This is a genomic window from Bacillus sp. AFS029637 (genome assembly GCF_002584985.1).
In the GTDB taxonomy this organism is placed as follows: Bacteria; Bacillota; Bacilli; order Bacillales; family Bacillaceae_G; genus Bacillus_A.
The window spans coordinates 172,188-229,858 of record NZ_NUPZ01000023.1; the positions used below are offsets into that span (position 1 = coordinate 172,188).

At 36.1% G+C, this 57,671-nt stretch carries 64 protein-coding genes and 3 pseudogenes (1 of these 67 only partly in view); 59 read left to right on the top strand and 8 right to left on the bottom strand.

The window, feature by feature from the left end; translation table 11 throughout:
* Positions 1-152: 152 nt before the first annotated feature.
* Both splB and mntR read left to right on the top strand, forming a co-directional pair.
* Entirely contained in the window at positions 153-1,178 is a 1,026-nt protein-coding gene (splB, locus tag COE49_RS12045; protein ID WP_088230953.1) for a spore photoproduct lyase, read from the top strand.
* 144 nt (positions 1,179-1,322) lie between these two features.
* Positions 1,323-1,751 (top strand): transcriptional regulator MntR, encoded by a 429-nt coding sequence (gene mntR / locus COE49_RS12050; RefSeq protein ID WP_088230954.1) that lies wholly within the window; start codon positions 1,323-1,325, stop codon positions 1,749-1,751.
* 53 nt (positions 1,752-1,804) lie between these two features.
* On the opposite strand, the gene COE49_RS12055 is transcribed toward mntR, so the two are convergent.
* Together COE49_RS12055 and COE49_RS12060 are read right to left on the bottom strand one after the other, a co-directional pair.
* On the bottom strand, positions 1,805-2,206 hold the full coding sequence (locus COE49_RS12055) for an SA1362 family protein (protein WP_088230955.1): 402 nt from the start codon (positions 2,204-2,206) through the stop codon (positions 1,805-1,807).
* A gap of 79 nt (positions 2,207-2,285) precedes the next feature.
* Positions 2,286-3,206 carry a DUF1385 domain-containing protein gene (locus tag COE49_RS12060; protein WP_088230956.1) on the bottom strand — a complete coding sequence of 307 codons (921 nt, stop codon included), beginning with the start codon at positions 3,204-3,206 and terminating at the stop codon, positions 2,286-2,288.
* A 244-nt stretch (positions 3,207-3,450) separates the two neighbouring features.
* Between COE49_RS12060 and COE49_RS12065 the strand changes: the two genes are divergently transcribed.
* The 4 genes from COE49_RS12065 to efp are packed head-to-tail and all read left to right on the top strand — an operon-like array spanning position 3,451 to position 6,077.
* Positions 3,451-3,939 carry a YqhR family membrane protein gene (locus COE49_RS12065; RefSeq protein WP_140417374.1) on the top strand — a complete coding sequence of 163 codons (489 nt, stop codon included), beginning with the start codon at positions 3,451-3,453 and terminating at the stop codon, positions 3,937-3,939.
* A 52-nt stretch (positions 3,940-3,991) separates the two neighbouring features.
* A complete protein-coding gene (gene aroQ, locus COE49_RS12070) occupies positions 3,992-4,432 on the top strand; it encodes a type II 3-dehydroquinate dehydratase (RefSeq protein WP_016086312.1) in 441 nt (146 codons plus the stop codon).
* A gap of 4 nt (positions 4,433-4,436) precedes the next feature.
* On the top strand, positions 4,437-5,498 hold the full coding sequence (pepQ, locus tag COE49_RS12075; RefSeq protein WP_088230958.1) for a Xaa-Pro dipeptidase: 1,062 nt from the start codon (positions 4,437-4,439) through the stop codon (positions 5,496-5,498).
* A gap of 21 nt (positions 5,499-5,519) precedes the next feature.
* Complete coding sequence (gene efp / locus COE49_RS12080) at positions 5,520-6,077, top strand: elongation factor P (protein ID WP_000626515.1); 558 nt, start codon at positions 5,520-5,522, stop codon at positions 6,075-6,077.
* Positions 6,078-6,113: 36 nt separating this feature from the next.
* Here efp and COE49_RS12085 read toward each other — a convergent pair whose 3' ends face one another.
* The gene (locus COE49_RS12085; RefSeq protein WP_088230959.1) at positions 6,114-6,434 is read right to left on the bottom strand and encodes a hypothetical protein; all 321 of its coding nucleotides are present in this window, start codon (positions 6,432-6,434) and stop codon (positions 6,114-6,116) included.
* Positions 6,415-6,993, bottom strand: coding sequence for a GNAT family N-acetyltransferase (locus COE49_RS12090; protein WP_088230960.1), 579 nt, complete (start codon positions 6,991-6,993; stop codon positions 6,415-6,417). Before COE49_RS12090 ends, COE49_RS12085 begins: the two co-directional genes overlap by 20 nt.
* Positions 6,994-7,182: 189 nt before the next feature.
* On the opposite strand from COE49_RS12090, the gene COE49_RS12095 reads away from it, so the two are divergent.
* Genes COE49_RS12095 through COE49_RS12135 form a run of 9 tightly spaced genes read left to right on the top strand, consistent with a single transcriptional unit; the run spans position 7,183 to position 12,720 of the window.
* Positions 7,183-7,464 carry a YqhV family protein gene (locus COE49_RS12095; protein ID WP_000816054.1) on the top strand — a complete coding sequence of 94 codons (282 nt, stop codon included), beginning with the start codon at positions 7,183-7,185 and terminating at the stop codon, positions 7,462-7,464.
* Positions 7,465-7,492: 28 nt separating this feature from the next.
* Positions 7,493-8,419 carry a stage III sporulation protein AA gene (gene spoIIIAA / locus COE49_RS12100; protein ID WP_088230961.1) on the top strand — a complete coding sequence of 309 codons (927 nt, stop codon included), beginning with the start codon at positions 7,493-7,495 and terminating at the stop codon, positions 8,417-8,419.
* A complete protein-coding gene (gene spoIIIAB / locus COE49_RS12105; protein ID WP_088230962.1) occupies positions 8,413-8,928 on the top strand; it encodes a stage III sporulation protein SpoIIIAB in 516 nt (171 codons plus the stop codon). Before spoIIIAA ends, spoIIIAB begins: the two co-directional genes overlap by 7 nt.
* A 14-nt stretch (positions 8,929-8,942) precedes the next feature.
* The gene (gene spoIIIAC / locus COE49_RS12110) at positions 8,943-9,146 is read left to right on the top strand and encodes a stage III sporulation protein AC (protein ID WP_000020914.1); all 204 of its coding nucleotides are present in this window, start codon (positions 8,943-8,945) and stop codon (positions 9,144-9,146) included.
* A gap of 23 nt (positions 9,147-9,169) precedes the next feature.
* Positions 9,170-9,553, top strand: a complete 384-nt coding sequence (spoIIIAD, locus tag COE49_RS12115; protein ID WP_088230963.1) for a stage III sporulation protein AD — start codon at positions 9,170-9,172, stop codon at positions 9,551-9,553.
* A gap of 10 nt (positions 9,554-9,563) precedes the next feature.
* Positions 9,564-10,736: a stage III sporulation protein AE gene (spoIIIAE, locus tag COE49_RS12120; RefSeq protein ID WP_088230964.1), complete on the top strand. Its 1,173-nt coding sequence runs from the start codon at positions 9,564-9,566 to the stop codon at positions 10,734-10,736.
* 12 nt (positions 10,737-10,748) lie between these two features.
* Positions 10,749-11,381 carry a stage III sporulation protein AF gene (spoIIIAF, locus tag COE49_RS12125; RefSeq protein ID WP_088230965.1) on the top strand — a complete coding sequence of 211 codons (633 nt, stop codon included), beginning with the start codon at positions 10,749-10,751 and terminating at the stop codon, positions 11,379-11,381.
* Positions 11,371-12,033 (top strand): stage III sporulation protein AG, encoded by a 663-nt coding sequence (spoIIIAG, locus tag COE49_RS12130; protein ID WP_088230966.1) that lies wholly within the window; start codon positions 11,371-11,373, stop codon positions 12,031-12,033. Before spoIIIAF ends, spoIIIAG begins: the two co-directional genes overlap by 11 nt.
* A 15-nt stretch (positions 12,034-12,048) precedes the next feature.
* Positions 12,049-12,720, top strand: coding sequence for a SpoIIIAH-like family protein (locus COE49_RS12135; RefSeq protein WP_088230967.1), 672 nt, complete (start codon positions 12,049-12,051; stop codon positions 12,718-12,720).
* A 123-nt stretch (positions 12,721-12,843) separates the two neighbouring features.
* Here COE49_RS12135 and COE49_RS12140 read toward each other — a convergent pair whose 3' ends face one another.
* On the bottom strand, positions 12,844-13,038 hold the full coding sequence (locus COE49_RS12140) for a DNA recombination protein RecO (protein WP_088230968.1): 195 nt from the start codon (positions 13,036-13,038) through the stop codon (positions 12,844-12,846).
* Between the two features lie 468 nt (positions 13,039-13,506).
* Here COE49_RS12140 and accB point away from each other — a divergent pair, with 468 nt between their 5' ends.
* The 20 genes from accB (at position 13,507) to COE49_RS12240 (ending at position 33,427) form a co-directional block, all read left to right on the top strand.
* On the top strand, positions 13,507-13,995 hold the full coding sequence (gene accB / locus COE49_RS12145) for an acetyl-CoA carboxylase biotin carboxyl carrier protein (RefSeq protein WP_088230969.1): 489 nt from the start codon (positions 13,507-13,509) through the stop codon (positions 13,993-13,995).
* Between the two features lie 16 nt (positions 13,996-14,011).
* On the top strand, positions 14,012-15,364 hold the full coding sequence (accC, locus tag COE49_RS12150; protein WP_000592883.1) for an acetyl-CoA carboxylase biotin carboxylase subunit: 1,353 nt from the start codon (positions 14,012-14,014) through the stop codon (positions 15,362-15,364).
* A 22-nt stretch (positions 15,365-15,386) separates the two neighbouring features.
* Entirely contained in the window at positions 15,387-15,779 is a 393-nt protein-coding gene (locus COE49_RS12155; RefSeq protein ID WP_000807630.1) for an Asp23/Gls24 family envelope stress response protein, read from the top strand.
* Between the two features lie 347 nt (positions 15,780-16,126).
* A complete protein-coding gene (gene nusB / locus COE49_RS12160; protein ID WP_000830247.1) occupies positions 16,127-16,519 on the top strand; it encodes a N utilization substance protein NusB in 393 nt (130 codons plus the stop codon).
* A gap of 23 nt (positions 16,520-16,542) precedes the next feature.
* Positions 16,543-17,403, top strand: a complete 861-nt coding sequence (gene folD / locus COE49_RS12165) for a bifunctional methylenetetrahydrofolate dehydrogenase/methenyltetrahydrofolate cyclohydrolase FolD (protein WP_000226732.1) — start codon at positions 16,543-16,545, stop codon at positions 17,401-17,403.
* Positions 17,404-17,429: 26 nt separating this feature from the next.
* Positions 17,430-18,788: an exodeoxyribonuclease VII large subunit gene (gene xseA / locus COE49_RS12170; RefSeq protein WP_098252993.1), complete on the top strand. Its 1,359-nt coding sequence runs from the start codon at positions 17,430-17,432 to the stop codon at positions 18,786-18,788.
* Complete coding sequence (gene xseB, locus COE49_RS12175) at positions 18,778-19,008, top strand: exodeoxyribonuclease VII small subunit (RefSeq protein WP_088230971.1); 231 nt, start codon at positions 18,778-18,780, stop codon at positions 19,006-19,008. Before xseA ends, xseB begins: the two co-directional genes overlap by 11 nt.
* On the top strand, positions 19,008-19,898 hold the full coding sequence (gene ispA / locus COE49_RS12180) for a (2E,6E)-farnesyl diphosphate synthase (RefSeq protein ID WP_088230972.1): 891 nt from the start codon (positions 19,008-19,010) through the stop codon (positions 19,896-19,898). The genes xseB and ispA overlap by 1 nt, the downstream gene beginning before the upstream one ends.
* Positions 19,899-20,198: 300 nt before the next feature.
* On the top strand, positions 20,199-22,091 hold the full coding sequence (gene dxs / locus COE49_RS12185) for a 1-deoxy-D-xylulose-5-phosphate synthase (RefSeq protein WP_098252994.1): 1,893 nt from the start codon (positions 20,199-20,201) through the stop codon (positions 22,089-22,091).
* Between the two features lie 3 nt (positions 22,092-22,094).
* On the top strand, positions 22,095-22,934 hold the full coding sequence (locus COE49_RS12190) for a TlyA family RNA methyltransferase (RefSeq protein WP_088230974.1): 840 nt from the start codon (positions 22,095-22,097) through the stop codon (positions 22,932-22,934).
* 142 nt (positions 22,935-23,076) lie between these two features.
* Positions 23,077-23,526, top strand: coding sequence for an arginine repressor ArgR (argR, locus tag COE49_RS12195; RefSeq protein WP_001032581.1), 450 nt, complete (start codon positions 23,077-23,079; stop codon positions 23,524-23,526).
* Between the two features lie 267 nt (positions 23,527-23,793).
* A complete protein-coding gene (gene recN / locus COE49_RS12200; protein WP_088230975.1) occupies positions 23,794-25,533 on the top strand; it encodes a DNA repair protein RecN in 1,740 nt (579 codons plus the stop codon).
* 118 nt (positions 25,534-25,651) lie between these two features.
* Positions 25,652-26,950, top strand: a complete 1,299-nt coding sequence (gene spoIVB / locus COE49_RS12205) for a SpoIVB peptidase (RefSeq protein ID WP_088230976.1) — start codon at positions 25,652-25,654, stop codon at positions 26,948-26,950.
* Positions 26,951-27,238: 288 nt separating this feature from the next.
* Positions 27,239-28,033: a sporulation transcription factor Spo0A gene (gene spo0A / locus COE49_RS12215; RefSeq protein ID WP_033665531.1), complete on the top strand. Its 795-nt coding sequence runs from the start codon at positions 27,239-27,241 to the stop codon at positions 28,031-28,033.
* A 165-nt stretch (positions 28,034-28,198) separates the two neighbouring features.
* A complete protein-coding gene (locus COE49_RS12220; protein WP_088230978.1) occupies positions 28,199-29,170 on the top strand; it encodes a tyrosine-type recombinase/integrase in 972 nt (323 codons plus the stop codon).
* 390 nt (positions 29,171-29,560) lie between these two features.
* On the top strand, positions 29,561-29,779 hold the full coding sequence (locus COE49_RS27300) for a hypothetical protein (RefSeq protein ID WP_140417375.1): 219 nt from the start codon (positions 29,561-29,563) through the stop codon (positions 29,777-29,779).
* A 488-nt stretch (positions 29,780-30,267) separates the two neighbouring features.
* Positions 30,268-31,086 (top strand): MerR family transcriptional regulator, encoded by an 819-nt coding sequence (locus COE49_RS12225; RefSeq protein WP_088230979.1) that lies wholly within the window; start codon positions 30,268-30,270, stop codon positions 31,084-31,086.
* Between the two features lie 1,006 nt (positions 31,087-32,092).
* The gene (locus tag COE49_RS12230) at positions 32,093-32,428 is read left to right on the top strand and encodes a helix-turn-helix domain-containing protein (protein ID WP_240522861.1); all 336 of its coding nucleotides are present in this window, start codon (positions 32,093-32,095) and stop codon (positions 32,426-32,428) included.
* Positions 32,415-32,810 (top strand): phBC6A51 family helix-turn-helix protein, encoded by a 396-nt coding sequence (locus COE49_RS12235; RefSeq protein ID WP_088230981.1) that lies wholly within the window; start codon positions 32,415-32,417, stop codon positions 32,808-32,810. The genes COE49_RS12230 and COE49_RS12235 overlap by 14 nt, the downstream gene beginning before the upstream one ends.
* Positions 32,811-32,812: 2 nt before the next feature.
* Entirely contained in the window at positions 32,813-33,427 is a 615-nt protein-coding gene (locus COE49_RS12240; RefSeq protein ID WP_088230982.1) for a hypothetical protein, read from the top strand.
* Positions 33,428-33,487: 60 nt separating this feature from the next.
* On the opposite strand, the gene COE49_RS12245 is transcribed toward COE49_RS12240, so the two are convergent.
* Positions 33,488-33,712 (bottom strand): hypothetical protein, encoded by a 225-nt coding sequence (locus COE49_RS12245; RefSeq protein WP_088230983.1) that lies wholly within the window; start codon positions 33,710-33,712, stop codon positions 33,488-33,490.
* 268 nt (positions 33,713-33,980) lie between these two features.
* Between COE49_RS12245 and COE49_RS12250 the strand changes: the two genes are divergently transcribed.
* From COE49_RS12250 to COE49_RS12290, 9 genes and pseudogenes are all read left to right on the top strand, one after another.
* Entirely contained in the window at positions 33,981-35,639 is a 1,659-nt protein-coding gene (locus COE49_RS12250) for an AHH domain-containing protein (RefSeq protein WP_088230984.1), read from the top strand.
* A 35-nt stretch (positions 35,640-35,674) separates the two neighbouring features.
* Positions 35,675-36,244: an imm11 family protein gene (locus COE49_RS12255; protein WP_088230985.1), complete on the top strand. Its 570-nt coding sequence runs from the start codon at positions 35,675-35,677 to the stop codon at positions 36,242-36,244.
* A 216-nt stretch (positions 36,245-36,460) separates the two neighbouring features.
* Positions 36,461-37,033 carry an imm11 family protein gene (locus COE49_RS12260; RefSeq protein WP_088230986.1) on the top strand — a complete coding sequence of 191 codons (573 nt, stop codon included), beginning with the start codon at positions 36,461-36,463 and terminating at the stop codon, positions 37,031-37,033.
* A 141-nt stretch (positions 37,034-37,174) separates the two neighbouring features.
* Complete coding sequence (locus COE49_RS12270) at positions 37,175-37,627, top strand: YrhA family protein (protein ID WP_088230987.1); 453 nt, start codon at positions 37,175-37,177, stop codon at positions 37,625-37,627.
* A gap of 18 nt (positions 37,628-37,645) precedes the next feature.
* Positions 37,646-38,101, top strand: coding sequence for an SMI1/KNR4 family protein (locus COE49_RS12275; protein ID WP_088230988.1), 456 nt, complete (start codon positions 37,646-37,648; stop codon positions 38,099-38,101).
* A 275-nt stretch (positions 38,102-38,376) separates the two neighbouring features.
* Positions 38,377-38,631: pseudogene (locus COE49_RS28035) on the top strand (GntR family transcriptional regulator).
* Between the two features lie 309 nt (positions 38,632-38,940).
* Positions 38,941-39,036 (top strand): annotated as a pseudogene (locus tag COE49_RS12285) (sporulation transcription factor Spo0A); the annotation flags it as partial.
* 228 nt (positions 39,037-39,264) lie between these two features.
* Positions 39,265-39,342 (top strand): annotated as a pseudogene (locus tag COE49_RS28485) (PRK06770 family protein); the annotation flags it as partial.
* Positions 39,343-39,583: 241 nt separating this feature from the next.
* On the top strand, positions 39,584-41,116 hold the full coding sequence (locus COE49_RS12290; RefSeq protein ID WP_088230989.1) for a glycosyltransferase family protein: 1,533 nt from the start codon (positions 39,584-39,586) through the stop codon (positions 41,114-41,116).
* A gap of 144 nt (positions 41,117-41,260) precedes the next feature.
* On the opposite strand, the gene COE49_RS12295 is transcribed toward COE49_RS12290, so the two are convergent.
* Complete coding sequence (locus tag COE49_RS12295; protein ID WP_001247671.1) at positions 41,261-41,407, bottom strand: YycC family protein; 147 nt, start codon at positions 41,405-41,407, stop codon at positions 41,261-41,263.
* Positions 41,408-41,457: 50 nt separating this feature from the next.
* Between COE49_RS12295 and COE49_RS12300 the strand changes: the two genes are divergently transcribed.
* A complete protein-coding gene (locus tag COE49_RS12300; protein WP_088230990.1) occupies positions 41,458-42,186 on the top strand; it encodes a glycerophosphodiester phosphodiesterase in 729 nt (242 codons plus the stop codon).
* 52 nt (positions 42,187-42,238) lie between these two features.
* On the opposite strand, the gene COE49_RS12305 is transcribed toward COE49_RS12300, so the two are convergent.
* On the bottom strand, positions 42,239-42,472 hold the full coding sequence (locus COE49_RS12305) for a DUF2627 domain-containing protein (protein ID WP_088230991.1): 234 nt from the start codon (positions 42,470-42,472) through the stop codon (positions 42,239-42,241).
* 137 nt (positions 42,473-42,609) lie between these two features.
* On the opposite strand from COE49_RS12305, the gene COE49_RS12310 reads away from it, so the two are divergent.
* The 14 genes from COE49_RS12310 to COE49_RS12385 form a co-directional block, all read left to right on the top strand.
* The gene (locus COE49_RS12310) at positions 42,610-44,682 is read left to right on the top strand and encodes a sigma-54 interaction domain-containing protein (protein ID WP_088230992.1); all 2,073 of its coding nucleotides are present in this window, start codon (positions 42,610-42,612) and stop codon (positions 44,680-44,682) included.
* Between the two features lie 195 nt (positions 44,683-44,877).
* The gene (gene yqiS / locus COE49_RS12320; RefSeq protein WP_088230994.1) at positions 44,878-45,777 is read left to right on the top strand and encodes a phosphate butyryltransferase; all 900 of its coding nucleotides are present in this window, start codon (positions 44,878-44,880) and stop codon (positions 45,775-45,777) included.
* 34 nt (positions 45,778-45,811) lie between these two features.
* The gene (locus tag COE49_RS12325) at positions 45,812-46,912 is read left to right on the top strand and encodes a leucine dehydrogenase (RefSeq protein WP_088230995.1); all 1,101 of its coding nucleotides are present in this window, start codon (positions 45,812-45,814) and stop codon (positions 46,910-46,912) included.
* A gap of 87 nt (positions 46,913-46,999) precedes the next feature.
* Entirely contained in the window at positions 47,000-48,103 is a 1,104-nt protein-coding gene (buk, locus tag COE49_RS12330) for a butyrate kinase (protein WP_000115778.1), read from the top strand.
* 4 nt (positions 48,104-48,107) lie between these two features.
* Positions 48,108-49,529, top strand: coding sequence for a dihydrolipoyl dehydrogenase (gene lpdA, locus COE49_RS12335; protein ID WP_088230996.1), 1,422 nt, complete (start codon positions 48,108-48,110; stop codon positions 49,527-49,529).
* 27 nt (positions 49,530-49,556) lie between these two features.
* On the top strand, positions 49,557-50,558 hold the full coding sequence (bfmBAA, locus tag COE49_RS12340; protein ID WP_088230997.1) for a 3-methyl-2-oxobutanoate dehydrogenase subunit alpha: 1,002 nt from the start codon (positions 49,557-49,559) through the stop codon (positions 50,556-50,558).
* A gap of 13 nt (positions 50,559-50,571) precedes the next feature.
* Positions 50,572-51,555: a 3-methyl-2-oxobutanoate dehydrogenase subunit beta gene (gene bfmBAB / locus COE49_RS12345; RefSeq protein WP_088230998.1), complete on the top strand. Its 984-nt coding sequence runs from the start codon at positions 50,572-50,574 to the stop codon at positions 51,553-51,555.
* 15 nt (positions 51,556-51,570) lie between these two features.
* Positions 51,571-52,887: a dihydrolipoamide acetyltransferase family protein gene (locus tag COE49_RS12350; RefSeq protein ID WP_088230999.1), complete on the top strand. Its 1,317-nt coding sequence runs from the start codon at positions 51,571-51,573 to the stop codon at positions 52,885-52,887.
* 342 nt (positions 52,888-53,229) lie between these two features.
* The gene (locus COE49_RS12360; protein ID WP_088231000.1) at positions 53,230-54,408 is read left to right on the top strand and encodes an FtsW/RodA/SpoVE family cell cycle protein; all 1,179 of its coding nucleotides are present in this window, start codon (positions 53,230-53,232) and stop codon (positions 54,406-54,408) included.
* Positions 54,409-54,514: 106 nt separating this feature from the next.
* A complete protein-coding gene (locus COE49_RS12365) occupies positions 54,515-55,219 on the top strand; it encodes a DUF421 domain-containing protein (protein ID WP_088231001.1) in 705 nt (234 codons plus the stop codon).
* A gap of 73 nt (positions 55,220-55,292) precedes the next feature.
* Positions 55,293-55,751 (top strand): NUDIX hydrolase, encoded by a 459-nt coding sequence (locus COE49_RS12370; protein ID WP_088231002.1) that lies wholly within the window; start codon positions 55,293-55,295, stop codon positions 55,749-55,751.
* 143 nt (positions 55,752-55,894) lie between these two features.
* Positions 55,895-56,308, top strand: a complete 414-nt coding sequence (locus COE49_RS12375) for a BrxA/BrxB family bacilliredoxin (RefSeq protein ID WP_001979317.1) — start codon at positions 55,895-55,897, stop codon at positions 56,306-56,308.
* 401 nt (positions 56,309-56,709) lie between these two features.
* Positions 56,710-57,489, top strand: a complete 780-nt coding sequence (locus COE49_RS12380) for a transporter substrate-binding domain-containing protein (RefSeq protein ID WP_088231003.1) — start codon at positions 56,710-56,712, stop codon at positions 57,487-57,489.
* Positions 57,490-57,525: 36 nt separating this feature from the next.
* Positions 57,526-57,671: the 5' portion of an amino acid ABC transporter permease gene (locus tag COE49_RS12385; protein ID WP_088231004.1), read on the top strand. It continues 514 nt past the right edge of the window; 146 of the gene's 660 nt are visible here — the first part of the coding sequence; it begins with the start codon at positions 57,526-57,528; its stop codon lies beyond the right edge, outside the window.

The window sequence follows — 57,671 nt, forward strand, 5'->3', positions numbered from 1 at the left end:
TTTTGCATTTTTCTTATTTTCTTTATGAAATTTTTCAATTTGTAAAATTAGACAGAAGAAAAACAGCCTTTTGAAAGGCTGTTAAAACGTGGAAAACTTTAGTGAGTGTTAATTTTTTAACGCTCCTCATACTAAAGAGAGGAGGGAAGCGTATGAAACCATTTATGCCAAAACTCGTTTACTTTGAACCGAAGGCACTTGAATACCCACTTGGAAAAGAGCTATATGAGAAGTTTACGAAGATGGGATTAGAAATTCGTGAAACAACATCCCATAATCAAATTAGAAATTTACCAGGTGAAAATGATCTGCAAAAGTATCGAAATGCAAAAGCAACGCTTGTCGTTGGGGTGAGGAAGACATTAAAGTTTGATACGTCAAAACCGTCAGCTGAATATGCAATTCCGCTTGCAACAGGATGCATGGGACATTGTCATTATTGTTATTTGCAAACGACACTTGGGAGTAAACCTTATGTTCGCGTGTATGTTAATCTTGATGAAATATTTGAGAAGGCAAAGCAATATATGGATGAAAGGGCACCTGAAATAACAAGGTTTGAAGCTGCTTGTACATCAGATATCGTTGGGATTGATCATTTAACACATGCATTAAAGCGGGCGATCGAATTCATTGGAGAAAGTGAGTATGGGCGTTTACGTTTCGTTACGAAATATTCGCACGTTGATCATTTGTTAGATGCAAAACATAATGGGAAAACTCGTTTCAGGTTTAGTATTAATTCACGGTATGTGATTAAAAATTTTGAGCCAGGGACATCACCGTTTGAAGAAAGAATTGAAGCTGCTCGTAAAGTAGCAGGCGCGGGTTATCCACTTGGCTTTATAGTTGCGCCACTTTATATGCATGAAGGATGGGAAGAAGGATATCGTGAACTATTTGAGCGGCTGTACAATGCACTAAAAGATTTGTCGATACCGGATTTAACATTTGAATTAATTCAACATCGCTTTACAAAACCAGCAAAAAAGGTCATCCAAGAGCGTTATCCAAATACGAAGCTTGAAATGGATGAAGAGAAGCGCAAATATAAATGGGGACGATATGGCATTGGGAAATACGTATATAAAAAAAATGATGCAGAAGTATTGGAAGAAACAATTAGAGGATATATTCATCAATTTTTTCCTAACGCAGAAATTCAATATTTTACATGAAAGGAACTTGTATTTGAAAGCAGGTTCTTTTCTCTTTTGCAGATTTAGGCTCGTTTTCACCTTGTCACGTTATTCTTTCTGGTGTATCATTTTATTGATTGCTTCGTACGGAATAAGCAAAATGAAATTGGATGGAGGAAACCGATGCCTACCCCTAGTATGGAAGATTATATTGAACAAATTTATTTGTTGATTGATGAAAAGGGTTATGCCCGCGTATCTGATATTGCTGAAGCGCTTAGTGTACATCCATCCTCTGTAACAAAAATGGTGCAAAAATTAGACAAAGATGAATATCTAATTTATGAAAAATATAGAGGGCTTGTATTAACATCAAAAGGTAAAAAAATCGGAGAACGTCTCGTATATCGTCATGACTTGCTCGAGCAATTTATGCGTATTATCGGTGTGGATGAAAGCAAGATTTACAATGATGTAGAAGGAATTGAACATCATTTAAGTTGGGAAGCCATTGACCGCATTGGTGATTTAGTACAATACTTTGAACAAGATGAAGTCCGCGTAGACACACTTCGTGGTGTTCAAAAAGCAAATGAAGAGAAAAGTAATTAAGGGGAACATATGGCGTTTCCTTTTTTTATTTCAATTGAAAAAGACCGTGTTTCCTAAAAGGAAGCACGGTCTTTCTTTTTGTTTTTCTTACCTTCAATGACAGTTAAATGAGATTGTTTTCTTTTTCGTTTCAAAGTGGAAGAATTTCCTTTTTTGCCCTTGTCATTAGAAGCATTGGACTTAAAGAAAGAATTGCTTAGGGGTGCTACATTTTGTTTCCCGTGTTTGCGGTTCGATTGTTTGGCAGCGCGCTTATATGAGCTTTGCGAATTTGCAGAACCACTAGAATTTGTAAACATCTTGTATAGCAAATAAAAGATACCGACAACAAGTAACATGTACCCGATATTTCTCAATACACCCATTGGGTTTGTAATTACAGATGAAACAAGGCCGAATATTGCTAATCCGATAATAAGCACAAATATAGCGAATGTAAACGAACGACCGTTCATAAGGAACACCTCCTAAAAACATATATTAAAATTAGTATATTAACGATGAGGAAAGGAGTTGAACACCATTTTTAAATAATTATTGTTTGTTTTCTAAACGTAATAATTCTTCAAACGATGCAATGGCTACTTCCACTTGATCATCTGTTGGTTCTTTCGTTGTTAATAGTTGCAGCCATAATCCTGGATAGCCAAGTACGCGTAATATGGGAACATCTCGTAATCGATTCGTAAATTGTAATACTTCGAACGAAATACCAAGTACGACTGGAATTAATAAAATTCGGTTTATAACTCGTGCCCAAAGTGGATCAGTAGGGACGAGGAAATAAACAAACATTCCAACGATGACTGTAAATATAATAAAGCTACTACCACAGCGATAATGAAGGCGAGTTTGTTTTTGAACATTTTCTACAGTCAGTGAAAGATTATTCTCATAAGCATTGATTACTTTATGCTCCGCACCATGGTACTGAAATACCCGCTTAATAAGTGGAGTTAAAGAAATAAAGTATATATAGCTCAATAATAACATGAGCTTAATGACACTTTCGACAATGATTTGCCCTGTATGAGATGGGAAAATCGGTCTTGTTAATTCAGCTAGTAGTGCAGGCACTGCTGTGAAAATTACTTTTCCGAAAATGAAAGATAAAACACCAACTGCTGCAACTCCTAATACCATCGTTAATTTTGATTGTTCTTCTTTTTTATTTGCAATTTGTTCGTCTTCTTCTGGGTGGACATCAAATCGTTCTGAAGCGAAATTTAAATGCTTCGCTCCATTCGCACTTGCATCCACAATAGCGGCAATCCCTCGTAAAAATGGAATTTTTTTAAGGATAGATAATACTTTATTACGAACGCGTGGTAATCGATAAAATTCAATCGATTTATCTTTACGACGAACCGCTGTAACAGTATATTCTCTACCGCCAAACATAACTCCTTCTATGACTGCTTGCCCGCCATATATTTGTTTTGACTCTTCTGCCATTTTAACACCAACCTGTATTTGTTTCTCTCTTATGTAGAAAAAGAGGCAATTGTCATACTGGGTTCTGTCATTTTGAAATAAGACAATCACCGAGTTTCCTTTATTTTATCGACAAATACAAGTAGATGACAAGGAAAAATGTTACGAGAGTCGGACATTTCTTATTCTTTTTATAGACAAATTTCGCAGTATTTAAACATGCTTCAAAATAGTTTCGGGCATACTATTGAGCGGAGGTGTCGATGTGAATCAAGAACAATTAGGAACAAGGAATTTTGTGCAAATTGGTTTATTTGGTGGAATCTTTTGGGGAGGGATATGGTATTTCCTTCATATTTTTTCGTTTACGGAAGCAGGACCGAATTATTTCCTTTTACCATTTGCGCTTGGTGGTTGGAAGGAAGGGGCATGGGGGAATGTGTCAGGAATTGTTTGTATGGGACTTCTTTCAATTTTAATTGCCTTTTTGTATAAGATATGTTTTGCAAAGTTTGAAGGAATTCTTCCAGGGATGATTTATGGTCTATTTTGGTGGGCATTACTATTTTTCGGAATGGGATTACTAGCACCTGCTATTAAAAGTGCGCTCAATTTACCGAAAGAAACGATTGTGACGACGATGTGCATTTTTATATTGTATGGTGTGTTTATTGCATACTCTGTTTCGTACGCAGTAAATAGCAATAAAGCCGAACAAGAAGGGGAAGAGAAGACGAACTATTCAAATAAGTAACTCCTATGTTAAAATGTTGTATAGATATTTAATATTAAGGAGTTTTAAGGATATGAAAAAGGTACTCCTCGTAAACGGTCCTAACCTAAATCGCCTCGGTGTTCGTGAGGTAAATGTATATGGTAAGGGCACGCTAGCGACACTTGAAGCAGATATGAAGCAAGAAGCAGAAACAATGGGAGTGGAGTTAGAATGTTTCCAATCAAATCATGAAGGTGCGATTATCGATCGTATTCATGAGGCTGAAGATATATATGAAGGGATCATTTTAAATCCTGGAGCATTTACGCATTATAGCTATGCGATTCGGGATGCAATTGCGAGCGTTTCGATTCCTGTTATTGAAGTACATATTTCTAACATTCACCAGCGTGAGTCGTTCCGTCATGAATCTGTGACGGCAGCTGTTTGTGCGGGACAAATTGTTGGATTTGGGTTTTATGGCTATAAGTTAGCGTTATTTGCATTAATGGAGAAATTGAGGGAGGCATAAAGTAATGGAGAAAATTGAAAGATTACGAAGTGCATTTGATGAGGTCGGTATTGACGGTATATTGTTAACAAATGAACATAGTCGTAGATATATGGCTAACTTCACAGGAACAGCTGGTGTTGTTCTTATTTCGAAAGAGCGTGCTCAATTTATTACAGATTTCCGTTACGTAGAGCAAGCTAGTAAGCAAGCGGTTGGATATGAAATCGTGCAGCATGCAGGTTTAATTCTTGATGAAGTTGCGAAACAAGTAAAAGACCTTGGAATTCAAAAGTTAGGATTTGAGCAAGATACTCTTACATATAGCTCTTACGTAACACATAATGAAGCGATTGAAGCTGAATTCATCCCAACTTCTGGCCTTGTAGAAAAGTTACGCTTGATAAAGACTGATTCAGAGATTAAGATATTAAAGGAAGCTGCACAGATTGCAGATGCTGCCTTTGAACATATTCTATCATTCATTCGCCCGGGAGTATCTGAAATTGAAGTGTCAAATGAACTTGAATTTTTCATGAGAAAACAAGGAGCAACATCTTCTTCGTTTGATATTATCGTTGCTTCAGGTCTTCGTTCGGCATTACCGCACGGCGTGGCATCTGAAAAAGTGATAGAAACAGGAGATTTCGTTACATTAGACTTCGGCGCTTATTACAAAGGATATTGTTCTGATATTACTCGTACGATTGCAGTCGGTGAACCATCTGATAAATTGAAAGAAATTTATAATATCGTTTTAGAAGCACAACTACGTGGTGTGAACGGTATTAAAGCTGGTTTAACAGGCCGCGTGGCAGATGCGCTAACGCGTGATTACATAACGGAAAAAGGATACGGTGAATACTTCGGACACTCTACTGGTCATGGAATCGGTCTTGAAATCCATGAAGCACCAGGTTTAGCGTTCCGTTCTGATACAGTACTTGAACCAGGTATGGCTGTAACAGTAGAACCAGGTATTTATATTCCAGGTATTGGCGGCGTACGTATTGAAGATGATATTATTGTAACGAGTGAAGGTAATGAAGTGATTACGAAATCACCAAAAGAACTTATTATTTTGTAATACACAGGAGGATTTTTTTACATGATTTCAGTAAACGATTTTCGTACAGGTTTAACAATTTCAGTGGATAATGCCCTTTGGCAAGTACTTGATTTCCAACACGTAAAGCCAGGTAAAGGTGCTGCTTTCGTTCGTTCGAAACTACGTAACATTCGCACAGGATCTGTTCAAGAGAAAACATTCCGTGCTGGTGAGAAAGTAGAAAAAGCACATATCGAAAACCGTCGTATGCAATACTTATACGCAAGCGGTGAGGCTCACGTATTTATGGATAACGGAACTTATGAGCAAATCGAACTTGGTGAAAACCAAATCGAGCGCGAGCTTAAATTCCTAAAAGAAAACATGGAAGTAGCAATTATGACTTACCAAGGCGAGGTACTTGGTGTTGAACTTCCAAATACTGTTGAATTACAAGTGGCAGAAACAGAGCCAGGTATTAAAGGTGATACAGCTTCTAACGTAACAAAACCAGCTAAATTAGAAACTGGTCTTGTTGTACAAGTACCAATCTTTATTAACGAAGGCGAAATGCTTATCATCAACACTGGTGAAGGTAAATACGTTTCTCGTGCATAGTAAAAAAGCACTCGTGATTATCACGAGTGCTTTTTTTTATAAGAAATAGGGCAGATAATAAATCGCGGTGACAACAAAACTAATTAAAACAAGTGAAAGAGTACCCGATATATATGGTGTGAAAACGAATTGAAATGGTTTTATTTCACCAGTCTCAACGCCAGTTAATGTTTTATTTATTGCGTGATCCATGTTGTTATTTCTATAGTTACTCATAATAATTAACCATGTAATTGCAAATATTGCTAAGCTACCAAGGAAAAAGGTATCCATAAATGACCAACCGACTAGTATTGAAAAAAGATAAATAAGAGCTAATTCTACTACAATCGTTAAACTAATTTTTAATATCTTCATATTTTTCCTCCTCACTTTGTAATTGCAACCAATTTAAAAAATTCTCGCGTGATACGACATGTAGTGCGCAAGGTGATTTTACTTCTTTCTCTAGTGCAGTGTGTTCTTCTGGAAACTTGTTCTCCACATACAATGACATATAAGGTAATTTCTCTTGTGCTTTTAAAGAACGAATGTTAGTCGTTTTAGCACCAGCGAATACGTATGTAAGTTGTAAGTCTAAAAAAGCGATTGTAAGGATTTCTTTTTTAGCAGCCTCGTTATAGCCTTTTCCCCAGTAAGGATGGCCAAGCCAACTGCCAATGTGAGATTTCTTTTTCTCATAATTAATATGCTTAAGCGTGGTGAGACCAATTATTTCATTTTTTTCATTTAGGATCACTCTAGATAGGGAGTGGTTTTTTCGTTCCTCTTCTAGTGTAAATAAAATAAATGCTTTTGTATCTTCGAGTTTTTCTACTTTTATTCCTAGCGCGTTTTTTACATGTGGATTACTTGATAGTTTGAAAAGCACATCTGCATATTGTAAATCGAGTGGTAATAAAGTAACTTGCTGCATCGTCTATCCTCCTTTTCATTAAATGTACCATAAAATCCCACATAATTAATAAGAATATTCAGAAATATGCAGGGTGGTATAGAAAATTATGTTTTTACTTCTGAAATAGACAACCCCTGCATATGGTTGTACAAATATATTCTTTTTTGGAATGTAGAATTCGTAACCGTTACGGGAGAAGGTGGGAGGATGAAACAGTGGCTAGCGGCAATGGAAACATCCGTGCTTGTAATGGGGTTACTTCGGTTGTTTTCAGGTAGCGCGGAAATATTCGCCGCTTTGCTTATGCTTTATGTGAATGATGCGAAGAAAGCATTGTTTATAAATGGTATGTTAGCGTTTGTTGGACCGACCGTATTAATTTTAACGATGACAATTGGGATAGCGAGTGTAGCAAGTGAGATTTCTTTCTTAAAACTCTTTTTTCTAGCACTTGGAATCGGCTGTATTTTTATCGCGTTGTTGAAATAAGTAAGCCAGGTATAGTGGGGAGAAGCATATGAAAGAAGTATTAGAGGTTTTACCGAGAACGATGAAACAGTTAGTGGAAGGGTGTAAGCAATATGATACTTTAGAGGAAATTCGAGTTCGAATTGGAAAACCGCTAGAGTGTATTGCACATGGAGATGTATTTTTTTATGACTACATCACTACAGCAGAAGATGCTATTTACTTATTGAATAAGTTAAGTCAATTCTCAATTTATACGATGGAAGAGGAATTGAAACGGGGATATGTGACGCTTCGAGGGGGACATAGAATTGGTCTAGCTGGAAAAGTCATTACAGAAAAAAGCGCAGTGAAAATGATTCGTGATGTCTCTTCATTTAATATTCGTATTGCTCGTCAAAAAATAGGAATAGCTGAGCCACTTTTACCGTATTTGTATGATACAAGATGGTTAAACACAATGGTAATTGGCCCGCCGCAAACGGGGAAAACGACACTGTTAAGAGATGTAGCACGCTGCATGAGTCAAGGGATAAGTGCTTTGGGAATTTCTTCTTGTAAAGTGGGGATTGTTGATGAGCGGTCAGAAATCGCTGGTTGTGTGAAAGGAATCCCTCAGTATGAATTTGGCACACGAGTAGATGTGCTAGATGCATGTCCAAAGGCTGAAGGCATGATGATGATGATTCGTTCTATGAGCCCTGATATTTTAATTGTTGATGAAATTGGCCGTAAAGAAGATAGTGAAGCAATTATGGAGGCGGTGCATGCAGGGGTTCAGCTTTTCATAAGTGCGCATGGATTTTCCTATGAAGATGTTGTGAAGAGGCCATCGTTACAGGCGGTGCTGGAACTTGGTGTATTTGATAGGTTTGTGGAATTGTCAAAAGCGAGAGGGCCAGGGACAGTTATGCAAGTGAAAGATAGAGATGGAAAACCAGTACTATCAAATAGAAAGGCTGGGGGCGTATGGTGAAAATAATTGGTGCAGTGTTAATAGTTGCAGTTAGCACCTTTTTCGGGTTTTCATACGCTAAGAGGTACAGTGAGAGACCGAGGCAACTTAGATTGTTAAAAGCGGCACTTCAATCACTAGAAGCAGAAATTATGTACGGGCACACACCTTTATCCGAAGCTGCTGAGCGATTAGTGAAACAAATGCCAAAGCCACTAAATTGGATATTTCAAAGTTTCGCAAAAAAATTAGAAAGCGGAGAACAAACAGTAAGAGAAGCTTGGATAGATAGTTTGAAAGAGAACTGGAAGTTAACAGCATTTCAACAAACTGAGTATGAAATACTGCAACAATTTGGTGAAACGCTCGGGCAACATGATCGTGACTCTCAACAAAAACATATTCGCTTATGTATTACACATTTGGAGAGAGAAGAAGGAGAAGCGAAAGCATTACAACTGCAATACGAAAAAATGATTAAGAGTTTAGGGGTACTAGCGGGGCTACTTATCGTAATTTTACTGCTATAGGAGGGAGAAAGGCGATGTCCATTGATGTTGGATTAATATTTCAAATCGCCGGAATCGGCATTGTTTTAGCGTTCATTCATACCGTACTAAAAGAATTAAAGCGTGAGGATATTGCAAATTGGGTTATCCTTGTCGGTTTTGTCGTTATTTTATTTCATGTTGCATTTTTAATTAATACGCTATTCGACAAGATTAAAAGTGTCTTTCTCTTCCAGTAAAGGAGGCGGTTCGAATCGAAATTATACAAATTGTCGGATTAGGCCTCGTTGCTACGTTTTTAGCAGCTATTTTAAATCAACATAAATCTAGCATTACATCGTTATTTATTGTGTTCGTAGGTAGTGTGATGTTTCTTATTTTAATCGATCAAATTCACTCTATTTTACAAATGATTGAGAGAGTGGCGAGTGAAGCGAAAGTTAGCAACGTATATGTAGAAACGTTATTAAAAATTATTGGGATTGCTTATATAGCTGAGTTTGGAGCGCAAATTACAAAAGATGCTGGTCAAGGTGCAATCGCTTCGAAAATTGAATTAGCTGGAAAAATCTTAATTCTCGTTATGGCAATTCCTATTTTGACGGTTGTAATTGAAACTATTCTCGGATTTTTACCGACGGGATAAGGGGGAGTGAATGTTGAGGAGGTTTGGAGCTAAGCTGCTATTTGCTTGCTTCCTTTTCTTTTCTTTACCGGTTGTTGTACAAGCTTCTCCTGTAGAAACAAACGTCGTCGATCAACAATTGGATAAGCTCGGAATTGAAGATGTGAAGCAATTTTGGGACGGGCTTGTTACAAAATATGGAGGGTATTTGCCAGAGAGTCAAAAAGGAAGCTTTATGGAGTTTGTAAAGGGAGAAAAAGAATTCTCTATAAAAGAGTGGATGATAGGTTTATTAAAATATTTATTTCACGAGCTTGTTGCAAATGGAAAACTACTTGGAACACTCATTATGCTCACAATTTTTAGTGCACTGTTGCAATCATTGCAATCTGCTTTTTCAAAGAGTAGCGTAAGTAAAATTGCTGATGCAGTTGTATATATGGTACTTATTATTTTCGCTTTAAATAGTTTTTATGTCGTCATGACATATGCAAGAGAAACGATACAAACAATGGTAGATTTCATACTAGCTCTATTACCAATTTTGCTTGCACTCATAGCAACCGGGGGCGGTGTTGTATCTGTATCGTTTTTTCATCCGATTATCATTTTCTTAATGAATACGAGTGGGCTTCTTATGAATTATATTGTTCTACCACTTTTATTACTTGCAACGATATTAAGTATTGTAAGTACGATGAGTGATCAATATAAAGTTACGAAATTGTCCAAGCTTCTGCAAAACGTTAGCGTGGGGATTATCGGTATCTTTTTAACGATTTTTTTAGGGGTATTATCTGTACAGGGAACAGCGACAGCTGTTGCTGATGGGATAGCAGTGAAAACTGCTAAATTTGTAACAGGTAACTTCATTCCGGTAGTCGGAAGGATGTTTACAGAGGCGGCGGATACTGTTATTAGTGCGTCGGGATTATTAAAAAACACAGTCGGAATTATGGGGCTTGTCATTCTATGCTTAATTGTCGCTTTTCCAGCGATTCAAATATTTTGTATCGCATTTATTTATAAATTCGCAGCAGCAGTACTGCAACCAGTAGGCGGAGGAGCAATTATTCAATGTTTAGATATCATTGGACGGAGCATCATTTACGTATTTGCTTGCTTAGCTATCGTATCATTTATGTTCTTTTTAAGTATCACAATTATTATTGCTGCGGGGAACATTACACTTATGATGCGGTAGGGGGTGGAGAGTATGCAATTTGTTACAGAGTGGATTAGAAATATTATCGTTTTTTTACTCTTAGCGACAATGCTTCATCTTATTCTTCCAAATTCGAACTTGCAAAAATACGTTAAATTCGTCGTAAGTCTATTATTGGTTGTATTAATTTTAACGCCTCTTTTTAAACTGTTGCAAACAGATGTAAATGAAGTAATCGCAAATTTTAATGAAGAGAAGTACGTAGCAGAAGGATCTGTAAAAAATTCAATAGATTCGAAGAAAAAAGAAATACAAGCTCTAACACGTGCATATAGTTTAGAAGAGATGGCTACCAAAATGAAAAAAGAAGTAGGAAAAGAATTTGAGAAAAAGTATGGTATGGCAGTCTCTGAAATACAAATAGTCGCAGCGGAAAGTACAGCGGAAGTAAAGTCAGCAAAAGATATTCAATCTGTTGTTGTGACATTGAAAGAAAAAGAACGTAGTAAAAACGATGCAATCGAAACAGTAAAGCCAATTGAAATTAATACGAAAGAACCTCCAAAAAAGGTAGAAGAAACAAATGTAGAAATGAAAGATTTCTTTTCAAGCAGGTGGCAACTAGAGAATAAACAAATCCAAGTTCAAATGGAAGGGAGGACAGGTAGAGTAAATGGACAATAAAGATAAAAATTCGAAGTTCTCATTTTTTCGAAACTTATTAAATGGGGACGAAAAAGAAAGCAGTGAGAAGGGAAAGAAGGTAACACCTAAGTTTTTACTTGTCCTACTTATACTTGGGATTTTGCTTATGTTTTCTAGTAGTTTCTTTTCAGGAAAAAAAGAAGAAGTACCTGTATTTAAAGAACAAAAAAATCAAAACCAAGAAAAGGACGTACCAACTTTCGGGCAAAAAAGTAATGATAGTATGTCAAATGTAGAAAAGTATGAAAAAGCGTACGAACAAGAATTAAAAGCAGCTTTAGAAGAAATTGCGGGGGTAAAAGATGTAACGATTAAAGTGAATTTAGACTCATCTGAAGAAAAAATACTAGAAAAAAATACAGTGAAACGCTCACAAACAACAGGTGAAACAGATAAAACAGGTGGGAAGAGGGAAGTAGAGGACGAGTCTCTTGATGAAAAGACCGTCATTATACGTGAAGGGGATAAAGAAACTCCCGTTGTTTTACGAACAGAGAAACCGAAAGTACGAGGTGTTCTTGTCGTAGCAAAAGGAGTGGATAATATACAAGTTAAAGCGATGGTAAAAGAAGCTGTCATACGGCTGCTAGATGTACCAGCTCATCGCGTTTCAGTATCACCGAAAAATTGATAGGGAGGAAATAAAGTGTTAAAAAAACAAACGGTTTGGCTATTAACGATGTTAAGTTTAGTGGTTGTACTATCTGTTTATTACGTAACAACTCCTGACAAAATGAATACAGCAGCACCAACAACTGGTGAAAAAATTGGACAAGAAAAGCAAGGTACTGACAAAGCGGTAACAAACGAAACACCAAGCAAGGAAACAACAAAAGAATCTTCAAATAAAGAAAATACAAGCAAGGAAACACCAAATAAAGAAACAAATAAAGAAACAAACAAAAAAGAGAGTGCTACAAAAGAAACAAGTAAAAAAGAAGCTAACGTAACAGTCCAATCAAGTGATGAAAATTTCACAGCGTTACGTATGCAAATGGAAGATCAGCGAAGTGAACAAAAAGCAAGATTACAAGAAGTGATGAATTCATCAAAATCTTCAGCAACAGAAAAGAGTAAAGCGAAAGATAATTTTGATGCAATCACTACAATGGAAACGAAACAAGAATTACTTGAGACAGTGATTAAGTCTCAAGGAGGATATAAAGATGCCCTTGTAAGAGCTGATGGAACAGACATTAGAGTAACTGTGAAAGCGGCAAAGCATTCACAAAAAGAAGCGAATAAAATTATACAGCTTGTAAGAAGTGAAGGCGGATCAAAAGATGTAGGTGTGAAATTTGATCCACCAGCCAAATAAATGAAATTTTAATCCGTGGGGGATTCCCCGCGGATTATTAGCGATTGTATGTAAATAGTAGGATGAAATACAGTTTTATGTACTTCAAAATAGTTAGATGAAAATAATAATAGAAAAAAGCTATCATTTTCGATAGCTTTTTTCTATATCATCTTTGTAGTTATTTTCACTATGTTCAACTCGAAACGGGGAAATACGCTGTGAGTAAAAGATTAACGGTTCATGGTAATGGTGATTACTTTTTCCAGATTTGACGTGGATGAAGAGAACAAATGCCCAGACTATTACGGCAGGCAAGAAGAAAATGAGCCATATCATATGTCCACCCCTCGATACAATATATTTTCTACACTTTGAACATACTATTTTTATATGAAGGAACGATGAACGGTGTGTAAACAAAAAAATAATATTTGGTAAAAATATGTTATTGACCATAGATGAGGTGAAGAGTAGAGAGGGAATTGTAGGTTTACTGTGTAGTATTTTGAAAAGTAAGGAATGTTTTTTAGGAAGTGGTCTTGCCAATTTTGTGTGAAACTTGGTATTATTACTAGGTAATAATTTTTTGGTGGAATAATATTTTTACAGGAATTTCGATTTATTACAAAGAAAAATAAATTGGAATGTTTAAAAAATTTATCGTAAGATAGGAATAGTAAATATTTCTATTAGTAAATGAAATAAATTTTCTAATAGAGTACATCGTATTTTTACAGTCAATCTAGTTTTAGTGATGGAAATCTGTAAAAACGGGACAAACAAGAGTATGGGAGTGGATTTTACATGTTTAAAATTCAAGAAGTTCGTGAATTAATTAAATTAATTGATAGCTCTAATATTGATGAATTCGAATACAAAAAAGATGGTACAACAATTAAAATGAAAAAGCGTGGTAATGAAGTTGTTGCGATGCAAGCACCTGTAGTAAAACAAGCTATGCAACCAGTAGCGCCTGTTGAAGTAGAAACAACAGTGGCAGCAGCGCAAGTAGAAGCACCAAAACAAGAAGAGAAGAAAGCCGTTCAAAATGAAAATCTACATAAAATTACATCACCAATGGTAGGTACATTTTATGCTTCATCTTCACCTGATACACCTGCATATGTAAGTGTTGGGGATAGAGTATCGAAAGATTCTATCGTATGTATCGTCGAGGCTATGAAATTATTTAACGAAATTGACGCAGATGTAGAAGGCGAAATTGTTGAAATTCTTGTTAATAACGGACAGCTTGTTGAGTATGGACAACCGCTATTTCTTGTAAAAGCGTAATAAGGGAGTCTTTGTGATGATAAAAAAAGTATTAATAGCCAATCGTGGGGAAATTGCTGTACGAATTATTCGTGCTTGTAAAGAAATGGATATTGAAACAGTCGCAATTTATTCAGAAGCAGATAAAGAGTCACTTCACGTACAAATTGCAGATGAGGCGTATTGTGTAGGACCAACAGTTTCAAAAGAAAGCTATTTAAATTTGACGAACATTATTAGCGTTGCGAAGTTAACGGGCTGCGATGCTATTCATCCGGGATACGGATTTTTAGCAGAGAATGCAGACTTTGCAGAGTTATGTCGTGAATGTAACTTGATTTTTATCGGCCCAAGTCCAGAAGCTATTTCAAAGATGGGCACAAAAGACGTTGCTCGTGATACAATGAAAGAAGCAGGGGTTCCGATTGTACCAGGTTCACAAGGGATTATTAAAAATACCGAAGAAGCGATTGAGCTTGCTAATCAAATTGGATATCCAGTTATTATTAAAGCGACTGCAGGTGGCGGCGGAAAAGGTATTCGTGTTGCGCGCCATGAAGAAGAGCTTGTAAAAGGAATTCAAATTACACAGCAAGAAGCTAGTACCGCTTTTGGGAACCCTGGTGTATACTTAGAAAAGTACGTTGAAGATTTCCGCCATGTTGAGATTCAAATAATGGCAGATACACACGGAAATGCCATTCATTTAGGAGAGCGTGATTGTACAATTCAGCGCCGTTTGCAAAAACTATTAGAAGAAAGTCCATCACCTGCACTTGATGAAAATATTCGCAAGCAGATGGGTGAAGCGGCAGTTAAAGCGGCGGTAGCGGTTGATTATACAGGTGCTGGTACGGTTGAGTTTATTTATGAATATAAAACGAAAAGCTTTTATTTCATGGAGATGAATACGAGAATTCAAGTTGAGCATCCGGTTACTGAAATGGTAACAGGGATGGACTTAATTAAAGAACAAATTCTTGTTGCTTCTGGAGAAAAGCTATCGTTACAGCAAGAAGAAGTACAATTTAATGGTTGGGCAATTGAATGTCGAATTAATGCGGAAAACCCTGCCAAAAAATTTATGCCATCTCCAGGTAAAGTAGAAATGTACTTACCACCAGGCGGATTTGGTATTCGCGTCGATTCAGCTGTATATCCGGGATATTCAATCCCACCTTTCTATGATTCGATGGTTGCTAAATTAATTGTTCACGGAAAAACACGTGAAGAGGCAATTGCAAAAATGAAGCGAGCGCTTAGTGAATTTGTCATTGAAGGCGTACATACAACAATCCCGTTCCATTTGCAATTGTTAGATCATCCTGATTTTGTAAAAGGTGAGTTTAATACGAAATTTTTGGAAGAGCATGAACTTGTGACGCAGTGATACATTAAAGGAGGTTTTTTTCATGGCTGAACATATGTTAGATATGGGTCAAGATACAACTCTTGGTAAAGTAGAAATTGCACCAGAAGTAATTGAAGTAATTGCTGGTATTGCAGCTGCTGAAGTAGAAGGTGTAGCGGCAATGCGCGGTAATTTTGCTACAGATGTTGTTGAGAAGTTAGGTAAGAAAAATCATGGTAAAGGTGTAAAGGTTGAATTAGCAAACGAAGATATTATCGTTGACCTTTATGTTGTAATGTATTTTGGCGTAGCAATTCCAGTTGTTGCACAAAAGATTCAAGACAACATTCGCCAAGCACTCTTTACAATGACAGGACTTGAGCCAAAAGAAGTGAATGTTCACATCGTTGGCGTAACATTCGAAACACAAAAAACAGAAATCGAACCAGTGTAAGAATGAAAAAGGTGCCTAGTAACATAGGCATCTTTTTTAACGTTTTATTTCTTCACAAATTACAACCCTCTAATTATTATACTATTTCAAAAAATGAGAAATAAAAAAGAAAATACTTCATTTTTCCAAAAAACGTACATTGTGATAAGATATGGAACTTGAAGTTAATCTTTTTATTATTTTTCAGCCTTGTAACCCGTGTGTGAAACGATAAATTGTGTTATTATCATTGTATTATAAGGTTGGAAAATCAATGAAAACTGTAAGAGTAAGTGAATTGACGGCTTATAAATTATAATAATATAACAAAGCATAAGGAAAGACTTGAAGCATAAAGGAGAGTTACAATGAAACGTAGGACGGCTAGAGAAAGAGCTATGCAAGCATTATATCAAATGGATATTACAGGTGAATTAGAACCGAAAGTAGCGGTGGAAAACACGCTAGATGAAGGTGAAGAAACAAATGAATTTCTAGAATCACTTGTTGTAGGTTTTGTAGAAAATAAAGAAGCAATTGATGAAGCAATTCGTCAAAATTTAAAAAAGTGGAAGCTTGAGCGTATTAGTATTGTTGATCGCAGTATTTTACGTGTAGCTGTGTATGAAATGAAATACATGGAAGAAATTCCACACAATGTAACAATTAACGAGGCAATTGAAATTGCTAAAACATTTGGGGATGAGGAATCTCGTCGTTTTATTAACGGCGTTTTATCTAATATAAAAGATACACTGTAATTTCTTTAAGGGGGAATCTTAAAATGGTAGCAGTAATCATCAAAGGAAATGAAGTTGCGGAGAAAAAACGAGCACAATTAACAGAAGAAGTTGTGAAGTTGAAAGAGCAAGGGATTGTACCAGGATTAGCAGTTATTTTAGTTGGAGAAGATCCAGCATCTCGTTCTTACGTAAAAGGAAAAGAAAAAGGCTGTGAACAAGTAGGAATCTATTCGGAGCTAATTGAACTTCCTGAAACAATTACTGAGGAGCGTTTGCTTGCTGAAATCGATCGCTTAAATGGCGATGACCGCATTAATGGCATATTAGTGCAATTACCTTTACCAAAACATATTGAAGAAAAAGCTATCATTGAAAGAATTTCACCAGAAAAGGATGTAGATGGATTTCACCCAATCAGCGTGGGACGTATGATGACGGGGCAAGATACATTCCTTCCATGTACACCACATGGTATTGTAGAACTAGTAAAAGAAACGAATCTTGATATTTCGGGAAAACATGTTGTAGTAATTGGAAGAAGTAATATTGTTGGCAAACCAGTGGGACAATTGTTCTTAAATGAAAATGCAACTGTCACATACTGTCATTCTAAGACGCAAAATATGAAAGAATTATCGAAGTTAGCGGATATTTTAATCGTAGCAGTTGGACGACCTAAAATGATAACTGCTGATTACATTAAAGAAGGAGCAGTTGTAATTGACGTTGGCGTAAATCGCTTAGAAACAGGAAAGCTTTGTGGTGATGTTGACTTTGACAACGTATTAGATGTCGCAGGATACATTACGCCTGTTCCAAAGGGTGTTGGTCCAATGACGATTACTATGCTTCTTCATAATACTGTTGAATCTGCCAAGCGTGCAGGTGTTGTTTGTAAATAATTTGAGTCGGCTATGAGGAGAGAGAAATGGAGAAACAATATTTAACCGTTACAGCATTAACACGCTATATAAAAACAAAAATAGAATACGACCCGCATTTGCAGTCTGTTTGGTTAAAAGGTGAAATTTCCAATTTTAAAAATCATAGCCGTGGTCATATGTATTTTACATTGAAAGATGAAAATGCAAGAATTGCAGCGGTTATGTTTGCGGGTCATAATCGTAATATTAAATTCAGACCAGAGAATGGCATGAAAGTACTCGTGAAAGGGAAAATCTCTGTTTACGAGGCGAGTGGTTCTTATCAAATTTATATTCAAGACATGCAACCTGATGGAATCGGAAACTTGCATTTAGCTTACGAACAGTTAAAAGTTCGTTTAGAGGAAGAAGGCTTGTTTTCTCAAGTTTATAAAAAAACAATTCCTCCATATGCTAAAACAATAGGTGTGATTACGTCGCCAACAGGGGCAGCGATTCGTGATATTATAACAACGATTAAACGTCGTTATCCAATTGGAAATGTTATTGTATTTCCAGTACTTGTACAGGGGGAGTCAGCGGCTCCCTCAATTGTACAAGCAATTCGTACAGCGAATGAAATGGGAAAGATAGATGTACTAATCGTTGGACGCGGAGGAGGTTCTATTGAGGAATTGTGGGCTTTCAACGAAGAAATGGTTGCAAGAGCAATCTTTAAAAGTGAAATTCCTATTATTTCGGCAGTAGGCCATGAAACGGATTTTACAATCGCAGATTTTGTTGCTGATTTGCGCGCGCCAACACCGACTGCAGCAGCTGAGCTGGCAGCACCTAACATTATAGAGTTGCAAGAAAAGGTATTACAAAGAACTCTCAGATTGCAAAGAGCGATGAGAGAGTTAGTACATAAAAAAGAAGAAAAATTGCAAGTATTGCAAAAATCTTATGCGTTCCGTTATCCAAGACAAGTATATGAACAAAAGGAAGAGCAATTAGATCGAGCATTAGAACAGCTTGTGTTAGCGAAAGAGCGCTATATTGATAAAAAAGTAAACCAGTTAAAACAGCTTTCGTTTTATTTAGAAAAACACCATCCATCTCAAAAAATTATGCAAACGAAGGTAGCAATTGAAACGTTGCAAAAGCAATTACAACGTGAAATGCAAACGTTACTCCAAACAAAAGAATTTGCCTTTGTAAGAGCTGCTCAAAAACTTGAAGCGTTAAGTCCGCTTAAAGTAATGATGAGAGGGTATGGGCTTGTATATGATGAAGAGAAGCAAGTGTTAAAAAGTGTGAAAGATGTCGGCCTTGGAGATGCTGTTTCAGTTCAATTACAAGATGGAATACTAGATTGTAGCGTATCAGGCATAGAGGAGCGTGAATTGAATAATGGAAAATAAATTAAGCTTTGAAGAGGCAATTTCGCAACTTGAGCATCTCGTTTCTAAGCTAGAGCAAGGTGACGTACCTTTAGAAGAAGCAATCTCTTATTTTAAAGAGGGTATGGAGTTATCGAAGCTTTGTGATGAGAAGTTGAAGAATGTACAAGAACAAATGGCAGTTATTCTTGGGGAAAATGGAGAGCTTGAACCGTTTACTGCTTTAGGAGATGAAGCATAGTGACTATCGCTTTTGATACTTTTTTGAAAGAAAGTAAAACTTTCGTAGAAGAGAAACTTGTAAGCTATGCAAATGAATTACAATGTCCAAATGTACTTCGTGAAGCGATGGCATATTCTTTGGAAGCGGGTGGAAAACGTCTCCGCCCGTTACTTTTATTTGCAACGTTACAAGCGTTTGGGAAAGAAAGAAATCTTGGAGTAGGTGCAGCTTGTGCTCTTGAAATGATTCATACATACTCGTTGGTTCATGATGATTTACCTTGTATGGATGATGATGATTTAAGAAGAGGAAAGCCCACAAATCATAAAGTATTTGGTGAAGCGATGGCAGTTCTAGCAGGAGATGGTTTGTTGACGTATGCTTTTCAAGTTATTATGGCATATGAGCAAAACGAAATCTCTGCTGAAAAAAAAGTAAGACTTGTACTTGAACTTGCAAAGGCAGCAGGACCAGAAGGAATGGTTGGCGGACAAGTGGCAGATATGGAAGCCGAAGGGAAACAGCTTACGATTGATGAGTTGGAGTACATCCATAAGCATAAGACAGGGAAACTGCTTGAGTTTGCTGTACTGGCAGGAGCGATACTTGCTGATGCCACAGAAGAGCAAGAAAAAAACTTGCTTACGTTTGCAAAATATATCGGCCTAGCTTTCCAAATTCGAGATGATATTTTAGATGTAGAAGGAACCGAGGAAGAGATTGGAAAACCGATTGGTAGTGATGTTTCAAATGAAAAGAGTACATATACAACGTTATTTACTGTAGATAGAGCAAAAGATATTTTAGAAGAAACAATTGCAAAAGCAAAAGATGCGATTAGCTCCTTGCAATTACAAGATGAATATCTAGTATCCATTTGTGATTTGATTGCAAAACGTAATAACTAATATAACAGCGTTTTCATTTGTTGAGTCATTTATCATTTTATGATATAAATGTAGGAAAAGGTTTTTCTTTTCTTGTTATTGGCAAAAATATATGTAGATTACATTGCCGTTATCACTTCGTGTTAGCGGCTATTTTTTTCATCGCCGAAAGAAATATGGTTTATAATAGGATTAGGGTACAATAGACTGGTGAATAGCAAAACGAGATAAAAAATAGAAAAGAGAATTTCTTGTGTTGTGTAAATCTTTTTATAGTATTTGACATGTTGACAGATTATGAAATGAAAGTGAGTGATCCATGTGGATCTAACGCAAATTCAAAACCCTAGTTTTTTGAAAGATATGTCTATCAGTGAACTAGAGGGATTGAGTGAGGATATTCGTAAGTTTTTAATTGAAGAGCTCTCTCAAACAGGTGGACATATTGCACCTAATTTAGGTGTAGTAGAACTCACAATTGCTCTGCATAAATTATTTGATAGTCCGAAAGATAAATTTTTATGGGACGTAGGACATCAATCCTATGTACATAAGATTTTAACAGGACGTGCGAAAGAATTCGGTACATTAAGACAATATCAAGGCTTATGTGGCTTCCCAAAACGCTGCGAAAGTGAGCATGATGTATGGGAAACTGGTCATAGCTCGACATCTTTATCCGCTGCAATGGGAATGGCTCTAGCACGTGACTTAAAGAAAACGGAAGAATACGTTATACCAATCATTGGCGATGGTGCATTAACAGGCGGAATGGCTTTAGAGGCATTGAACCATATTGGACATGAAAAAACAGACATGATTGTTATTTTGAATGACAATGAAATGTCAATTGCACCAAACGTCGGTGCGCTTCATAATGTACTTGGTCGTTTACGTACCGCAGGGAAATATCACTGGGTAAAAGATGAACTAGAGTATATATTAAAGAAAATCCCAGCAGTCGGCGGGAAAGTTGCTGCGACAGCAGAGAAAATAAAAGATAGCTTAAAATATTTACTAGTATCAGGCGTCTTTTTTGAAGAGTTAGGCTTTACGTATTTAGGTCCGGTCGATGGGCATGACTATGAAAAGTTATTCGAAACGTTACAATATGCAAAGAAAACAAAAGGCCCAGTACTTGTACATGTTATTACGAAAAAAGGAAAAGGTTACAAACCAGCTGAGAGTGATGTTATTGGAACTTGGCATGGTACAGGACCATATAAAATTGAATCAGGTGACTTCGTTAAACCGAAGGAAGTTGCACCAGCATGGAGTGCTGTTGTTAGTGAAACAGTGCTAAAGCTAGCGAGAACGGATGAGCGTATCGTTGCGATTACTCCGGCAATGCCTGTTGGATCGAAACTTGAGAAATTCCAAAAAGAATTTCCGAACCGCATGATTGATGTAGGTATTGCAGAACAGCATGCAACAACAATGGCAGCAGGTATGGCAACGCAAGGAATGAAGCCATTCTTAGCAATTTATTCAACATTTTTACAAAGAGCATATGACCAAGTTGTTCATGATATATGCCGCCAAAATTTAAATGTTTTCATCGGAATCGATCGCTCTGGTTTAGTAGGAGCAGATGGTGAAACGCATCAAGGTGTATTTGACATCTCATTCTTACGCCACTTGCCGAATATGGTAATTATGATGCCAAAAGATGAAAATGAAGGGCAACATTTAGTATATACAGCGATGCAATATGAAGATGGTCCGATCGCATTACGCTATGCACGCGGTAATGGACTTGGCGTTCCTATGGATGAAAAATTAAAGGCGATTCCAATCGGCACATGGGAAACGTTAAAAGAAGGCACACAAGCAGCTATTTTAACATTTGGTACGACAATTCCAATGGCAATGGAAGCGGCGGAGCGTCTTGAAAAGGCTGGAGTTTCAGTGAAAGTAGTGAACGCTCGTTTTATTAAACCAATGGATGAAGCATATTTACATGATCTCTTAGGGAAGAATATACCGATTTTAACGATTGAAGAAGCTTGTTTAATCGGTGGTTTTGGAACAGGGGTAGTTGAATTTGCGTCTGAGAACGGATACCATAGTACATTAATTGAACGAATGGGTATTCCGGATCGTTTCATAGAGCACGGTAGTGTAACAAAATTATTAGAAGAAATTGGTTTAACGACAGATGCAGTTGTAGACCGTATTCATACAATGATTCCATCAAAACAAAAAAGGGCGTAACAAATGAGTGTAAAAAAAGAAAGAGTAGATGTACTATTAGTAGAGCGAGGACTTATAGAAACGCGTGAGAAAGCGAAACGAGCTATTATGGCCGGACTCGTATATGCGAACGAGATGAGACTTGATAAGCCAGGAGAGAAAATCCCACAAGATACAGAAATTACGGTGAAGGGACAAGTTATGCCGTATGTAAGCCGTGGTGGTTATAAACTTGAAAAGGCATTAGAGACATTCCATCTTGATTTACAAGATAAAGTTATGATAGATATTGGTTCATCAACTGGTGGCTTTACAGATTGCGCGCTTCAAAATGGAGCGAAATTATCTTATGCATTAGATGTAGGATATAATCAACTTGCGTGGAAATTACGTCAAGATGAGCGTGTTGTCGTAATGGAGCGCACAAATTTCCGTTACGTGACACCAGCAGACTTAGAACGTGGTTTACCGCAATTTGCTAGTATCGATGTTTCATTTATATCATTAAAGCTTATACTGCCTGTTTTAAAAACGATGCTTATGCCTAATGGTGATGTAGCGGCGTTAATTAAACCGCAGTTTGAAGCTGGAAGAGAGCAAGTTGGGAAAAAAGGCATCGTTCGCGATAGAAAAGTACATGAAGCTGTCGTAGAAATGATTGTCGATTTTGCTTTAAAAGAAGGCTATAATGTGGAAGGCTTAACATTCTCGCCGATTACGGGTGGGGATGGTAATATTGAATTTTTAATTCATCTGAAATGGCATGGTGAACGTGAGAATGGCGAAAATCATTCTCCGGTTTCAGTTGAGCAAGTTGTTACAGAAGCGCATGACGTTCTAAAACAAAAAGGAAAAGGGGAATAACATATGTTGTTCCTCTTTTTGTTGTAATTGTATAATGATTGTAAAAACAATTGTGTACAAGTAACGAATTATACGTTAACATAAATAAGTGAAGTATACCAATGTTTAAACTATGGTAAGAGATAGTGTGAGGTGCAAATGTATGAATAAAGGTCAGCGCCATATTAAAATCAGGGAAATTATTGCGAACAAAGAAATTGAAACACAAGATGAATTAGTTGATATTTTACGTAATGAGGGATTTAATGTAACGCAAGCGACAGTATCGCGCGATATTAAAGAGCTGCACTTAGTGAAAGTGCCATTACATGATGGTCGCTATAAATATAGCTTGCCAGCAGATCAACGATTTAACCCGTTACAAAAATTAAAACGAAATCTAGTGGATTCATTTGTAAAATTAGACACGGCAGGACATATGCTTGTGCTAAAAACATTGCCTGGTAACGCTCATTCACTTGGGGCACTTATTGATCATTTAGAGTGGGATGAGATCATCGGAACCATTTGTGGTGATGATACTTGCTTAATTATTTGCCGTACACCTGAAGACACAGGTGTTGTCTCTGATCGTTTCTTAAATATGCTGTAACAAAAAAATCTTGTTTACTTTCCCCTGTAAAGTGGAAAGTAAACAGGATATTTTTATGGATTAAAAATATGTATTTTCAATTGCAATATAATATTTTGTTTGAATAAAGTTAGAAAATAGGTGGATTGACCCGTAAAACAAATGTTTGGTACAATGGAGCGGGTTAGAAAAGTAATGTATACATACAAACATATAGTATGACTATTTGAATAAAGAACTGAGAAAAGCCCTAATAGGGGATTAGTTTATAACGAGGTGAATGGGGCATTGTTATCGGAATTATCGATTAGAAACTTTGCTATTATTGAGGCATTAAATATTTCTTTCCAAAAAGGTTTAACGGTTTTAAGTGGAGAAACAGGAGCCGGAAAATCGATTATTATTGATGCGATTAGCTTGCTTGTAGGTGGCCGTGGTTCAGCGGAATTTGTTCGATACGGAACAGAAAAGGCTGAGATAGAGGGGCTATTTTATGTAGAAGATGATAAGCATCCGTGTATTGAAAAGGCAGAAGAGTTGGATATAGAAATAGAAGATGGCATGATTATTTTGAAGCGAGACATCGCTGCAAACGGAAAGAGTGTATGTCGTGTAAATGGGAAACTGGTTACACTTAGTATATTAAAAGAAATTGGGAAAACGCTTGTTGATATTCATGGACAGCATGAGACACAAGATTTAATGAATGAAGAGCGTCATCTGTTTATGCTCGATCATTTTGATGGAGAGCGTATTGTTAAACAATTGGATATATATCAAAATGTATACGCTGACTACGAGAAATTAAAAAAACAATTGAAATCGTTAAGTGAAAATGAACAACAAATGGCACATCGCTTAGATTTAATTCAATTCCAGCATGAGGAAATTCGTAAGGCTGATTTAAAAATGGATGAAGAAAATGAATTAACCGAGGAACGATTACAAATTTCTAATTTTGAAAAGATTTATAAAGCGTTAGGTGATGCGTATCGTTCGTTAAGTGCTGACGGACAAGGATTAGATAATGTAAGAAGCGCAATGGGACAAATGGAGAGTATTACACATTTAGATGAAGTGTACCAGGAAAACCATGATTCGATTGCAAATAGCTATTATTTATTAGAAGAAGTTGCGTATCAACTTAGAGAAAAGCTCGATATGATGGAATATGATCCGAATCGTCTAGATGAAATTGAGACACGTTTAAATGAAATTCGTATGCTAAAGAGAAAATATGGAAATACTGTAGAAGAGATTTTAGCGTATGCTGATAAAATTGAACAAGAAATTTTTACAATTGAAAATAAAGATGTTCATATTGAAACGACGAAGAAACAGTTAAAGGAATTAGAAAGTGTTATTCTGCAAGAAGCAACGTTGTTAAGTAATATGCGTCATGAGCTTGCAGAGCATCTTACAAATGCCATTCATCAGGAATTAAAAGAATTATATATGGAAAAAACGAAATTTGAAGTGAGAATCATGAAGAGAGAAGGAAATGCAGAAGAACCTCTTGTGGAAGGTACACCAATAAGACTGACAGCGGATGGTTATGATCATGTGGAGTTTTATATTTCAACGAACCCAGGTGAACCGCTAAAACCACTTTCAAAGGTCGCTTCTGGTGGAGAGTTATCTCGTATTATTTTAGCTTTAAAAAGTATTTTTTCTAAGCATCAAGGTGTTGCGTCTGTTATTTTTGATGAAGTGGATACGGGTGTGAGTGGTCGAGTTGCACAGGCTATTGCAGAGAAAATTTATCGTGTATCAGTAAACTCGCAAGTACTTTGTATTACGCACTTACCTCAAGTAGCTTCAATGGCGGATTCACATTTATTTATTCGAAAACAGGTAGCAAATGATCGGACAATTACATCAGTTACCGTTTTAACTATGGAGGATAAAGTAACAGAAATAGCTCGAATGATTTCTGGTGTGGAAATTACGGATTTAACGACAGAACATGCGAAAGAGTTGCTTACGCAAGCGCATCATTTTAAACAGACAGCAGAGGCTATCCAGTAATGGATAGCTTTTTTTCTCAAATGACGATTTCTTAATTCTTCCGGTTATAAATAAAGCACTGCAAGGAGAGATTAAAAAGTGAAGCCGATAGGCTGAATGTGGGGTAGGAGCGAGGAGAGTGAACAAATTGAAATTAGAAAGATTTCGCAAAATAATAGGTCTTTGTCTCCTTGTTTCTTTAGTTTGTATTGGATGTTTTAAACCGCTTCGGACGTTTATTTCATCACCGAAACAACTTGTTATTTTTGAAGGGCAACAATCAGAAATAGCTTCATTACCAGTTTTTCAAGCTTCATCTACAAATCGTCATGTGTTTACAGTGAGTTCAAATGAACAAAAACAAGGACTTATGGTAAATTCTCATCAAAATGGTGAAGCAGATATGGTGTTTCAACTTGCTGGTTTTCCAGTGAAAAAAGTAAATGTGAAAGTGCTGAAAGATTTTAAAGTGATTCCAGGTGGACAATCGATTGGTGTGAAATTAAACACAAAAGGTGTACTAGTTGTAGGCCATCATTTAATTCAAACTGAAAAAGGTAAAATATCTCCTGGTGAAACAGCAGGTGTGCAAATTGGAGATATGATTACTGAAATTAATGGTAAAACAATTGAAAGAATGAGTGATGTAGCACCATTTGTTCATAGTAGTGGTGAAACAGGTGAGCCGCTTAATCTTGTTTTGTTACGAGATGGAAAATACATTCGCACGAAGTTAACACCACAAAAAGATAGTGGTGAATCGTCTTATCGTATTGGCTTATATATTCGAGATTCGGCAGCTGGAATCGGAACGATGACATTTGTTCACCCAGATTCTATGAAATACGGGGCGCTTGGTCATGTTATTTCTGATAATGATACAAAGAAACCGATTCAAGTTGAAGATGGGCAAATTATGCGTTCAACAGTTACATCAATTGAAAGAGGAAGTCATGGGAATCCAGGAGAGAAATTAGCAAGATTCTCGCCAGATCGTGAAGTGATTGGTAATATTACAATAAACAGTCCATTTGGTATTTTTGGGAAGTTAAATACGAATATGACAAACGGCATAATGGATAAAGCAATGCCTATTGCATTATCAAATCAAGTAAAAGAAGGTCCAGCAAAGATTTTAACAGTTATTGATCAAGATAAAGTGGAATCGTTTGATATTGAAGTTGTTAGTACAGTGCCACAAAAATTTCCAGCTACAAAGGGTATGGTTATCAAAGTAACAGATAAACGTTTATTAGCGAAAACGGGTGGTATCGTACAAGGAATGAGTGGAAGTCCAATCGTACAAGACGGGAAAGTAATTGGTGCAGTTACACATGTATTTGTAAATGATCCAACGTCAGGGTACGGTGTTCATATTGAATGGATGTTACATGAGGCTGGAATTAATATTTATGATCAAGAAAAAAAAGCGAGCTAATTTATTAATTAGCTCGCTTTTCTGTTCAAAAATTCGTTGAAATTTTGTAAAAGCTCCGCAAGAGGTGTTTTTTGTTGTAAAATAAAAGAAAAGGGTTGAACGTTTCGTTGTATTTCTATGATGGAATGTGTTGTGAAAGGGAAAAAATGAACGATAAACATATTTTTTTGTGATTTTATCGGAAAGTAACAAACTTTAAAAGGGAATTTTCACACAATTGTCGAACAATTCATGTAGCCTAGAAGGATACACATGTCGGAGAATCGATTCGGTAAGGGAGGAAAAGCTGTGGAGAAAATTAAAGTATGTCTTGTGGATGATAATAAAGAATTAGTATCAATGCTAGAGAGTTATGTTGCTGCTCAAGATGATATGGAAGTAATCGGAACTGCTTATAATGGACAAGAGTGTTTAAACTTATTAAAAGACAGGCAGCCTGATGTGCTCGTATTAGACATTATTATGCCACATCTAGATGGTTTAGCTGTACTAGAGAAAATGCGCCATATCGAAAGGCTAAGACAACCTAGCGTAATTATGTTAACAGCATTTGGACAAGAAGATGTGACGAAAAAAGCAGTTGATTTAGGTGCTTCATATTTCATATTAAAACCATTTGATATGGAGAATTTAACAAGTCATATTCGTCAAGTGAGTGGTAAGGTAAACGCTACCATTAAACGTCCATTGCCATCTTTCCGATCAGCGACAACAGTAGATGGAAAACCGAAAAACTTAGATGCGAGTATTACGAGTATCATTCATGAAATTGGTGTACCTGCTCATATTAAAGGGTATATGTATTTACGAGAAGCAATCTCTATGGTATACAATGACATCGAATTATTAGGATCTATTACGAAAGTATTATATCCAGATATCGCGAAAAAGTATAATACAACAGCAAGTCGTGTCGAGCGCGCAATCCGTCACGCAATTGAAGTAGCATGGAGCCGTGGGAATATTGATTCGATTTCGTCCTTATTTGGTTATACAGTATCCATGTCAAAAGCAAAACCTACGAATTCTGAGTTCATCGCAATGGTTGCGGATAAGCTGAGACTTGAACATAAGGCTTCGTAAACGCTGTAGTAACAAGGTGTTAAGCGTATTTCATAACAAAATGTAATAACCAACGAATTACGTATGTAGGCAATAAAGTACATAGGTAATTGGCGGTTAATTTAAAAACCTTCTATTTATTGGATTGAAATTTTGATTCCAATAGCTAGGAGGTTTTTTTGTTGTATGAATAACTTTCAGATGAATGTCGAAAACTTTTTGCTTCATTGCGATGCAAAGCATCTAAGTAGGAAAACAATTCGTTCATATGACCAAACGTTGAAGTTATTTGCTTCATATTTAGAAAGAGAATTAAGGATTACGGATGTTGATAAGGTAAAACCTCTTCATATTCGGACGTATATTAAATATTTAAGGGAACGTGGTAAATACACATTTACATCTAATACAGCTAGTGAACAAATTAATTATCCAACACGTAGAACTGATTATGGAAAGACCATTAGCGAAACAACAATTGCTAATTACCTTCGTAATATTAAGGTGTTTTTCAACTTTTTAGAAGCTGAAGAGGATATCGTTAAGAATCCGGTATCTAAAATTGAATCGATTAAGCCGCAACGGAAACAAAAGATATTGTTATCGGTAGATGAAATAAAGAAAGTATTATACTCGATCGATATAAGTACATTCCATGGGCTTAGAAGTTACGTCATGATTAAACTTATTTTAGATACAGGTATACGTGCAGGAGAATGTTGTAGTATGCAAGCCGAAGACCTAGATATAAAAAATAAAAGTATCCTAATTACGAATCCAAAAAATAAGAAACAACGCTATGTGTATTTTTCTAATATCATGGCTAGCGATCTAAAGCGTTGGTTGAAGTATAAGGATAGATTTAGTGATGCAGAGTATTTGTTTCCTACGATAAGAGGGACAATGTTGAACGTTAATAATTTCGAAGCGAGTATTAGAAGCATTGGTAAAAAGGTAGGTATACATTTTACACCTCACCAATTAAGAAATAACTTTGCAAAGTATTACGTTCTTAATGGCGGTGATTGGTTTAGCTTGTCTAGGGTATTAGGGCATTCATCGGTAGAAGTAACGCAAAGGGCGTACTTAGACTTTACTGATGATGAAGTTAAAAATAAATACCAACGTCATTCGCCATTAGCAAGTATGAAATTTTAAGTCAAAGAAAAAAGTCACCTACTGCAATAGGTGACTCGAAATTAAAAGTAATGATTTACAACTAAATAACGGGGTTTCCGTACATTTAGCACTTGTATTATACCATTTTTGAAAAATGGATAGCAAGGTGTTTAGTTTCCTATTGTCTTTTTAGGTAATTAGAAGTGTTGGTGTGCGGTAACCCTGAACGTGGATACCGTGACCACGAAGGTATGCTGTGAAGCGTATCTCAAAATAGACGGGGTTTAATGTAGCCAACGCAGAAAATACATTCGGATATCGGTTTATTGACGCATTTATAACCGTATAACGTAAGCGAGGTAAAGGACACAAGCCTCGTATACCGAAGCCTAAGGGACGTAAAGTTCTAGCCACGATGATACTCAAGACGTGGACGGTGAAAAGTGTCTGGGGGGTCAAATAAGACGTAATTGTACGGCTGTAGTTAGTCATTTACTATTAAGCGGCGATTACGACACTGATTCACGGTTGTTTTCGTACTTTGTTACGAGGATAGCAGGTTTTGTAACGAATTACCCGAAAGGGAACGGTGTAGGGCGTGGACACGCACCGTACGGCGAAAAAACATTTTGTATTAATAGTCGATAAGTTACAAGCAAATGGTATAGCGTTTTGACAGCTATAACTAATTGCAGTCAATGCGTCTTTCTATACAATACGGATACCTCGTCGACATGACGATAGTATTGTGGATAGACTTTAATCTTGTGAATTTTTGAAAGGGAGAAGTCTATCCACCAAGCCGTTTTCCTCGTAACAATTCGATAGTCTGAAGACCTTCAAAGAAAAAAGTCAATGCGAATAACACAGAAATCTAAAAACTTTAAGCTGTTAGTTGGCTAAGATAAAACTAATATGCAAAGCATAGTAAAAATATAGAGAATGATTACTGTATAGAGAGTAGCTATAGATGAACATATAAAAGGACTATTAGAAGGAATGGAATATATGATTAGATTTAGGGGATTTGTCACCTTATTTAAAGGAAATTGTAAGTTTATGTAGATTTTTAAGACTGAAAATTATAAAATTTTAATTGATTTATAAATTTCTGTCAAATGAAAGGTGGATAATCAATGATAAATGAATTTAGGCATTTGGGTGAAGGGTATACAGTAATATATTGTCCAGATGCAGCAACGAAACAAGTGAAAGAAGTATATATTGAAACAGAAGATTTTTCAAAGGTTGATATGGCTATCAAGGGGGCATGGAAAAGTTGGAAAAGGGATAAGAAAAAATATATAGGCGGAAGTGATGGACGAAAAACAATTAATTTGGCACGACTCATTATGGGTATTGATAGTAGGATAAAACACGTTGTAAATTTAACAGATAATCCTTATGATTTGAGAAAATGTAATTTAATTGTTATGAATTGTGGAGATAATCAAAAATCAGATGTAAGAAGTAAGATAGAAGAATTGAAGAAAAAAGTGCCATCTATATCAAAAATTCAAAACAAAGAATCTCAAACATCAATGCAACAGCAGTTAGTATTGCACAACGATGAAGGTAGAAAGTATTTGAACCGTACTGAAGTAGCTGGAACTCTAGGGATTGGAAAGAGTACAATTAGCTATTGGATTAAACGAAATAACCTTTCTGTAAAAAGGGATGAAATGGGCAAGATTATATTTGATGATGAGTTAATAGGGAAACTAAAAGAGATAAAAGATACAGTGAAGCCGATAAAAAGAGAAAAGGTAAAAAAAGAGGATTCAGAAAAACAACAGAATCCCCAAAAACAAGATATTCGAATTATGAAAGATTACAAAACTAACGACTATTTATTAGTAGAAATAGAGAGTGCTGGCACACTTTCTGAAATAAGAAGATTTAATAAGAAACAAATAGAACAATTAAGAGAATCTTTTTCGAATATACTTTCATAATAAGATCGTAGGTTTCTTTGTCAATATCGTAGATAAAATTTAGGTAAACTTAAAGAAGCTGAGAAACCCACAAGTCTGCTAAATGTTTTCAGTAGTGACGGGGATACCTTATTAATAACAAGCTGTAATGAGAAATACAGATAGATAGCAAATATTGTATAGCAGGAGCGAATTTACGTTCTTGCTTTTTTTGTTATTCGGATAAAAATATCATTTGTTGTGACAAACTAACGAAAAATATTGTATTTATTACTGTATAAGACGGGAAAGAAGTTAATACTACGCAACAATATATTATGAAGCCTTAAGTAATACTAACTATTAACATTCAGAATCTTCTTAGATGAATAAATTTTGCATAAAGAAAGCCTACGGTACGTAACACCTAATAACGATGATAAACAAGACATTAATGGCAAAGAGTGTCGGGAGTTCAAAATAAGACATGGTTGTACGACTGGAGTTAACCAGTTACTCGTAAGCGGCGATCATGACACTGATTCACGGCTATTCTTGTATAAGCTTCATTACAAGGATATACGGGTTATTTAGCGAATCACCCGACAGGGAACGGTGTTGGGCATGGGAAACACATCCTACGGCGTGATATGAAGCCGATAAGCTATATACGGACGGTATATTAGTTTTATAAGCTATAACGGTTTGTTGTCAATGTAACCAATCTTAATTCGAGACCTCGCATCTAAGCCAGTACGAATGAGTGGGCTTTCCTCTTTGTTGCAAATTAACCGTTTCCGCTTTTGTTATCAATTTGATATTCCTCTTGAAGTCAGCGATCCGTTTCGTTGGCTTCTCTTTTTTTATGCCTACAATTATTTTCTCAAATAATATAAAAAGTTTCATTTTCTCTTTGTTAAAAGACCTCGCAGCATGTCTTAAGAGTGAGGAAGTCTTACACTACTTCCCGACCAATCATTTCCGATAGTGTTACTGATATTGCCAACAAATTCTTCCTAATTGGGCAAACGTGATGTAGGAGTCATGTTTGTCCTTTTTCCTATTACAACGATTAAATTTACATATAAAAACGGGGGTTACGTTTATGGAACAAAAAGAACTGAAAATACCAGTTATGTTGAATCACACGACTATCGGTATTTTACGAAAAATCAAAGGTGTTACGGCTTCTCAACTAGCGGATAGAATGCTTATCGGTCATTCAGCGTTAAATAAAGTAGAAAGCGGATTTACGCCAATTGCGGACTTAATGAATGTGCGTTTATGGAAAGCTTTAACGGGTCTGGGGTATTCCGTTGAGGAAGTGTATCTAGTCGATGCCTTTGTAAAACAAAAAGGGGGCGTTGTTGATGAAGCAGCGTAAGTTGACACCGCAGCAGTTAGAAATTTTGACTGATGTGTTCCAACGTCAAAGAAGCGGGGAGACGTTAACCGCCATTGCAAAAGACATAGGAGTCGATAGGCGAACCATCTACAATTGGCGAAAAGCTGAAGAGTGGGTCGAGATGGAACGTCAATTAAAAGAAAAACTTATAGCTGATGCGTATTACAGCGTCATGGATACATTGGTTCGTCGGGCTATTGATGGCAAATCACCAAAGTTCATTGAGTTGTACTTGAAGACACAAGGCAAGCTTACTGATGTATCAGAAATCAAAACAAAACAACAAATCAACATCGCACAGGACGGAGTAACAGAAGATTTGTTAGCCGACATTGATGCGATTCTAAACGGGGGATATTAAATATGACAAACGCAGTAGAAGTAGCAAAACAAACAGTAGAAAACTACGAGGGAAAACGTATTGAATTGCAAAATAAATTAGTAGAATTGGATACGGACATTCGTCGATTAAACAAAGAAATCGAAGCTGATTTCCAAAGTATTGTTATGAATGGTGGAATACAAAATGAGAAGCTACGTACGGAGTTATCCGCGGTTCAAGGGACACGAGAACAAGTGCTTATTATGTTAGGGAATATGGATAATCTACTTCAAGGTGCGTTAGAAGGAATGCGTGGTCAAGTCGAAGCAGACCGCGACAAGGTATTTGCGGAGATTCGTAAACAAGAAGAAGCACTTGCCGATGAAATCAAAACTGCTAAGCTGAATTATTTGCAATCACTTGTAAAACAACATGAATTAATCATGGACGCAAGCGGGGAACTGGGTGCATTCCGTGACATTGAAACTCGTTTAGGTATCCGACCGATTGATATGCGTACGCGTCGTTTAGTAGATTTTGATATGGCACAATCTTATTACAATGGCTTTCACCCTATTGTGACCGTCGAAGACGTACGTAAAGCCTATTTTGGAGAACTTGAGTACCATGCAGAACAATATGCAGAACAAAAATAACGAAAACATAGAAAAAGCAAGCGTCGTGCTTGCTTTTCTTTTTATATAATCAAGAGTATTTTATTCTTGATTTTTCTTTTCCCTTTCCTTCTTTTCTCCTTCTTCTATATTCCATTCATCGCCCCAGTAAATTTGAATTCCATCTCCTTCTCGCATGTTTTCATAGGCGGGAATTATAACTTGAACACCTTCTCTTGCATCTTCTATATTAATCAATTCATCCGTGTCTGGAATTTTTGGGATTGCTAATTCTTCTTTTGAATCATTTGATTTATTATTAGTCATCTTCATCTCTCCTCTGTAATTAAATAATTCCTACGTACTCCGATATTATTTCTACTTTTTATTTATAATAGAAGAAAACTGGTTAATTTACCTTTTTTAAAGGAGGCATATTAAATTTTTATTAAAAAAAGCCAAGTGTTTAGAACGGTGCAATAATTAAGCATGGTATAATTTCCTTATGAAATACTAGGAAAAGAAGGGGTATTATGGTTCGAGTGAAAAATGATTTTTCCTATCAACAGCAACAACTAGCAAGGGAGGATAACGCATGAGTTTAAATATGTATTTGGGAGAAGTGCAAAGCCAAACTCAAAGTATGAACGCTGTATGTAACGCTACCATTCAAGGTATGGAACAAGTCATTCAGTCGATTGACACCTTTGCAATTGATACTGTTCTACAAGGACAAACTTATAGCAGTGCAAAATCATTTTTTGTACAAACCTTTCGTCCGTTAGCACAAGGAATCATTTACTTATGTGAAGAATTAATCCGTCAAAATGATGCCTTTCCAAGTCAATTTCAATCACAAGTCGCTTCCACAGATGTAATCGAACAAGAAATATTAGAACAAATTCGAGAAATTGACCGAATGAAAGCAAGTATGGAAGCCATCAGTCAAGCTATGCCAATCCCAGGTATGGACGCTATGGCGAATCTTTTTACTGTCATGAGGAAAAAACTGCAAGAAAAATTAGAACATCTATATGAATTTAATTATATTTCTAGTAATAATTATGATACTGCACTCCAACTAGCCGCTAGCATTGCGACAGGTTTAGCAGAGGTACAAAGTGGAAAAGGCTTTAGTCCTGCAAGTGGTACATTTAGTACACAAGGGTTGAATATGGAGTGGAAAACTGCTATTCAAGCGATTGGAGAAGATAGGGCACGCCAAGCTAGCAATCTTCTAAATGACAATTTATCAGATGATAATATCGAAGAAGGTACAATGTATGATACCCCCCCTGAAAAATCTATGCTTAGAAAAATTTGGGACGGTATATACGTTGGTTCTGGGGAAGTTATCGGAGGGATTGTAGAAGGATTCAATTCACTAGACGATACAGTAACAAAAGAGAATATTAAGTATGCTATAGGCCATCCCCTAGAGACGGCATATACTGCGTGGAATACTTTTTCGGATTCATTTATGAATGATGTTTGGCATGGTGATGCAGAGAGTATTGCAAAATGGGGAACGAATACTTTTATGAACGTTGGATTAGGATGGGCTGGGGATAAAGGGATAAGCAGAGTAGGAAAAATAACTACACTCGGTGAAAGTGTGAATATAGCAAAATTCTCAGAAGGTATCTCGTCTGTTTCGAATCAAATACCATTGAAAAACCGATTTGCTTTTGCAGGTGCTAGCGGCTTTGGAAGCACTCAGATAAAAACTTTTGAAGCTTTACAAGAAGCCCGTGATACATTTATGTTTTCAAAAACTGGTGGGAAAACTAGAGTTAAAGATGTACAAGAGGTAATCCAAGATTACGCAGATAAGGTTCTTGATAAAGTAGATGTAAAAAATGAGTATCCCGATTCGTATACAGCATCTCAAAAATTGCGTGCAGAACTTAAAGAAGCAGGGATTGAACCACCACCGTATCCTAATGCGGCACATCATATTGTACCTTGGAATGATGGTAGGGCTGTGGAAGTACAGGAATTATTAAAAGAGATTGGAATACACCATGATGCTGCTGTCAATGGGGTATTTTTACCGTATAAAGTGAATGATTATGTGACCACTGAAGTATTGCATATAGGTAGCCATTCTAAAGAGTATATAAGAGAAGTAACAGAACGACTAAATAGTGTTGTGGAAATGGGTGGTACTCAAGCTGATGTAGCTGAAGTTTTACACAAAATAAGACAAGATTTATTAGAAGGTAAGATAAGATTAAATGAACCAAAGAAATAACTATATGTCAATAAATGGTGAAGGAGAATATACATATGAAGATTTGGCAATTAAAAAGTTCAACTAGTGATTATCAAACTTTTCAATTATTAAATTATGAAGAGGACAAAAAATATTTTAAAAATGATTTTAACTCTACAGTGAGTTTGTCAGATTCATGGACAGTTAAATTTATTGAGATTATAGATGAAGGGTATCAAAGTGATTGTCCTATTTTTTGGGGGAAATCTGGTGTACAAATAATTAGTGAGAAAGCTAAAGGAGTATTAGAACCCTTAGTAGGCAATAATGTTGAATTTTTACCATTAATTCATAAAACAACAAACGAAAAGTACTATGCTATTCACGTTTTATGTGTGTTAGATGCACTTGATATTAATAATACAATATTTGAAAAATTAAGTTCAGGTTTAATAATAGGCTGTGAAAAATTTGTATTTATTCCTAGTGTTGTTCAAAATGAAATGTTTTTTAAATTGTATATAAATGGAAAGGTTCACCCGACCTATATTTTGGTAGCAGATGAATTTAGAAATGCAGTTTTAGAAAGTGATTTAAAAGGTTTTGAATTTGTAGAGATATGGGATTCAGAAGCAAATATGTAGTTAAATTGACTTTCAAAAGCTGACAGACATTATAAAAAAGCAGAACCTCAGCTTTCATCAGGTTCTGCTTTTTTGCTACCTACTACCTCACATATACACAGGCTTCATTTGCTGTTACATAGTATGTTTTGCCATTGTAAATGGTAAATTAAAATTAAATAAACCGAAGAAGGAATAATTTTATTTATGCTAGAAAAATAGTAAAGGAGAAAAAAGATGAAAATTTGGCAATTAAAAAGTTTATTTGATCACTATAAATCTTTTCAACTATTAAATTTGAAAGAAGACCGTAAAAAATATTTCGATGAAAAAATTGATTTGGCAATAAAGCTATCTGATTCATGGGGAGAAATTCTTGTTGAATGTGTAGAAGGAGATAACCATAGTGATTGTCCTATGTTCTGGGGGGAACTTGGCACGCCGATGGTTAGTAGAAAAGCAAAAGAGGTATTAGAACCTCTAATTTGTAATAATGTTGAGTTCCTTCCGCTAACCCATGATGTTACAGGTGAAGTTTATTACCTAATAAACGTTTTAAATACAATTGATGCAATTGACTACAATAAAGCAGTTTTTGAAAAACTAAGTACAGGATTAATAATAGGTTTCGAAAAATACGCATTTTTGCCTAATATAGTTGAAGGGCAGATAATATTTAAAACCTATTTAAATCAAAGATTACACTCCTCTACTGTTTTAGTGTCTGACGAATTTAGAAATGCAGTTTTAGAGAGTGATTTAAAAGGCTTTGAATTTGTAGAGGTATGGGATTCAAAAGCGGACATGTAAAAGAAAGTCCTTAAAATAACTGATAGGAGTTAACAGCATGGACACAAAAGTTTCAGAAATCCTAAGAATGTTAGACAATTATGAGGGAAATGAGAAAGGAATTTTTGAACAGATTCAAGCTGAAGCAATGGTGAAATTTATATGTGGAAAAATCTGATTTTAGAAATTGAAAAAATAGAGAAAAGTTTTAATGATAAACTGAGTACGCCAGCAACAGATAGCGAAGTTCAGAAATTAAGAGAACATGCAAAAGAGAAATTTAATGTTGATTTACCGAGTGAATACGAAGAGTTTCTTAAAATTATAAATGGTTTAGATTTTAATGGGCTGGTACTTTACGGAGTTGATTCTCCTTTACTAGAAACAGAAAAAGATGAACAAATTTGCGGCTTTATAGACACGAATGAGATTTGGTATGAAAATGAATTTCAAAAAGAGTATCTTTTCTTTGGGGATTCAAATATTGCGTGGTTTTGCAAAAACTTATCAGACAGTACTTATCTAGAACTCGATAAACCATCTGGCACAGTGATGAACACATATAATGATTTCAATACAATGCTTGAGGAAGTATTGAAAACAGCCCATCTGTAATAAGGAGGTAATTAAAACATGTTTAATTTTTTGAAAAAACACATTGTAGCAGACGAGAGTATTAAATCTAATCAAAAACCTATTTTTTATCCTTTATCAAAAGAAGAGATAGCAGAAGCAGAAGATTTGTTGAAAATGCAATTCCCAAAAGAATTAAAACGTTTCTATGAGGAAATTGGCTATGGATTTTTAAAGACTAATAAGACTCTTATTAACAGATTCATGGACCCATTTTCTGTTGCAGATTTTCGTTTAAGACAAGATATTTATGAATATAATCCTAATTTCGACGATGTCGATGATGAAGAATCACTAGTATTTTTTGAAGTATCAGAGATTAGCTTTTTAACAATTAAATTTAAGCAGGAAAATGAAATAGGTCAATGTCCTATATATTATGGTTCAACGAAAATAGAGGATTCTTTAGAAGAATTTTTAATAAAAATGGAAGAAAATCCTGATTATTATATTTAATAGATATCAATTCTATTTTTTTAAAGTAGTGCATTATTGGTTCATCATTTTAAGAATTGTTTTCTAGCTTATGTGATTGCGAAGACAAATAATAATTAATTATGAGTAACAAAAGTAAGACTTATGTGAATTACGCATAAGTCTTTTTAATATGTATCCCACAGTTAAGAGGAAGTTTTTATTGTTTTTGTAGTAATTAATTTGTGCTATATAGAAGGCTAGGTGTCATTAGTGTAGGTACTAAAACATATAATAAGGAAGAAAGGTGTCTATTATTGGGGTTATTCAAACGCACTAACTTATATAAAACAGAACTATTGTTACTATATATTATGAAAGAATTAGAATCGGATAAAGCACCTGTGAAGTTATCATATAACCAATAAGACTATTTACGTGCGAACCGTAATACAACAAAAGCAATAAAAGGACTGAAAGAACAAGGGTTACTATCTGTTATAGTAGGACAAGGGAAAGCTTCTAACACTTACTACCTTACATTAGAAACGGTGTATAAGTATAAAACATGAATTTGAATGGAGTTTATTTTTGATTTAATAAAATTATAGAATAAAGCAAAAAATTTCTTGTAGGAAATTGTAAGTGATTAACTATTATTCAGTTGCGAGGAAGTTGGATTCATCCTATGTTGAAATAGATTACTAATAAGTTATATATAAGTATTCAACAGGCTAAAAAATAATGTCTGAATATAATTGAAGGTACTTCAAATAGGTGGTACAATTAAATTTAGATAAGCAATAGATTGTACACTTCTAACCAATAAATAGAAGCATTTAATGATAGTTATGAAATACAACACGCCTTGATATAGCGATGGTTATACAGTATCCGTGTCAAAAGCAAAACCTACGAATTCCGAGTTTATCGCAATGGTTGCGGATAAGCTGAGACTTGAACATAAGGCTAGCTGATAATAAAAGGTATAAAGGATTTACGCTTTAAACAAAGTTAATAAATTTATAATGCATTTCAATTTTAAACCAATAACTTTTCAATTGAAGACCAATGAATGTTAAGATTCGTTGGTCTTTTTATTTTATCGAGAAGGAGCGGAGCGGTAAGTTCGATTTTATTAAATGTATTCAGATGAATAAAAGAGGCTTATGTAAATTCATGAAAATACCCCCTATTTTTAGTAACATTATAATTTAACTACATTCGGTGAAGAAAAAGCGAAAGAATTACACGATTCAGGAGATGCGCCACATGTGCAATAAAGTGAAACTGTGATCAGTAAAGGTCATCCTACACTGGCTATTAGTCTTCACCAATCGTGCTTTAACCTCTCACCTAACGCCTTCGCCAAATTGTGGGGTGATTTAGTGGAATATGTATAAATTTATGTAGAAAGATGGAGGGGAAAGAAGGAGATTGCGCAGGGAATACGTGGGTTTGACATCGTAATCTTGATAACGTATCATTGATTGGGAAATGATATAGGTATAGGAGAATATAAGAATGTCTGTAAAAAAAATAGTGGATCGATTGTATCCAATCATTGTTATGACGGTGTTTTTGGCTGTTTTTTCAATGATAGTAAGTAAGTTTTTCATTCCGAAAGTAATTTTGATGAGTGGAGAATTTCCGTATCCGACTGAGGAGTATACTGCAAGCAAGATAGGCGCTGTTATAGTAGCGACACTTCTTTTATTTGTGCTCTTCTTTATGTATTACAAATGGGTTATTAATAAAATGAAACGAACGTATACAAATATTATGATTACCTTAGGGGTAATAAGTATTTTGATGGTAGAAATATGTATTACTTCTATAGCGTTTAATCCTGTTGTAGGGGATTATGCCATCCTTAAACAAGGAATTGTCTCTGTGTTTAATGGAGATAATCAATTTTTAGAAATGGGACAGCTTCTATTTTATCCATATAATACACATATTGTATTATTAGGAGGGTACTTTTCCAAATTAATAGGAAGCGTAGATTTAGCAATAAAAATATTACCAATAGTATGTATAACAGGTAGCATTATTTTAAATGTATTGATTGTAAGGAAGATTACAAACTTTAAAGTTGCTCACATATCGATTGTGTTATCTGTGCTAAACATTTTTATATATTGGCAGGCTCCGGTTTTTTATACACATACATTAGTAATATTTTTTATTTCAGCAACGATGTATACATATTTGTGCTTGAAAACGGCGGAAACAAAAAGAATGAAGATTATTTTGTGGATTTTATTGGGGGTTTTCGCAGCTTGTACTTACATTATACGACCGACAGCGTTGGCGGTAGCGTTAGCGATTTTAATTGAAAATATTTTAAAGTTTCGTAAGGAATATTCTGTAAAGGTGTTAAGTAGTGTTGTGTTTTGTTTAATCCTTATTATAAGTTTTAAAGGTATAACGACGAAGCTAAATCTTAGTACCGATAATGAAATTGAAAAAATTCCGTACACTCATTGGGTAAAGATGGGTTTGAACAAAGATACGTATGGTGTTTGGAATCAGGCAGATGCAGATTATATTGATGATGAAAACATAAAGAATACGAAGGACTTGAATGAACATAATAAAAAAGTTATAGTACAGCGTTTTAATGAACTTGGTGTAATGGGTTATGTACATCATTTGAATGAAAAAATAACTAGAGAATGGGTATCGAGTCAGTTTTCCATGTACCGAATTGGGCAATGGTTCGAGCAAAAGAATGACAAGGTAACTAATTTTGTATCGAATTTTAGTACAACGAAGTATAAAATCGTTACTATATATTCTTACGTTATTAAATTATTCGTGTATATAGCTGTTATTGCGGCTGTTATTCTTTATACAAAGAAAGATGAAAAAGAATCGGAAGTTATACGTATTGCGATGATTAGTACATTAGGGGTATTTACGTTCTTGTTACTATGGGAAACAGCCCCGCATTATACGTATGAGGCATTTGCATTTATGAATATTCCAGCTTCTTTAGGATTGTATAAATTGTTTACGATTGTGACAAAAGATAAACACGGACAATTCGAATAATTGAAATCTTATAGTAAAACCCCCTCCTTTCATAAAGGAGGGGGTTTTAAATTGGGAGAATAGAATATGTGTTACATATTTTAGTGGGGGAGTCATCCGTGATATAATAGATGATAATAAAAAGCCCTGCAAAACAGGACCATATTATTCTTCGTCTTTATTTTGTTTTTCTAATTCAACTAGCTTTTGAATTAAAATGTGCTGTGGCATATGCATAAGCTGTTCAAGTGGGACACCTAACGCTTTTGATAGACGGACTGCAGTATCTGGAGAAATTTGTAATGGTCTCATAGAAGTACCTCCTTTTTCGTATAGTATAGCATAAGATTGGGGGAGTGAGGATGACTCTTATATTTGCACATCGTGGTGCAGCGGGAACGTACCCAGAAAATACAATGATTTCATTTGAAGCAGCAAAGTCTTTTAGAGCAGATGGAATTGAGCTTGATGTTCAATTAACGAAAGATGGGAAGGTTGTCGTCATTCATGATGAAACGGTGAACCGGACAACAAATGGAAAAGGTGCGGTTCGAAATTATTTATATGAGGATTTATGTAAGTTAGATGCAAGTTATAAATTTGGTGACAAAGTAGGTTTCTGTAAAATACCACTTTTAGAAGAAGTATTAGAATGGCTTGTAAAAACAGAGTTGCTACTTAATATTGAACTTAAAAATAATAAAATTCCATACAGAGGTTTAGAAGAAGAGGTTATAACACTTGTGCGTAAATTTAGCCTAGAGGATCGGGTGATATTTTCATCGTTTAACCACTACAGTATGAAACGATGTCATATGATGGCCCCTGATATTCAAACAGCTATTTTATATCGCGAAGGTTTGCATAGTCCGTGGGCATATGCGAAAAAAATGGGTGCAACAGCAGTACATCCGAATTATCGTTACCTTCCAGATGCTATTGCCGAACTAACGATAGAAAGTGGTGTAGAGGTTCGCCCTTATACAATAAATGAAGAAACACTTATGCGTAAATACTTTGATATGAATATATCGGCGATTATTACGGATTATCCTGAAACAGCAAGAGCTTTGTTGCCGATAAAAAAATGAGACCGAATGCAACGGTCTCATTTTTTTATTTATTAATAGAAGAAAACTTTTTCTATCTTCTAAAGCGGGCTTGAACTTTATTTCGTTTACGGTCCCGATGTAAGACGAAGCCACCGAAGATATAAAAGCCGAGTGCGAAGCAGAGAGCTCCGATGAAAAATTGTAACCATAGTATAGAGATTGGTGGAAATAGTATCCCGAATAAAGTATCCCTCATTAACTTAATGCCAAGCACAGCTAATGAAATGGGAATGAGTGCTAATAATAGAGCGAGGTAACGCTGCATACATAACGCTCCTTTTCAGATTATTTAGTATATTTCAATGATGTTATATGAAAAGGGGGTTTGTCAAGAGGTTGCTGAACGAGTAAGATAAGGGTGTGAAAAAAATTGCAGAGATACTTCGAGAGGAAGTGTACGATATGAAACAAAAGGTGTTAATTGTTGGGGCAGGTGAAGGTGGAAGTACGCTGCTGAATCTGTTACAAAGTTCGAATATATTTCAAATTATAGGGATTATAGATATCAATCCGGTAGCGAAAGGATTACAAATCGCCAAGGAATATGGGATTACGATTGGAGAGAGTATAACTCCATTTCTTTCTATGCACATTGATGTAATGTTTGATATGACAGGTGACGATAATGTACATAAAGTTTTATTAGAGAAAAAGGATAAGGATACTCTTCTTATACCAGGTGATATTGCAAAAATTGTTACGAGATTAGCGCATGAGAAGGAAGATTTAATTGGAAAGTTAGAAGAACAAACACAACAAGGGGATTTAATTTTAAATTCTACCCACGACGGTATGATCGTAATAGATCGAGAAGGGCAAGTTCGTCTTTTTAATAAAAGTGCAGAGCGTATTATCGGATATAAAAAAGAAAATGCAATAGGGAAACATATTTTAGACGTAATTCCAACGAGTAAGTTGCTTCGTATCATACGCACGAAACAAATAGAAGTGAATTATGAACTGACGTTAGAGAATGAAAAGAAAATTATTACAACACGTATTCCGATATTGAAAGAGGGGGGAGAAGTGCAAGGAGCGTTTGCGGTTTTTAAAGATATTACAGAAGTCGTAGATCTCGCGGAAGAAGTTACAGATTTAAAAGAGATTCAAACGTTACTTGAGGCGATTATTAACTCATCTGAAGAAGCGATTTCGGTCGTGGATGAAAAAGGAAGAGGGTTAGTAATTAACCCTGCTTATACGAAATTAACTGGATTGACAGAAAAAGATATACTTGGCCAACCAGCTACAACAGATATTGTAGAAGGTGAAAGTATGCATATGAAAGTACTTCGAACACGTCGTGCGGTACGTGGAATACATATGAAAATTGGTCAAAAAAAGCGGGATGTAATTGTAAACGTAGCGCCAGTTATTGTTGATGGCATATTGAAAGGAAGCGTCGGTGTAATTCGTGACGTATCAGAAATTCAAAAGTTAACAAATGAATTGAATAGAGCAAGGCAAATTATTCGAACGTTAGAAGCGAAATATTCATTTGATGATATTGTCGGAAATTCAGATGAAACAACGGCAGCCATTGAACAGGCGAAACTTGGAGCGAATACTCCTGCAACAGTATTACTACGCGGAGAATCTGGAACGGGTAAAGAACTATTCGCGCATGCAATCCACAATGGAAGTAATCGAAAGTACAATAAGTTCGTCCGTGTGAACTGTGCGGCTATTTCGGAGACATTGTTAGAAAGTGAGTTATTCGGCTATGAGGAAGGTGCGTTTTCTGGAGCGAAACGAGGCGGGAAGCGAGGGTTCTTTGAGGAAGCAAATAACGGTAGTATCTTTTTGGATGAAATAGGAGAACTGTCTGCGAATACACAAGCGAAACTCCTCCGTGTGTTGCAAGAAAAGGAAATTGTAAAAGTTGGTGGGACGAAAGCGATACCTATTAATGTCCGGGTAATTGCAGCAACACATGTAAATTTAGAAAAGGCCATTTTAGAAGGGGAATTTAGGGAGGACCTTTATTATCGTTTAAATAAAATCCCGATTCAAATTCCATCTCTTCGTCAGCGTAAAGGAGATATACCGGCGATTACAGAAAGATTAATTCAAAAAATAAATCAAGATTATGGCCGAAATGTTGAGGGGCTTACCGATTCGGCTATTTCATATTTACAATCATATGAATGGCCTGGAAATGTGAGGGAGCTTGAAAATATTTTAGGGAGAGCTATTATCTTTATGAATTATAACGAGATATATATTGATGTGCAGCATTTACCACCTTTACATAAAGAAGAGCAGCTGGAGTTAAAACAAAATAACTTATTACCTGAATTAGAAGAAAAGCCACTTGAACATTTAGTGACAGAGTTTGAAGGGAATATCATTCGTGAATATTTAGAGAAATTTGATGGGAACAAAACAAAAACTGCAAGAGCGTTAGGAATTTCAGTTCGAAATTTATATTACAAGCTAGAAAAGTATGACTGTGCAAAAAATAGCATGCAATAAATTGCGTACCATGCAATTTATTGCATGGTATACAAAAAGCGACAAAATGAGACAGAATATTTTGTTATTTTCCAAAGTATTGATTTTACTGCATTTTGAATGCGTTTTCATTATTGGTAAGACCACTTTTAAAAGTTGGCACGGTATTTGCTTTATAAATAGACGAGGGACGACGGAAAGGGTTGATTACAAAATATGAAGTTAGAACACTTAATTGATCAAGCAGCAGGACAGCCTAAAAAAACTGTGGCTGTAGCAGTAGCTGAAGATCATGAAGTAATTGAAGCTGTAGCGAAAGCAATTACATTACAGCTAGCTCAATTTCGTCTATATGGAAATGAAGAAAAAATAATGGGGATGCTACAAGAACATGGTTTACAAACTTCAGAACACATTGAAGTGATTGCGACAGCATCAAGTGCTGAAGCTGCAGAACTTTCTGTTAAAGCTGTGAGAAACGGTGAAGCAGATGTGCTTATGAAGGGTAACATCCCAACAGCGAATATTTTGAAGGCTGTATTAAACAAAGAGTGGGGGCTACGTAAAGGTAGCGTACTTTCACATGTAGCAGCGTTTGAAGTTCCAAATTACAATCGTCTTATTTTCGTTACAGATGCGGCGATGAACATCGCACCTGACGTAACACAAAAAGCTGCTATTATACAAAATACTGTAGAAGTTGCCCAGGCAATAGGAATTGAGTTGCCAAAAGTGGCACCAATCGCAGCAGTAGAAGTTGTGAATCCAGCGATGCAGGCGACAATTGATGCAGCGATGTTAACACAAATGAATCGCCGCGGACAAATCAAAGATTGTATCGTTGATGGACCACTTGCTTTAGATAATGCAGTATCACAAATTGCAGCAGAGCATAAAGGCATAGTAAGTGATGTAGCAGGTAAGGCAGACATTTTACTCGTCCCAACGATTGAAGCTGGAAATGTGCTATATAAATCACTCGTATACTTTGCAGATGCAAAAGTAGGAGCAATGATTGCTGGCGCAAAAGCACCGATTGTTTTAACATCTCGTGCTGATTCAGCAGAAACAAAAGTATATTCATTAGCATTGGCAGTTGCGACTGCTTCAAAATAAACCAAAAAGGGTAAAACATTAGGGGGAAACGACAATGACATTAGAAATCTTCGAATACTTAGAAAAATATGATTATGAGCAAGTGGTATTTTGTCAAGATAAAGAATCAGGTTTAAAAGCAATTATTGCAATTCATGATACAACACTTGGACCAGCTCTTGGTGGAACAAGAATGTGGACATATGATTCTGAAGAAGCGGCGATTGAAGATGCATTGCGTCTTGCAAAAGGAATGACATACAAAAACGCAGCAGCTGGTTTAAACTTAGGTGGTGCAAAAACAGTAATTATCGGTGATCCACGTAAAGATAAGAGCGAAGCAATGTTCCGTGCGTTAGGCCGTTACATTCAAGGATTAAACGGACGTTACATTACAGCTGAAGATGTTGGTACAACTGTAGATGATATGGATATTATCCATGAAGAAACTGACTTTGTAACAGGGATTTCACCATCATTCGGTTCTTCTGGTAACCCATCTCCAGTAACTGCATACGGCGTTTACCGTGGTATGAAAGCAGCTGCAAAAGAAGCTTTCGGTACTGATAATTTAGAAGGAAAAGTAATTGCTGTTCAAGGTGTTGGTAACGTAGCATATCACTTATGCAAACATTTACACGCTGAAGGAGCAAAATTAATCGTTACAGATATTAATAAAGAAGCTGTGCAACGTGCAGTAGAAGAATTTGGCGCGACAGCTGTTGAACCAAATGAAATTTACGCTGTTGAATGTGATATTTACGCACCATGTGCATTAGGCGCAACAGTTAATGATGAAACTATTCCACAACTTAAAGCAAAAGTAATCGCAGGTTCTGCAAATAACCAATTAAAAGAAGATCGTCACGGCGACATCATTCATGAAATGGGTATTGTATACGCACCAGATTATGTTATTAACGCAGGTGGCGTAATTAACGTAGCAGATGAATTATATGGATACAATAGAGAACGTGCATTAAAACGTGTTGAGTCTATTTATGACACAATTGCAAAAGTAATCGAAATTTCAAAACGTGACGGCATCGCAACTTATGTAGCGGCAGATCGTCTAGCTGAAGAGCGCATTGCAAGCTTGAAAAACTCTCGTAGCACATACTTACGCAACGGTCACGATATTATTAGCCGTCGCTAATCATTCATATATAACTTTTACAAAAGGTGTGGTTACCTCTTATGAGGTTTCCACCTCCTTTTAAATTTATTAGTGGAGGTAGCAACATTGTCTGTAAATCGAATTCTTGTTATTAACCCAGGTAGTACATCCACAAAAATTGGTGTTTTTGATAATGAAAGACCTGTTCTAGAAGAAACGATTCGTCATGACGTAGAACAGATTGGAAAATATAAGCGAATTATCGACCAATATGAGTTTCGTAAAGAAACGATTTTGGAAGTTCTACATTCTCACGGTATTAACATTTCAAAATTAAATGCTGTTTGTGGGCGTGGTGGATTACTTCGTCCAATCGAAGGCGGTACGTATACAGTAAACGATGCGATGTTAGAAGATTTAAAAAATGGGTTTAGTGGTCATCACGCTTCAAACCTCGGAGGCATTTTAGCCTATGAAATTGCTTCTGGATTAAATATTCCTGCATTCATTGTGGATCCTGTCGTTGTAGATGAGATGGAGCCAATTGCTCGTATAAGTGGCATTGCTGGTATGGAACGCAAAAGTATTTTCCATGCATTAAATCAAAAAGCAGTTGCTCGTAAAGTAGCTGATCAATTAAATCATAAATACGAGGATTTAAATTTATTAGTTACACATATGGGCGGCGGTATTACAGTTGGTGCTCATAAAAAAGGAAAAGTTATCGATGTAAATAATGGCTTAAACGGAGAAGGACCATTTAGCCCAGAGCGTGCTGGTACAGTACCAGTAGGACAATTAGTTGAAATGTGTTTCTCTGGTGAGTATTACCGTGACGAAATGGTGAAACAGCTTGTCGGACAAGGTGGACTTGTAAGTCTAATCGGTACAAATGATGCGATTAAAGTAGAACAAATGGTTGAAAAAGGTGATCCTGAAGCAACTCTTATCTATAAAGCAATGGCATATCAAGTTGCAAAAGAAATTGGCGGAGCTAGTGCTGTGCTTCACGGGAAAATCGATGCAATCGTATTAACTGGTGGACTTGCGTACAGTAAAATTCTTGTTGATGAAATAAAAGAACGAGTGGACTGGATTGCGGATGTTATCGTACATCCAGGGGAAGATGAGTTAGAAGCGTTAGCAGAAGGAGCACTTCGTGTATTACGTGAAGAAGAAGCGGCGAAAGAGTATGTTGTAAGAGAAAAACAAACAGTAGCTAGGGGTTGAGATAATGGCAAGAGAATATGATTTAGTCATCGTTGGCGGCGGTACTGGTGGATATGTTGCTGCTATTCGAGCATCACAACTAGGTTTAAAAACTGCACTTGTTGAAAAAGAAAATCTTGGTGGTACTTGTTTACACAAAGGATGTATTCCTAGTAAAGCTCTTTTACGTAGTGCGGAAGTATATGCGACTGCTAAAAAAAGTGAAGAGTTCGGAGTTATTGCAAGTAATGTAGAACTAAACTTTGCGAAAGTACAAGAGCGTAAAGAGAAGATTGTAACGCAACTTCATAAAGGCGTTCAACATTTAATGAAACAAGGTAAAATTGATGTGTTTGAAGGTATTGGCCGTATTCTTGGCCCATCTATTTTCTCTCCGATGCCAGGGACAATTTCAGTTGAACTTGCAAGTGGAGAAGAGAATGAAATGTTAATTCCAAAAAATGTACTTATTGCAACAGGTTCTCGTCCAAATTCATTACCAGGTTTAGAGTTAGACGGAGAGTACGTAATGTCTTCCGATCATGCCCTAAAAATGGAAACGCTTCCTAGTTCGATCATTATCGTTGGTGGCGGTGTAATCGGTATTGAGTGGGCATCTATGCTTGCTGACTTCGGTGTAGAAGTTACAGTGTTAGAGTATGCGAAAACGATATTACCACTAGAAGATCAGGACGTTTCAAAAGAGATGCAACGTCTATTCAAGAAAAAAGGTATTAAAGTGGTAACGGGTGCAAAAGTATTACCGGAAACATTGGTAAAAGATAATGGAGTAACAATTCAAGCTGAACATAACGGTGAGAATAAAGAATTTAAAGCAGAAAAAATGCTTGTATCTGTAGGAAGACAAGCCAATACGCAAAATATTGGTTTAGAGAATACTGATATCGTTGTGGAAAAAGGATACATTCAAACAAATGAGTTTTATCAAACGAAAGAATCTCATATTTACGCAATTGGAGATGTAATCGGTGGCCTGCAACTTGCTCACGTTGCTTCTCATGAAGGAATCGTTGCAGTAGAACATATTGCAGGAAAAGAAGTTACACCAATTGATTACTCTATGGTATCAAAATGTGTATATAGCAGTCCGGAAGTTGCTTCTGTTGGTTTAACAGAACAAGAAGCGAAAGAAAAAGGCTATAAGTTAAAAGTAGGTAAGTTCTCATTCCGTGCAATCGGAAAAGCACTTGTATACGGAGAATCAGATGGATTTGTAAAACTTGTAGTTGATGAAGAAACAAATGATATTCTTGGTGTTCATATGATTGGACCACATGTAACAGATATGATTTCTGAAGCAGGTCTTGCAAGAGTACTTGATGCAACACCTTGGGAAGTAGCACATACAATTCATCCGCATCCATCATTATCTGAGGCGATTGGTGAAGCAGCATTAGCTGTAGATGGAAAAGCGTTACACGCATAAAAATGTGGATTTAGGAGGTTATGAAAAATGGCAGAAGTAAAAGAAAAGCGCCATGAAGAGCTTGGCTTAAGTGATGAGCAAGTATTAGAAATGTTCCGTACGATGTTACTTGCACGTAAAATCGACGAACGTATGTGGTTATTAAACCGTGCAGGTAAAATTCCATTCGTAATTTCTTGTCAAGGACAAGAGGCTGCGCAAGTTGGAGCAGCGTTCGCTCTTGATAGAGAGAAAGATTATGCATTACCATACTACCGTGATATGGGTGTTGTACTAGCGTTTGGTATGACAGCTAAAGAGCTTATGATGTCTGCTTTCGCGAAAGCTGGAGATCCGAACTCTGGTGGTCGTCAAATGCCTGGTCACTTCGGTCAAAAGAAAAATCGTATTGTAACAGGTTCATCTCCAGTAACAACACAAGTACCACATGCAGTTGGTATTGCACTAGCTGGAAAAATGGAGAAGAAAGATTTAGTAACGTTCGTTACATTTGGAGAAGGTTCTTCAAACCAAGGTGACTTCCACGAAGGGGCAAACTTCGCTGGTGTACACAAACTACCTGTTATTTTCATGTGTGAAAATAATAAATATGCAATCTCTATTCCGGTTGAAAAACAATTAGCATGTAAAAACGTATCAGACCGTGCAATTGGTTACGGTATGCCTGGATATACAATAGACGGAAATGATCCGCTTGCAGTATACAAAGCTGTAAAAGAAGCTGCAGACCGCGGCCGTCGTGGTGAAGGCCCAACTTTAATTGAAACAGTATCATATCGTTTAACAGCACATTCTAGTGACGACGATGATCGTGTTTATCGTGATAAAGAAGAAGTAGAAGAAGCAAAGAAAAAAGATTCAATTATAACATTTGCAGCTTATTTAAAAGAAGCTGGCGTGTTAACTGAGGAAATTGAAAAACAAATGTTAGACGAAATTATGCATATCGTAAATGAAGCAACAGAATATGCAGAAAATGCTCCGTATGCAGCACCTGAAGATGCATTGAAGCACGTATACGCAGAATAGGGGGGAACGTTTCATGGCTGTAATGTCTTATATTGATGCTATTACATTAGCAATGCGCGAAGAAATGGAACGCGATGAGAAAGTATTCGTTTTAGGAGAAGATGTTGGTAAAAAAGGTGGCGTGTTTAAAGCGACACACGGTTTGTATGATCAATTTGGTGAAGATCGTGCGCTTGATGCACCGCTTGCAGAATCTGCAATTGCTGGGGTAGCAATTGGTGCGGCAATGTATGGTATGCGTCCAATCGCTGAAATGCAGTTTGCTGATTTCATCATGCCAGCAGTAAACCAAATCGTTTCTGAGGCAGCAAAAATCCGTTATCGTTCTAACAACGATTGGACTTGTCCAGTTACAATTCGTGCACCATTTGGCGGGGGTGTTCACGGTGCATTGTATCATTCACAATCTGTAGAAGCGATGTTTGCAAACCAACCAGGTTTAAAAATTGTTATCCCTTCTACACCATATGATGCAAAAGGCTTATTAAAAGCGGCAATTCGTGATGAAGATCCAGTATTATTCTTTGAACATAAACGTGCATATCGCTTAATTAAAGGTGAAGTGCCAGAAGATGACTATGTATTACCAATCGGAAAAGCAGATGTAAAACGTGAAGGTGATGATATTACTGTTATCACATACGGATTATGTGTTCACTTTGCTCTTCAAGCAGCTGAGAAATTAGCGCAAGATGGCATCTCTGCACACATTCTTGATTTACGTACTGTATATCCATTAGACAAAGAAGGAATTATTGAAGCGGCTTCAAAAACTGGTAAAGTTCTTCTTGTAACAGAAGACAATAAAGAAGGAAGTATTATGAGTGAAGTGGCAGCTATTATCGCTGAAAATTGCCTGTTTGATTTAGATGCACCAATTGCACGTCTTGCAGGTCCAGACGTTCCAGCAATGCCATATGCACCAACAATGGAAAAATTCTTTATGGTAAATCCAGATAAAGTTGAAAAAGCAATGCGTGAACTTGCGGAATTTTAATCGGGGGGACTATACATGGCTGTAGAAAATATTACAATGCCTCAGCTCGGGGAGAGCGTAACAGAGGGCACAATTAGTAAATGGCTTGTTAATGTTGGCGATCACGTAAATAAATATGATCCGCTTGCAGAAGTAATGACTGATAAAGTAAATGCAGAAGTACCATCTTCTTTCACTGGTATTGTGAAAGAGTTAATCGCTGGTGAAGGCGATACGTTAGCTGTAGGTGAAGTTGTTTGTGTCATTCAAGTAGAAGGCGCAGATGAAGTAGCTGCAACAGCTGTAGAGGAAAAAACGAAAGAAGAACCAAAGGCAGAAGTAACTACTGCTGAGAAAGCACCGAAAGCGAAACAACCAACTGATGGAAAACCACGTTTTTCACCAGCTGTGTTAAAACTTGCGGGTGAGCATAATGTTGATTTAGATCTAGTAGAAGGTACAGGATCAAATGGTCGTATTACTCGTAAAGATATTTTAAAGCTAGTGGAATCTGGAAATATTCCGCAAGCAGGTGCGAAAAAAGAGGAAGCTGTAGCAGCAGTAGTAGAAGCGCGTCCAGAAGCACCAAAAGCAGCACCGGTAGCGCAAAAAGTAGAAGCTGCGAAACCAGTTTCTGTACCGACAATGCCTGGAGATATCGAAATTCCAGTAACAGGTGTGCGTAAAGCGATTGCAGCGAACATGTTACGTAGTAAGCACGAGGCACCTCATGCTTGGATGATGATTGAAGTAGATGTGACAAACCTTGTGTCATACCGTAATTCAATTAAAGGTGATTTTAAAAAGCGTGAAGGCTTTAACTTAACATTCTTTGCTTTCTTCGTAAAAGCAGTAGCACAAGCGTTAAAAGAGTATCCTCAAATTAACTCAATGTGGGCTGGCGATAAAATCGTTCAGAAGAAAGACATCAACCTTTCTATCGCTGTTGCAACAGAGGATGAACTATTTGTACCAGTAATTAAGCAAGCAGACGAGAAAACGATTAAAGGTATCGCTCGTGAAATTACAGAACTTGCAGGAAAAGTACGCACGAAATCGTTAAAAGCGGACGAAATGCAAGGCGGAACATTTACAATTAATAACACAGGATCATTTGGTTCTGTTCAATCTATGGGCATTATTAATTACCCACAAGCGGCTATTTTACAAGTTGAATCAATTGTAAAACGACCAGTAATTATGGATAATGGTATGTTCGGTGCTCGTGACATGGTTAACTTATGTTTATCACTTGATCACCGTGTACTTGATGGTTTAATTTGTGGTAAGTTCTTAGGACGTGTTAAAGAAATTTTAGAAAATACGTCAGAAAATAATACATCTGTATATTAATAAAAAGCTCGCTTATGCGAGCTTTTTATTATCTTATTTTTTCTTCTTCTACTCCTACTATATGTACAACACTTTTCCCAGTAATCTTACAATGGACGATTATGTATTAGGAATTTACGAAAATACATTGCTGATATATCGTATATGGATATAAAATAAAAAAAGAATAATTTTTTTGGCAAATCTTACTGACGAAACTGTAGTATAATATATTGTATTGTATGAAAAAGAGAGTTATTCTATATAAGTGTTTTATAGATAATGTGTAATCAGTCGTCAAAACATGAAGAATGTTGACTCCTGGTTTTTTATTTTGCCGTAACAATGTTTCAGGAGGATGTCATGAAAAGAAGTACCGAGTTTCTAAAAAGTTTAGATGTAAAATTAATTTTAATTTTGTTTGCGTTTTGTGTGATAAGTATAACTGCTATATATAGCAGTCAGCAAACCGGGCAGTATGGAGATGCAAACTTTGCTCTGAAACAAGGTGTTAACTACATAATTGGGGTTGTATTGTTACTTCTTGTTGCAAGCATTGATTTAGATCAATTGCAAAAATTGTCTTGGCCGCTTTATATTGCCGGATTTGGCTCACTTATTCTTTTGAAAATACTACCGGTTTCCAGTTTCACACCTGAAAAATTAGGGGCAAAAAGATGGTTTGTTTTTCCTGTATTTGGACAAATCCAACCGTCTGAGTTTTTCAAAATTTCATTGCTTCTCATAGTAGCAAGTATTGCAGTGAAACATAATGCGCAGTATATGGCGAGGACATTCCAGACGGATTTAAAACTAGTAGGTAAAATTATGCTAGTATCTCTCCCGCCTATGGCTGTTGTATATAGCCAGCCAGATACAGGTATGGTGTTCTTATATGCTGCTGCCATTGCATGTATTTTATTTATGTCAGGTATTCAGAAGAAATTGATAGCAATATGTACAGTTATTCCAGTGACCATATTAACCGCGTTAATATTTATTTACGTAAGGTATGAGGATTTCTTCTTTAATAATTTGGTTACTTTACTAAAACCTCACCAACAATCACGTATTTTAGGTTGGTTAGATCCATTTGAACATACAGATCAAGGGTATCAAACGCAGCAATCGATTTTAGCTGTAGGTAGTGGAGGTATGGAAGGGAAAGGATTTGGCGAAGGGAACGTTTATATCCCAGAGAAGCATACTGACTTTATTTTCGCTACAATTGCCGAAGAAGGTGGATTTATAGTAGCAGCGTTAGTTGTATTCTTGTTCCTATTACTACTATATAGAACAATTATTATTGGTTATTCTGCTGATAATTTATTCGGTACATTATTATGTGCTGGGTCAATCGGAATATTAACGGTTCAAATATTCCAAAATATCGGTATGATCGTTGGATTAATGCCTGTAAAAGGTATTGCGTTGCCTTTCTTATCATACGGGGGAAGTTCCTTATTCTCGAATATGATTATGATGGGACTCATATTATCGGTACGGAAAACGTATAAAAAGTATATGTTTTCAGTTAAGTAAAAAAGCTAGTTCGTGTAAAAACGAACTAGCTTTTTTACATATATGTTCTTAAACGTTGCAAACTAAAACAGACTTGTAGTTTGGAATGTTTAAGGAGTGCAATGTGATGCATATGCATATTTTTGAAGGAGCACGGCACCTTTCTAATAGCGAATGGGTTGTTCGAGCTATTATAGCGTACATATTTTTAATATTAGTTGCGAAAGCGATGGGACAAAGATCTATCGCACAACTTCGATTTTTAGATGTTGTATTAGTGTTATTGCTTGGTGGGAATATTTCTAACGCGCTATCTGATGAAAAAGTTGGGTTACTCGGTTCGATGATTACAACATTTATACTCGTTGTACTTCACATCATAAGCTCTGTTTTAATGTTGAAATGGGATAGATGGAGACGCTTTTTAGAGCCTGCACCTATTATTCTTATACATAATGGTTCCATTGATTTTAGCAATTTGAAAAAAGCGAGGATTACAGTGGAATATTTATTTTCAGAACTTCGTGTGCAAAATGTGAGCGATATTCAAACGATAAAATTAGCATTATGGGAAGCTAGCGGTGTTGTTTCTATATTTCAGTATCCTGAATATGAGGCGGTGTCTCGGCTTGATCTTAACGTGGCAGGGAAAAAGTCGCCAGTTGCTTTTGTTTTAGTAAAGGATGGACGAATTCAGCAGGACGTTCTCGCCTTATTAGGAAAAACAGAAGAGTGGGCGAAAGAGTTTTTAGAGAAGGGTGCGGAAATCGAATCCATTATGTTGGCTACAGTAGATGAAGCGCATAAAATAAATATTTTGTTAAAAAAATGAAAAAGATACGCATTTTGTCGTTTCATACATATGATACAATAGTGTGGACAACGAAAAAGGAGGCGATAATACGATGGGATATGTAGAAGAATTACGAAAAATAGTTGGTCATCGCCCTTTAATTTTAGTTGGTGCTGTTGTACTCGTTATAAATGAACATGGAGATGTATTATTACAGCAAAGAACAGAGCCGTACGGAAAATGGGGGCTACCAGGCGGACTAATGGAGCTTAGTGAATCACCAGAAGAAACTGCTTACCGTGAAGTATACGAAGAGACAGGAATAAAAGTGAAGAATTTACGATTAATTAATGTATTTTCTGGAGTGAACTACTTTACAAAATTAGCAAATGGTGATGAATTTCAATCTGTAACGACGGCCTATTATACGGATGAATACGAAGGGGATTTTGTTATGAATAAAGAAGAAGCAGTTCAGCTTAAATTCTTTCCTGTAACAGAACTACCGGACTATATTGTAGGATCGCATAAAAAAATGATTGCTGAATATATAAAGATTATGGAAAAGTGACAAAAAGGTGTTAGAGCCCTGCTCTAACACCTTTTCTATGCTGAAATACAAGTAAACTTACTTGTATTTCATAAACATTAACTGGTAAGATACAAATAGATAGTTTTAGAGGAGGGAAAAGATTGATTAATTTTAACTTTTTTATGAATGATGTTGTCCGCCAAGCGCGTGAAGAGATTGTCTCTGCTGGATATACAGAATTGACGACGCCAGAAGCAGTAGAAGAAGCGTTTAAAAGAAATGGAACAACACTTGTAATGGTAAACTCTGTATGTGGTTGTGCAGGTGGTATTGCTCGTCCTGCTGCTGCACATTCCGTACATTACGATAAACGTCCTAATCATCTTGTAACTGTGTTTGCAGGCCAAGATAAAGAAGCGACAGCAAGAGCGCGTGAGTATTTCGAAGGATATCCACCTTCCTCTCCATCATTTGCTTTGTTAAAAGATGGGAAAATTGTAACGATGGTAGAACGCCATGAAATTGAAGGTCATGAACCGATGCAAGTCATTGCGAAACTACAATCGTATTTCGAAGAGAATTGTGAAGAACTATAAATAAATGAAAAGGCGGTATGCCCACGAATAAGTGGGTGTACCGCCTTTTTTATTTATCCCGCTTTAACGGGCAGTAAGACCCCCACCTCAAAATTCAGCAAAGCAAAGAAGTTAGGTGGGGGTCGGGCTGCCCATAAAAGTCCGATTGGTGAGGGCTAATAATCAGTAGGGGATGAAGAAAACCCCCACTGATTAAAGTTTCACTTTATTATTTGAAATGATGAAATATACAGAAGGAATGTTCTTTATGCATTATTTTATGCATGAAAAATAAGGTATTTAATGTTATTTTATTTATTTTTATTTTATATATTGCATAAAAATAAAAGTGCTGATACAATACAAACATCGAATAAATATTCCAAATAACTTTTAAATATACATTATTAGGGGGAAGAAAGATGAAGAAGTTTTTATCAATATCGTTTGCACTTATTTTAATTGTAAGTATGTTCAGTGCTTGTAGTAATGGAGAAGAAAAGGCTACTGAAAAAGATAAAAAAGTACTTGTTATGGGTACTTCAGCAGACTATAAACCTTATGAATACGTGGAAGCGTCAAAAAGTGATGAAATTATCGGTTTTGATGTTGATGTTGCTAAATATATCGGAAAAGAACTTGGTTATGAAGTGAAAGTGAAAGATATGGATTTTGGTGGTTTATTAGCATCTCTTAGCTCAGGAAAAGTTGATTTCGTAATGGCAGGTATGACGCCAACGGCAGAGCGTAAAAATAATGTTGATTTCACTGATATATATTTTGTTGCAAAAAATATGATTGTTTCTAAAAAAGATTCTAACATTAACTCAGTAGAAGATTTAAAAGGGAAAAAGGTAGGGGTACAAACAGGGTCTATTCAAGAAGAGAAAGCGGCAGAATTAAAAAAACAAGTCGATTTCAAAGTTGAGGGACGTGACCGTATACCAGAAATCGTACAAGAAATTCAAGCGGGTCGTTTTGACGCTGCAATTATAGAAGACACAGTTGCTAAAAATTATTTAGAGAAAATGAAAGACTTACAAGGAATTGAAATTAAAGAAGCACCAGAAGAAGTGGGATCTGCAATTGCTCTTCCGAAAAACAGCGATAAAACAGCTGAATTTAATAAAGTGATTAAAAAAATGCAAGAAAATGGAGAAATGGATAAATTAGTGAAGAAATGGTTTGGCAGCTCAAAATAAGCTGCCTTTCACTTTTCAGTGAGGGGAATGAACAGAATGAACTTAGATTTTTCGGCAATTACGCCTTCCATACCATATATATTAAGAGGCCTAGAAGTTACTTTGAAAATTGTAGCGGCATCAGCTTTGGCAGGGTTTATTTTAGGAACGTTATTAGCACTTTGCAAAATTGCTAGAATACG

What these genes read in the sequence shown, in the direction of transcription:
- COE49_RS12250 (WP_088230984.1), top strand. Translation starts at nt 33,981, where the DNA reads ATGAGTTTAAATATGTATTTGGGAGAAGTGCAAAGCCAAACTCAAAGT.
- COE49_RS12360 (WP_088231000.1), top strand. Translation starts at nt 53,230, where the DNA reads ATGAAAAGAAGTACCGAGTTTCTAAAAAGTTTAGATGTAAAATTAATT.
- accC (WP_000592883.1), top strand. Translation starts at nt 14,012, where the DNA reads ATGATAAAAAAAGTATTAATAGCCAATCGTGGGGAAATTGCTGTACGA.
- spoIIIAA (WP_088230961.1), top strand. Translation starts at nt 7,493, where the DNA reads ATGAAAGAAGTATTAGAGGTTTTACCGAGAACGATGAAACAGTTAGTG.
- yqiS (WP_088230994.1), top strand. Translation starts at nt 44,878, where the DNA reads ATGAAGTTAGAACACTTAATTGATCAAGCAGCAGGACAGCCTAAAAAA.
- xseB (WP_088230971.1), top strand. Translation starts at nt 18,778, where the DNA reads ATGGAAAATAAATTAAGCTTTGAAGAGGCAATTTCGCAACTTGAGCAT.
- COE49_RS12255 (WP_088230985.1), top strand. Translation starts at nt 35,675, where the DNA reads ATGAAGATTTGGCAATTAAAAAGTTCAACTAGTGATTATCAAACTTTT.
- COE49_RS12270 (WP_088230987.1), top strand. Translation starts at nt 37,175, where the DNA reads ATGTGGAAAAATCTGATTTTAGAAATTGAAAAAATAGAGAAAAGTTTT.
- COE49_RS12235 (WP_088230981.1), top strand. Translation starts at nt 32,415, where the DNA reads ATGAAGCAGCGTAAGTTGACACCGCAGCAGTTAGAAATTTTGACTGAT.
- bfmBAA (WP_088230997.1), top strand. Translation starts at nt 49,557, where the DNA reads ATGGCAGAAGTAAAAGAAAAGCGCCATGAAGAGCTTGGCTTAAGTGAT.
- COE49_RS12190 (WP_088230974.1), top strand. Translation starts at nt 22,095, where the DNA reads ATGAGTGTAAAAAAAGAAAGAGTAGATGTACTATTAGTAGAGCGAGGA.
- COE49_RS12220 (WP_088230978.1), top strand. Translation starts at nt 28,199, where the DNA reads ATGAATAACTTTCAGATGAATGTCGAAAACTTTTTGCTTCATTGCGAT.
- COE49_RS12155 (WP_000807630.1), top strand. Translation starts at nt 15,387, where the DNA reads ATGGCTGAACATATGTTAGATATGGGTCAAGATACAACTCTTGGTAAA.
- folD (WP_000226732.1), top strand. Translation starts at nt 16,543, where the DNA reads ATGGTAGCAGTAATCATCAAAGGAAATGAAGTTGCGGAGAAAAAACGA.
- COE49_RS12325 (WP_088230995.1), top strand. Translation starts at nt 45,812, where the DNA reads ATGACATTAGAAATCTTCGAATACTTAGAAAAATATGATTATGAGCAA.
- spoIIIAE (WP_088230964.1), top strand. Translation starts at nt 9,564, where the DNA reads ATGTTGAGGAGGTTTGGAGCTAAGCTGCTATTTGCTTGCTTCCTTTTC.
- efp (WP_000626515.1), top strand. Translation starts at nt 5,520, where the DNA reads ATGATTTCAGTAAACGATTTTCGTACAGGTTTAACAATTTCAGTGGAT.
- COE49_RS12275 (WP_088230988.1), top strand. Translation starts at nt 37,646, where the DNA reads ATGTTTAATTTTTTGAAAAAACACATTGTAGCAGACGAGAGTATTAAA.
- bfmBAB (WP_088230998.1), top strand. Translation starts at nt 50,572, where the DNA reads ATGGCTGTAATGTCTTATATTGATGCTATTACATTAGCAATGCGCGAA.
- spoIIIAF (WP_088230965.1), top strand. Translation starts at nt 10,749, where the DNA reads ATGCAATTTGTTACAGAGTGGATTAGAAATATTATCGTTTTTTTACTC.
- lpdA (WP_088230996.1), top strand. Translation starts at nt 48,108, where the DNA reads ATGGCAAGAGAATATGATTTAGTCATCGTTGGCGGCGGTACTGGTGGA.
- COE49_RS12245 (WP_088230983.1), bottom strand. Translation starts at nt 33,712, where the DNA reads ATGACTAATAATAAATCAAATGATTCAAAAGAAGAATTAGCAATCCCA.
- spoIIIAG (WP_088230966.1), top strand. Translation starts at nt 11,371, where the DNA reads ATGGACAATAAAGATAAAAATTCGAAGTTCTCATTTTTTCGAAACTTA.
- pepQ (WP_088230958.1), top strand. Translation starts at nt 4,437, where the DNA reads ATGGAGAAAATTGAAAGATTACGAAGTGCATTTGATGAGGTCGGTATT.
- COE49_RS12260 (WP_088230986.1), top strand. Translation starts at nt 36,461, where the DNA reads ATGAAAATTTGGCAATTAAAAAGTTTATTTGATCACTATAAATCTTTT.
- COE49_RS12085 (WP_088230959.1), bottom strand. Translation starts at nt 6,434, where the DNA reads ATGAAGATATTAAAAATTAGTTTAACGATTGTAGTAGAATTAGCTCTT.
- COE49_RS12350 (WP_088230999.1), top strand. Translation starts at nt 51,571, where the DNA reads ATGGCTGTAGAAAATATTACAATGCCTCAGCTCGGGGAGAGCGTAACA.
- aroQ (WP_016086312.1), top strand. Translation starts at nt 3,992, where the DNA reads ATGAAAAAGGTACTCCTCGTAAACGGTCCTAACCTAAATCGCCTCGGT.
- mntR (WP_088230954.1), top strand. Translation starts at nt 1,323, where the DNA reads ATGCCTACCCCTAGTATGGAAGATTATATTGAACAAATTTATTTGTTG.
- argR (WP_001032581.1), top strand. Translation starts at nt 23,077, where the DNA reads ATGAATAAAGGTCAGCGCCATATTAAAATCAGGGAAATTATTGCGAAC.
- COE49_RS12290 (WP_088230989.1), top strand. Translation starts at nt 39,584, where the DNA reads ATGTCTGTAAAAAAAATAGTGGATCGATTGTATCCAATCATTGTTATG.
- spoIIIAC (WP_000020914.1), top strand. Translation starts at nt 8,943, where the DNA reads ATGTCCATTGATGTTGGATTAATATTTCAAATCGCCGGAATCGGCATT.
- nusB (WP_000830247.1), top strand. Translation starts at nt 16,127, where the DNA reads ATGAAACGTAGGACGGCTAGAGAAAGAGCTATGCAAGCATTATATCAA.
- COE49_RS12140 (WP_088230968.1), bottom strand. Translation starts at nt 13,038, where the DNA reads ATGATATGGCTCATTTTCTTCTTGCCTGCCGTAATAGTCTGGGCATTT.
- COE49_RS12380 (WP_088231003.1), top strand. Translation starts at nt 56,710, where the DNA reads ATGAAGAAGTTTTTATCAATATCGTTTGCACTTATTTTAATTGTAAGT.
- COE49_RS12095 (WP_000816054.1), top strand. Translation starts at nt 7,183, where the DNA reads ATGAAACAGTGGCTAGCGGCAATGGAAACATCCGTGCTTGTAATGGGG.
- COE49_RS12375 (WP_001979317.1), top strand. Translation starts at nt 55,895, where the DNA reads ATGAATGATGTTGTCCGCCAAGCGCGTGAAGAGATTGTCTCTGCTGGA.
- COE49_RS12090 (WP_088230960.1), bottom strand. Translation starts at nt 6,993, where the DNA reads ATGCAGCAAGTTACTTTATTACCACTCGATTTACAATATGCAGATGTG.
- COE49_RS12310 (WP_088230992.1), top strand. Translation starts at nt 42,610, where the DNA reads ATGAAACAAAAGGTGTTAATTGTTGGGGCAGGTGAAGGTGGAAGTACG.
- COE49_RS12300 (WP_088230990.1), top strand. Translation starts at nt 41,458, where the DNA reads ATGACTCTTATATTTGCACATCGTGGTGCAGCGGGAACGTACCCAGAA.
- COE49_RS12240 (WP_088230982.1), top strand. Translation starts at nt 32,813, where the DNA reads ATGACAAACGCAGTAGAAGTAGCAAAACAAACAGTAGAAAACTACGAG.
- spoIIIAB (WP_088230962.1), top strand. Translation starts at nt 8,413, where the DNA reads ATGGTGAAAATAATTGGTGCAGTGTTAATAGTTGCAGTTAGCACCTTT.
- COE49_RS12305 (WP_088230991.1), bottom strand. Translation starts at nt 42,472, where the DNA reads ATGCAGCGTTACCTCGCTCTATTATTAGCACTCATTCCCATTTCATTA.
- accB (WP_088230969.1), top strand. Translation starts at nt 13,507, where the DNA reads ATGTTTAAAATTCAAGAAGTTCGTGAATTAATTAAATTAATTGATAGC.
- COE49_RS12370 (WP_088231002.1), top strand. Translation starts at nt 55,293, where the DNA reads ATGGGATATGTAGAAGAATTACGAAAAATAGTTGGTCATCGCCCTTTA.
- xseA (WP_098252993.1), top strand. Translation starts at nt 17,430, where the DNA reads ATGGAGAAACAATATTTAACCGTTACAGCATTAACACGCTATATAAAA.
- COE49_RS12295 (WP_001247671.1), bottom strand. Translation starts at nt 41,407, where the DNA reads ATGAGACCATTACAAATTTCTCCAGATACTGCAGTCCGTCTATCAAAA.
- splB (WP_088230953.1), top strand. Translation starts at nt 153, where the DNA reads ATGAAACCATTTATGCCAAAACTCGTTTACTTTGAACCGAAGGCACTT.
- COE49_RS12365 (WP_088231001.1), top strand. Translation starts at nt 54,515, where the DNA reads ATGCATATGCATATTTTTGAAGGAGCACGGCACCTTTCTAATAGCGAA.
- COE49_RS12225 (WP_088230979.1), top strand. Translation starts at nt 30,268, where the DNA reads ATGATAAATGAATTTAGGCATTTGGGTGAAGGGTATACAGTAATATAT.
- COE49_RS12060 (WP_088230956.1), bottom strand. Translation starts at nt 3,206, where the DNA reads ATGGCAGAAGAGTCAAAACAAATATATGGCGGGCAAGCAGTCATAGAA.
- COE49_RS12055 (WP_088230955.1), bottom strand. Translation starts at nt 2,206, where the DNA reads ATGAACGGTCGTTCGTTTACATTCGCTATATTTGTGCTTATTATCGGA.